General features: G+C 64.0%; 62 protein-coding genes, 2 tRNA genes and 3 pseudogenes (2 of these 67 running past the window's edge). 32 read left to right on the forward strand and 35 right to left on the reverse strand.

Annotation, left to right across the window (positions count from 1 at the left end):
- Positions 1-1,381, reverse strand: partial view of an ABC-F family ATP-binding cassette domain-containing protein gene (locus tag LB552_RS23035; protein ID WP_224610490.1) — the 5' portion only. It extends 242 nt beyond the left edge of the window; only the first 1,381 of its 1,623 coding nucleotides appear in the window; it begins with the start codon at positions 1,379-1,381; its stop codon lies off the left edge, out of view.
- 219 nt (positions 1,382-1,600) lie between these two features.
- Between LB552_RS23035 and LB552_RS23040 the strand changes: the two genes are divergently transcribed.
- Complete coding sequence (locus LB552_RS23040; RefSeq protein ID WP_176477003.1) at positions 1,601-1,927, forward strand: GYD domain-containing protein; 327 nt, start codon at positions 1,601-1,603, stop codon at positions 1,925-1,927.
- Positions 1,928-1,949: 22 nt separating this feature from the next.
- On the opposite strand, the gene LB552_RS23045 is transcribed toward LB552_RS23040, so the two are convergent.
- The 4 genes from LB552_RS23045 to LB552_RS23060 all read right to left on the reverse strand — a co-directional run bounded on the left by LB552_RS23045 (position 1,950) and on the right by LB552_RS23060 (position 5,671).
- Positions 1,950-2,693, reverse strand: a complete 744-nt coding sequence (locus tag LB552_RS23045) for a 2OG-Fe(II) oxygenase (protein WP_095767132.1) — start codon at positions 2,691-2,693, stop codon at positions 1,950-1,952.
- 261 nt (positions 2,694-2,954) lie between these two features.
- Positions 2,955-3,479: a hypothetical protein gene (locus LB552_RS23050; RefSeq protein WP_224610492.1), complete on the reverse strand. Its 525-nt coding sequence runs from the start codon at positions 3,477-3,479 to the stop codon at positions 2,955-2,957.
- Between the two features lie 5 nt (positions 3,480-3,484).
- Positions 3,485-3,907: an OsmC family protein gene (locus LB552_RS23055; RefSeq protein WP_224610494.1), complete on the reverse strand. Its 423-nt coding sequence runs from the start codon at positions 3,905-3,907 to the stop codon at positions 3,485-3,487.
- Between the two features lie 231 nt (positions 3,908-4,138).
- A complete protein-coding gene (locus tag LB552_RS23060; RefSeq protein WP_224610495.1) occupies positions 4,139-5,671 on the reverse strand; it encodes an acid phosphatase in 1,533 nt (510 codons plus the stop codon).
- A gap of 219 nt (positions 5,672-5,890) precedes the next feature.
- Between LB552_RS23060 and LB552_RS23065 the strand changes: the two genes are divergently transcribed.
- Positions 5,891-7,144, forward strand: a complete 1,254-nt coding sequence (locus tag LB552_RS23065) for a cytochrome-c peroxidase (RefSeq protein ID WP_224543986.1) — start codon at positions 5,891-5,893, stop codon at positions 7,142-7,144.
- A gap of 138 nt (positions 7,145-7,282) precedes the next feature.
- Positions 7,283-7,552 (forward strand): hypothetical protein, encoded by a 270-nt coding sequence (locus LB552_RS23070; RefSeq protein ID WP_224543987.1) that lies wholly within the window; start codon positions 7,283-7,285, stop codon positions 7,550-7,552.
- Positions 7,553-7,585: 33 nt separating this feature from the next.
- Here LB552_RS23070 and LB552_RS23075 read toward each other — a convergent pair whose 3' ends face one another.
- Both LB552_RS23075 and LB552_RS23080 read right to left on the reverse strand, forming a co-directional pair.
- Complete coding sequence (locus LB552_RS23075; protein WP_224543988.1) at positions 7,586-8,173, reverse strand: dihydrofolate reductase family protein; 588 nt, start codon at positions 8,171-8,173, stop codon at positions 7,586-7,588.
- A gap of 15 nt (positions 8,174-8,188) precedes the next feature.
- A complete protein-coding gene (locus tag LB552_RS23080; RefSeq protein ID WP_224543989.1) occupies positions 8,189-9,076 on the reverse strand; it encodes an NmrA family NAD(P)-binding protein in 888 nt (295 codons plus the stop codon).
- Positions 9,077-9,174: 98 nt separating this feature from the next.
- On the opposite strand from LB552_RS23080, the gene LB552_RS23085 reads away from it, so the two are divergent.
- Positions 9,175-9,591, forward strand: coding sequence for a winged helix-turn-helix transcriptional regulator (locus tag LB552_RS23085; protein WP_095767125.1), 417 nt, complete (start codon positions 9,175-9,177; stop codon positions 9,589-9,591).
- Positions 9,592-9,639: 48 nt separating this feature from the next.
- Here LB552_RS23085 and LB552_RS23090 read toward each other — a convergent pair whose 3' ends face one another.
- The 4 genes from LB552_RS23090 to LB552_RS23105 form a co-directional block, all read right to left on the reverse strand.
- The gene (locus LB552_RS23090) at positions 9,640-9,855 is read right to left on the reverse strand and encodes a hypothetical protein (protein ID WP_141245335.1); all 216 of its coding nucleotides are present in this window, start codon (positions 9,853-9,855) and stop codon (positions 9,640-9,642) included.
- A gap of 538 nt (positions 9,856-10,393) precedes the next feature.
- Positions 10,394-10,540 carry a hypothetical protein gene (locus tag LB552_RS23095; protein WP_224610496.1) on the reverse strand — a complete coding sequence of 49 codons (147 nt, stop codon included), beginning with the start codon at positions 10,538-10,540 and terminating at the stop codon, positions 10,394-10,396.
- Positions 10,541-10,690: 150 nt separating this feature from the next.
- Positions 10,691-10,924 carry a hypothetical protein gene (locus LB552_RS23100; RefSeq protein ID WP_224610497.1) on the reverse strand — a complete coding sequence of 78 codons (234 nt, stop codon included), beginning with the start codon at positions 10,922-10,924 and terminating at the stop codon, positions 10,691-10,693.
- Positions 10,925-11,330: 406 nt separating this feature from the next.
- Positions 11,331-11,753, reverse strand: coding sequence for a hypothetical protein (locus LB552_RS23105; RefSeq protein WP_095767120.1), 423 nt, complete (start codon positions 11,751-11,753; stop codon positions 11,331-11,333).
- Between the two features lie 224 nt (positions 11,754-11,977).
- Here LB552_RS23105 and LB552_RS23110 point away from each other — a divergent pair, with 224 nt between their 5' ends.
- On the forward strand, positions 11,978-12,139 hold the full coding sequence (locus LB552_RS23110) for a hypothetical protein (RefSeq protein ID WP_224610498.1): 162 nt from the start codon (positions 11,978-11,980) through the stop codon (positions 12,137-12,139).
- 218 nt (positions 12,140-12,357) lie between these two features.
- On the opposite strand, the gene LB552_RS23115 is transcribed toward LB552_RS23110, so the two are convergent.
- From LB552_RS23115 to LB552_RS29905, 3 genes and pseudogenes are all read right to left on the reverse strand, one after another.
- A complete protein-coding gene (locus tag LB552_RS23115) occupies positions 12,358-12,891 on the reverse strand; it encodes a cytochrome c (RefSeq protein WP_224610499.1) in 534 nt (177 codons plus the stop codon).
- A 26-nt stretch (positions 12,892-12,917) separates the two neighbouring features.
- Entirely contained in the window at positions 12,918-13,763 is an 846-nt protein-coding gene (locus LB552_RS23120; protein ID WP_224610563.1) for a multicopper oxidase family protein, read from the reverse strand.
- A gap of 132 nt (positions 13,764-13,895) precedes the next feature.
- Positions 13,896-14,145 (reverse strand): annotated as a pseudogene (locus LB552_RS29905) (multicopper oxidase domain-containing protein); the annotation flags it as partial.
- Between LB552_RS29905 and LB552_RS29910 the strand changes: the two are divergent.
- The 5 genes from LB552_RS29910 (at position 14,029) to LB552_RS23145 (ending at position 20,717) form a co-directional block, all read left to right on the forward strand.
- Positions 14,029-14,451: a hypothetical protein gene (locus LB552_RS29910; RefSeq protein WP_411966400.1), complete on the forward strand. Its 423-nt coding sequence runs from the start codon at positions 14,029-14,031 to the stop codon at positions 14,449-14,451. The pseudogene LB552_RS29905 and the gene LB552_RS29910 overlap by 117 nt on opposite strands.
- A 163-nt stretch (positions 14,452-14,614) precedes the next feature.
- Positions 14,615-16,471 (forward strand): DUF4396 domain-containing protein, encoded by a 1,857-nt coding sequence (locus tag LB552_RS23130; protein ID WP_224610500.1) that lies wholly within the window; start codon positions 14,615-14,617, stop codon positions 16,469-16,471.
- A 232-nt stretch (positions 16,472-16,703) separates the two neighbouring features.
- The gene (locus tag LB552_RS23135; protein WP_224543995.1) at positions 16,704-17,168 is read left to right on the forward strand and encodes a DUF2231 domain-containing protein; all 465 of its coding nucleotides are present in this window, start codon (positions 16,704-16,706) and stop codon (positions 17,166-17,168) included.
- Between the two features lie 540 nt (positions 17,169-17,708).
- Positions 17,709-19,238: a tlde1 domain-containing protein gene (locus LB552_RS23140; protein WP_224610501.1), complete on the forward strand. Its 1,530-nt coding sequence runs from the start codon at positions 17,709-17,711 to the stop codon at positions 19,236-19,238.
- 237 nt (positions 19,239-19,475) lie between these two features.
- A complete protein-coding gene (locus tag LB552_RS23145) occupies positions 19,476-20,717 on the forward strand; it encodes a glycosyltransferase (protein ID WP_224610503.1) in 1,242 nt (413 codons plus the stop codon).
- 2 nt (positions 20,718-20,719) lie between these two features.
- Here the strand turns inward: LB552_RS23145 and LB552_RS23150 are convergent, their stop codons facing one another.
- Positions 20,720-21,478, reverse strand: a complete 759-nt coding sequence (locus LB552_RS23150) for a DUF4239 domain-containing protein (protein ID WP_224607307.1) — start codon at positions 21,476-21,478, stop codon at positions 20,720-20,722.
- 201 nt (positions 21,479-21,679) lie between these two features.
- On the opposite strand from LB552_RS23150, the gene LB552_RS23155 reads away from it, so the two are divergent.
- Together LB552_RS23155 and LB552_RS23160 are read left to right on the forward strand one after the other, a co-directional pair.
- The gene (locus tag LB552_RS23155) at positions 21,680-22,465 is read left to right on the forward strand and encodes a ThuA domain-containing protein (protein WP_224610506.1); all 786 of its coding nucleotides are present in this window, start codon (positions 21,680-21,682) and stop codon (positions 22,463-22,465) included.
- 99 nt (positions 22,466-22,564) lie between these two features.
- The gene (locus LB552_RS23160; RefSeq protein ID WP_224610508.1) at positions 22,565-23,623 is read left to right on the forward strand and encodes a Gfo/Idh/MocA family protein; all 1,059 of its coding nucleotides are present in this window, start codon (positions 22,565-22,567) and stop codon (positions 23,621-23,623) included.
- A gap of 140 nt (positions 23,624-23,763) precedes the next feature.
- Here the strand turns inward: LB552_RS23160 and LB552_RS23165 are convergent, their stop codons facing one another.
- The 3 genes from LB552_RS23165 to LB552_RS23175 form a co-directional block, all read right to left on the reverse strand.
- Positions 23,764-24,486: a 3-keto-5-aminohexanoate cleavage protein gene (locus LB552_RS23165; protein WP_224610510.1), complete on the reverse strand. Its 723-nt coding sequence runs from the start codon at positions 24,484-24,486 to the stop codon at positions 23,764-23,766.
- Positions 24,487-24,657: 171 nt separating this feature from the next.
- Entirely contained in the window at positions 24,658-25,590 is a 933-nt protein-coding gene (locus tag LB552_RS23170) for a dimethylarginine dimethylaminohydrolase family protein (protein ID WP_224610512.1), read from the reverse strand.
- Positions 25,591-25,618: 28 nt separating this feature from the next.
- Entirely contained in the window at positions 25,619-27,211 is a 1,593-nt protein-coding gene (locus LB552_RS23175) for an amidohydrolase (protein WP_224610514.1), read from the reverse strand.
- Between the two features lie 82 nt (positions 27,212-27,293).
- Here LB552_RS23175 and LB552_RS23180 point away from each other — a divergent pair, with 82 nt between their 5' ends.
- The 5 genes from LB552_RS23180 to LB552_RS23200 all read left to right on the forward strand — a co-directional run bounded on the left by LB552_RS23180 (position 27,294) and on the right by LB552_RS23200 (position 32,269).
- A complete protein-coding gene (locus tag LB552_RS23180; protein ID WP_224610516.1) occupies positions 27,294-28,190 on the forward strand; it encodes a LysR substrate-binding domain-containing protein in 897 nt (298 codons plus the stop codon).
- Positions 28,191-28,319: 129 nt separating this feature from the next.
- A complete protein-coding gene (locus LB552_RS23185; protein ID WP_224610518.1) occupies positions 28,320-29,414 on the forward strand; it encodes an ABC transporter ATP-binding protein in 1,095 nt (364 codons plus the stop codon).
- A 71-nt stretch (positions 29,415-29,485) separates the two neighbouring features.
- Complete coding sequence (locus tag LB552_RS23190; protein WP_224524851.1) at positions 29,486-30,601, forward strand: ABC transporter substrate-binding protein; 1,116 nt, start codon at positions 29,486-29,488, stop codon at positions 30,599-30,601.
- A gap of 22 nt (positions 30,602-30,623) precedes the next feature.
- Positions 30,624-31,457 carry an ABC transporter permease gene (locus LB552_RS23195; RefSeq protein ID WP_095767106.1) on the forward strand — a complete coding sequence of 278 codons (834 nt, stop codon included), beginning with the start codon at positions 30,624-30,626 and terminating at the stop codon, positions 31,455-31,457.
- Between the two features lie 5 nt (positions 31,458-31,462).
- A complete protein-coding gene (locus tag LB552_RS23200; protein WP_224610520.1) occupies positions 31,463-32,269 on the forward strand; it encodes an ABC transporter permease in 807 nt (268 codons plus the stop codon).
- A gap of 411 nt (positions 32,270-32,680) precedes the next feature.
- On the opposite strand, the gene LB552_RS23205 is transcribed toward LB552_RS23200, so the two are convergent.
- Positions 32,681-33,040 (reverse strand): ArsR/SmtB family transcription factor, encoded by a 360-nt coding sequence (locus LB552_RS23205; protein WP_095767198.1) that lies wholly within the window; start codon positions 33,038-33,040, stop codon positions 32,681-32,683.
- A 427-nt stretch (positions 33,041-33,467) separates the two neighbouring features.
- On the opposite strand from LB552_RS23205, the gene LB552_RS23210 reads away from it, so the two are divergent.
- The 3 genes from LB552_RS23210 (at position 33,468) to LB552_RS23220 (ending at position 34,485) form a co-directional block, all read left to right on the forward strand.
- Positions 33,468-33,662: a hypothetical protein gene (locus tag LB552_RS23210; protein ID WP_095767104.1), complete on the forward strand. Its 195-nt coding sequence runs from the start codon at positions 33,468-33,470 to the stop codon at positions 33,660-33,662.
- A gap of 107 nt (positions 33,663-33,769) precedes the next feature.
- Positions 33,770-34,015, forward strand: a complete 246-nt coding sequence (locus LB552_RS23215; protein ID WP_095767103.1) for a DUF982 domain-containing protein — start codon at positions 33,770-33,772, stop codon at positions 34,013-34,015.
- 227 nt (positions 34,016-34,242) lie between these two features.
- Entirely contained in the window at positions 34,243-34,485 is a 243-nt protein-coding gene (locus LB552_RS23220; protein ID WP_095767102.1) for a DUF982 domain-containing protein, read from the forward strand.
- A 104-nt stretch (positions 34,486-34,589) separates the two neighbouring features.
- Here LB552_RS23220 and LB552_RS23225 read toward each other — a convergent pair whose 3' ends face one another.
- The gene (locus LB552_RS23225; RefSeq protein WP_224610521.1) at positions 34,590-35,555 is read right to left on the reverse strand and encodes a glycosyltransferase family 8 protein; all 966 of its coding nucleotides are present in this window, start codon (positions 35,553-35,555) and stop codon (positions 34,590-34,592) included.
- Positions 35,556-35,692: 137 nt separating this feature from the next.
- Positions 35,693-35,876 (reverse strand): annotated as a pseudogene (locus LB552_RS29915) (DapH/DapD/GlmU-related protein); the annotation flags it as partial.
- A 473-nt stretch (positions 35,877-36,349) separates the two neighbouring features.
- On the opposite strand from LB552_RS29915, the gene LB552_RS23235 reads away from it, so the two are divergent.
- Together LB552_RS23235 and LB552_RS23240 are read left to right on the forward strand one after the other, a co-directional pair.
- On the forward strand, positions 36,350-37,009 hold the full coding sequence (locus LB552_RS23235) for an FkbM family methyltransferase (protein ID WP_224610522.1): 660 nt from the start codon (positions 36,350-36,352) through the stop codon (positions 37,007-37,009).
- Positions 37,010-37,124: 115 nt separating this feature from the next.
- Positions 37,125-38,051, forward strand: a complete 927-nt coding sequence (locus tag LB552_RS23240; protein ID WP_224610523.1) for a hypothetical protein — start codon at positions 37,125-37,127, stop codon at positions 38,049-38,051.
- Positions 38,052-38,094: 43 nt separating this feature from the next.
- Here the strand turns inward: LB552_RS23240 and LB552_RS23245 are convergent.
- Together LB552_RS23245 and LB552_RS23250 are read right to left on the reverse strand one after the other, a co-directional pair.
- Positions 38,095-38,171 (reverse strand) — tRNA-Arg (locus LB552_RS23245).
- 55 nt (positions 38,172-38,226) lie between these two features.
- Positions 38,227-38,532, reverse strand: a complete 306-nt coding sequence (locus tag LB552_RS23250; protein WP_095767098.1) for an ETC complex I subunit — start codon at positions 38,530-38,532, stop codon at positions 38,227-38,229.
- 248 nt (positions 38,533-38,780) lie between these two features.
- Between LB552_RS23250 and LB552_RS29920 the strand changes: the two are divergent.
- The 5 genes and pseudogenes from LB552_RS29920 to LB552_RS23275 all read left to right on the forward strand — a co-directional run.
- Positions 38,781-39,341, forward strand: a pseudogene (locus LB552_RS29920) (NADPH-dependent FMN reductase); the annotation flags it as partial.
- Between the two features lie 36 nt (positions 39,342-39,377).
- On the forward strand, positions 39,378-39,749 hold the full coding sequence (locus LB552_RS29925; protein ID WP_224525197.1) for a nuclear transport factor 2 family protein: 372 nt from the start codon (positions 39,378-39,380) through the stop codon (positions 39,747-39,749).
- Between the two features lie 135 nt (positions 39,750-39,884).
- Entirely contained in the window at positions 39,885-41,060 is a 1,176-nt protein-coding gene (locus tag LB552_RS23265; RefSeq protein ID WP_224610565.1) for a flavin-containing monooxygenase, read from the forward strand.
- A 74-nt stretch (positions 41,061-41,134) separates the two neighbouring features.
- Positions 41,135-41,211: transfer RNA gene (locus LB552_RS23270), tRNA-Pro, on the forward strand.
- A 65-nt stretch (positions 41,212-41,276) separates the two neighbouring features.
- A complete protein-coding gene (locus LB552_RS23275) occupies positions 41,277-41,999 on the forward strand; it encodes a hypothetical protein (protein ID WP_141245331.1) in 723 nt (240 codons plus the stop codon).
- 16 nt (positions 42,000-42,015) lie between these two features.
- Here the strand turns inward: LB552_RS23275 and LB552_RS23280 are convergent, their stop codons facing one another.
- The 5 genes from LB552_RS23280 to LB552_RS23300 form a co-directional block, all read right to left on the reverse strand.
- Positions 42,016-42,399, reverse strand: a complete 384-nt coding sequence (locus tag LB552_RS23280; protein WP_140846093.1) for a type II toxin-antitoxin system VapC family toxin — start codon at positions 42,397-42,399, stop codon at positions 42,016-42,018.
- The gene (locus LB552_RS23285) at positions 42,396-42,653 is read right to left on the reverse strand and encodes a type II toxin-antitoxin system Phd/YefM family antitoxin (protein WP_140846092.1); all 258 of its coding nucleotides are present in this window, start codon (positions 42,651-42,653) and stop codon (positions 42,396-42,398) included. The genes LB552_RS23280 and LB552_RS23285 overlap by 4 nt, the downstream gene beginning before the upstream one ends.
- A 616-nt stretch (positions 42,654-43,269) precedes the next feature.
- Complete coding sequence (gene hdaA / locus LB552_RS23290; protein ID WP_224610524.1) at positions 43,270-43,974, reverse strand: DnaA regulatory inactivator HdaA; 705 nt, start codon at positions 43,972-43,974, stop codon at positions 43,270-43,272.
- A 1-nt stretch (position 43,975) separates the two neighbouring features.
- Entirely contained in the window at positions 43,976-45,223 is a 1,248-nt protein-coding gene (locus LB552_RS23295) for an AI-2E family transporter (protein ID WP_411966399.1), read from the reverse strand.
- Entirely contained in the window at positions 45,135-45,752 is a 618-nt protein-coding gene (locus LB552_RS23300; protein ID WP_224605738.1) for a CDP-alcohol phosphatidyltransferase family protein, read from the reverse strand. The genes LB552_RS23295 and LB552_RS23300 overlap by 89 nt, the downstream gene beginning before the upstream one ends.
- A 380-nt stretch (positions 45,753-46,132) precedes the next feature.
- Here LB552_RS23300 and purM point away from each other — a divergent pair, with 380 nt between their 5' ends.
- Genes purM through LB552_RS23315 form a run of 3 tightly spaced genes read left to right on the forward strand, consistent with a single transcriptional unit; the run spans position 46,133 to position 48,440 of the window.
- Positions 46,133-47,212 carry a phosphoribosylformylglycinamidine cyclo-ligase gene (purM, locus tag LB552_RS23305; protein ID WP_095767195.1) on the forward strand — a complete coding sequence of 360 codons (1,080 nt, stop codon included), beginning with the start codon at positions 46,133-46,135 and terminating at the stop codon, positions 47,210-47,212.
- Complete coding sequence (purN, locus tag LB552_RS23310; RefSeq protein WP_224610526.1) at positions 47,209-47,916, forward strand: phosphoribosylglycinamide formyltransferase; 708 nt, start codon at positions 47,209-47,211, stop codon at positions 47,914-47,916. The genes purM and purN overlap by 4 nt, the downstream gene beginning before the upstream one ends.
- A gap of 8 nt (positions 47,917-47,924) precedes the next feature.
- On the forward strand, positions 47,925-48,440 hold the full coding sequence (locus tag LB552_RS23315; protein ID WP_140846086.1) for a SixA phosphatase family protein: 516 nt from the start codon (positions 47,925-47,927) through the stop codon (positions 48,438-48,440).
- Positions 48,441-48,510: 70 nt separating this feature from the next.
- On the opposite strand, the gene LB552_RS23320 is transcribed toward LB552_RS23315, so the two are convergent.
- The 3 genes from LB552_RS23320 to LB552_RS23330 all read right to left on the reverse strand — a co-directional run bounded on the left by LB552_RS23320 (position 48,511) and on the right by LB552_RS23330 (position 49,529).
- Positions 48,511-48,759 (reverse strand): DUF680 domain-containing protein, encoded by a 249-nt coding sequence (locus LB552_RS23320; protein ID WP_224610527.1) that lies wholly within the window; start codon positions 48,757-48,759, stop codon positions 48,511-48,513.
- Between the two features lie 273 nt (positions 48,760-49,032).
- Complete coding sequence (locus LB552_RS23325) at positions 49,033-49,239, reverse strand: DUF680 domain-containing protein (RefSeq protein ID WP_095767086.1); 207 nt, start codon at positions 49,237-49,239, stop codon at positions 49,033-49,035.
- 50 nt (positions 49,240-49,289) lie between these two features.
- A complete protein-coding gene (locus tag LB552_RS23330; RefSeq protein WP_095767085.1) occupies positions 49,290-49,529 on the reverse strand; it encodes a DUF680 domain-containing protein in 240 nt (79 codons plus the stop codon).
- A 481-nt stretch (positions 49,530-50,010) separates the two neighbouring features.
- Here LB552_RS23330 and LB552_RS23335 point away from each other — a divergent pair, with 481 nt between their 5' ends.
- Together LB552_RS23335 and LB552_RS23340 are read left to right on the forward strand one after the other, a co-directional pair.
- Positions 50,011-50,688, forward strand: coding sequence for a response regulator (locus LB552_RS23335; RefSeq protein ID WP_095767084.1), 678 nt, complete (start codon positions 50,011-50,013; stop codon positions 50,686-50,688).
- Entirely contained in the window at positions 50,685-52,052 is a 1,368-nt protein-coding gene (locus tag LB552_RS23340) for a sensor histidine kinase (RefSeq protein ID WP_224610528.1), read from the forward strand. Before LB552_RS23335 ends, LB552_RS23340 begins: the two co-directional genes overlap by 4 nt.
- Before the next feature lie 8 nt (positions 52,053-52,060).
- On the opposite strand, the gene LB552_RS23345 is transcribed toward LB552_RS23340, so the two are convergent.
- From LB552_RS23345 to LB552_RS23360, 4 genes are all read right to left on the reverse strand, one after another.
- A complete protein-coding gene (locus LB552_RS23345) occupies positions 52,061-52,372 on the reverse strand; it encodes a type II toxin-antitoxin system RelE/ParE family toxin (RefSeq protein WP_224610530.1) in 312 nt (103 codons plus the stop codon).
- Positions 52,369-52,659 (reverse strand): type II toxin-antitoxin system ParD family antitoxin, encoded by a 291-nt coding sequence (locus LB552_RS23350; RefSeq protein ID WP_140846080.1) that lies wholly within the window; start codon positions 52,657-52,659, stop codon positions 52,369-52,371. The genes LB552_RS23345 and LB552_RS23350 overlap by 4 nt, the downstream gene beginning before the upstream one ends.
- 100 nt (positions 52,660-52,759) lie before the next feature.
- Complete coding sequence (locus LB552_RS23355; protein WP_140846079.1) at positions 52,760-53,635, reverse strand: ABC transporter permease; 876 nt, start codon at positions 53,633-53,635, stop codon at positions 52,760-52,762.
- Between the two features lie 12 nt (positions 53,636-53,647).
- Positions 53,648-53,736: the end of an ABC transporter ATP-binding protein gene (locus LB552_RS23360; RefSeq protein ID WP_224610532.1), read on the reverse strand. Its footprint extends 766 nt past the window's final position; only the last 89 of its 855 coding nucleotides appear in the window; its start codon lies off the right edge, out of view — the gene reads right to left on this strand; the stop codon is at positions 53,648-53,650.

Below are 53,736 nucleotides of genomic sequence, written 5' to 3' on the forward strand. Positions count from 1 at the left end.
GCGGGTCGAACAGCATCAGCGCCATCACCAGCCGCGCCTTCTCGCCGCCGGAAAGCACGCGGCACTTCTTTTCGATCTCGTCGCCGGAAAAGCCGAAGCAGCCGGCCAAAGCGCGCAGCGGCGCCTGGCCCGCCTGCGGGAAATTGTCCTCCAGCGTCTGGAAGACGGTGCGCTCACCATCGAGCAGTTCCATCGCATGCTGGGCGAAATAGCCCATCTTGACGCTCGGGCCGCGCACAACCGAACCCTCGTCCGGTTCGGAGGCACCGGCCACCAGCTTCAAAAGCGTCGACTTGCCGGCGCCGTTGACGCCCATCACGCACCAGCGCTCGCGGCGGCGGATCTGGAAGTCGAGGCCTGAATAGATCGAGCGGCTGCCATAGGATTTGTGGATGCCCTTCAGCGTCGCCACGTCCTCGCCGCAGCGCGGCGCCGGCTGGAATTCGAAGGCCACCGTCTGGCGGCGCTTCGGCGGCTCGACGCGGTCGATCTTGTCGAGCTTCTTCACCCGGCTCTGCACCTGCGCCGCATGGGAGGCGCGCGCCTTGAAGCGCTCGATGAAGGCGATCTCCTTGGCCAGCATCGCCTGCTGGCGCTCGAACTGCGCCTGCAGTTGCTTGTCGGCCAGCGCACGCTGCTCCTGGTAGAATTCATAATTGCCGGAATAGGAGGTGAGCGCGCCGGCGTCGATCTCGATGATCTTGGTGACGATGCGGTTCATGAACTCGCGGTCGTGCGAGGTCATCAGCAGCGCGCCGTCGTAATCCTTGAGGAATTTCTCCAGCCAGATCAGGCTTTCGAGGTCGAGATGGTTCGACGGCTCGTCGAGCAGCATGACGTCGGGCCGCATCAACAGGATGCGGGCGAGTGCCACGCGCATCTTCCAGCCGCCGGAGAGTTTTGAGACGTCGCCGTCCATCATCTCCTGGCTGAAGCCGAGGCCGTCCAACACCTCGCGCGCCCGACCGTCGAGCGCATAGCCGTCAAGCTCCTCGAAGCGGTGCTGCAATTCGCCGTAGCGCTCGATGATCTGATCCATGTCGTTGGCGCGGTCGGGATCGCCCATGGCGTGCTCAAGCTCGCGCATCTCGGCAGCGACCGCGCTGACCGGTCCGGCGCCCTCCATGACCTCGGCGACGGCGCTCAAGCCGCCCATATCGCCGACATCCTGGCTGAAATAGCCGATGGTGACGCCGCGATCGACCGAGACCTGACCTTCATCGGGCTGCTCCTGGCCAATGATCATGCGGAACAGAGTCGTCTTGCCGGCGCCGTTCGGGCCGACAAGCCCGATCTTCTCGCCCTTCTGCAAGGCGGCGGAAGCTTCGATGAAGACGATCTGTCGGCCGTTCTGCTTGCCGATATTTTCGAGACGGATCATGGGACGGTCCGGGAAACTTCGCTGACGTGGCGGGGATTTGCCCGGGGCATTACGCGAATGCGGGCACGAGGGGAAGAGGCAGAAGCGCCGCATGCCGCGCTCGGCCTATTCCCTTTGGGGCAGAACCCAGCCGAGGTAAAATTGATTCGCGTCGCCGACAGATCGAGCGCTTAGTGCTGGAGCCAACCACTTGATGGGCTCTGGCAAGGGAGGTCAACCATGGCCATGTACCTGACGCGCTTCAGCTACACGCCCGAGACATGGGCGCGAATGATCGAAAACCCCGAAGATCGCCGCAAGGCAGCCAGCTCATACATAGAATCGGTGGGCGGAAAGCTGCACGGGTTCTGGTACGCGTTCGGCGAGCACGACGGCTGGAACCTGTGGGAGGCGCCGGACAATGTTTCGATGGCGTCCGTCGTGCTCGCCATCGGTGCCGGAGGGGCGCTCAGCTCCTGCGAGACCACCGTCCTCCTCAGCGTCGAGGAGACGATGGACGCGCTGGGCAGGGCGAAATCGATCCGTTATCGGCGGCCGGGAGCGTAAAAAAACGCCGCCGCGGGGAGTGTCACCTCGCGTCATGGAAGATGATGCCGAGCGTATGTCGCCTGCCCGAGCGCAGGCGGCTAACGCCGTGGCGTAGGTTGACGCGATAGTAACCTCGCGTGCCCTCCACCGGCCGGTTGTGCACGGCGAAGATTACCGCATCGCCGCGCTTGAGCGGCACCACCTCGGCGCGGCTTTGCATGCGCGGGCGCTGCTCGGTGAGCACGAATTCGCCGCCGGTGAAATCCTCGCCGGGCTCGGACAGCAAGATCGCCACCTGCAACGGAAAGGCAAGCTCGCCGTAGAGATCCTGGTGCAGGCAGTTGAAATCGCCGGGGCCGTATTGCAGCAGAAGCGGCGTCGGCTTTACCTGCCCCTCGTCGTGGCAGCGTTTCAGGAAGGCGGCGTGCTCGGCCGGATAGCGCTGGGCAACGCCCATCTTCTCGTTCCAGTCATTGGCAACGGTGGCGAGGCGCCGATAGAGCGCGGTGCGCAGGCCCTCGATCAGGTCCGGCAGCGGATATTTGAAATACCGATATTCGCCCTTGCCGAAGCCGTGGCGCGCCATCACGACATGGCTGCGGAAATGCTCTTCATGCGGGTAGAGCGCGGCGATATCGGCGCATTCTTCCGCCGACAGCATGCCGGGCATGACGGCACAGCCATGGGCGTTGAGTTCAGAGATCAGCGCGCGCCAATCTTGTGCTGCGACGCGGGATTCGGCGGAGCGGCTGGCGCGTTTGGTGTTGAGGGAATGGATGGTCATGGGTTGGCTCCTTCGCTTGGTGTCAAAGTGGGGCGAAGGATGAGCATCGGCCACCCGATTCCTGCGGGGGTGGGCGCCGGCTTTCCCTTCTCCCCTTGTGGGAGAAGGTGGCCTCGCGCAGCGAGGTCGGATGAGGGGTGCTGGAAGGAATGAGGCGGCGGCGATTTCAATCTTATCGCCAAGCTGGAACACCCCTCATCCGTCTCGGCGCTAACGCGCCGATCCACCTTCTCCCACAGGGGGAGAAGGAGAAGTCGCGCCTCACTGCCTCCGATACATCTCCAGCTCCGGATCGAGATCCACCTTCACCGCATTGGTGAATATGCAGGTCGCCACCATGATGCCGGCGAAGGCGGTGAGGTTGACGAGCAGCGTCTCGTCGTAGCGCGCCTTGAGTGCGGCCCAGGTTTCTGCCGGGACGGCATTGGCATCGGCGGCGATTGCCATGCCGAAGGAGATCAGCAGCGTCTCGTCGGCGGTCGGTTCGATCGCTTCGGGGTCGAGCCCGTTCTCGATCAATGCGCGGCGAAAGAACGTCACGGGAATCTCGGCGCGCATCGTTTCGGCGACCGCTTTCGACAACAGCCAGATGGCGCGGTCGTCGAGTGTGGGCTTGAGAAGGTCGCGCAGCGTGAACCATTCGGCGTAGATGCGGTGGGCGGCCGGCGAGTGGAGCAGGATGCGCTTCATGTTGGTCATGCGGCCGCGCAGCGCGAGCTCGCGGTCGTGCTCGGCGCGGATGTCGTCCGAGGCGGTCGCGTAGTCGATCGGCGAAAGATACGCCATTGCGCTCACCCCAGCGTGAAACGAAGCGCCGGCGCGCCGCGCAGCGTGTTGGAGACGGTGCAGATGTTTTCCGCGTCCGCCAGGATCCGTTCTTTCATTGCGGCATCAAGATCGCCGGTGATCTCCAGTTTGACGATGAATGCCTCGACCCGCGAGGGCTCGTCCTTCGCCTTCTCGCCGCTGACATCCGCCCTCACCTCGCCGAGCCGGTCGGCGACGCCGAGGCGGGTGGCGGCGATGCGGGCGCTGAGCACCATGCAGGCGGCTAAAGAAGCATGGAGCAGGTCGAGCGGGCTGAAGCCGGGCGCGCTGACCTGCGTGACCACATCGACCGTGCCACCGGTCGGGGTGGTGACCGCTGGCAGGCCGCCCGGCGGCAGGACGGCAAGCGCGCCGGCATTGCGGGTCCTGATTTTCAAGTCTGCCATCGTGTCGCCTCCAGTTTGGAGGCCATTGATAGCGGACGGGAATTCACTGAGGCAATCGCCGAGGCAGGCCGTGGGCGATTGGCGTTTCCTCGCCTCCATGAAATCGGGGAGAGGTGGCTCGGCGAAGCCGAGACGGAGAGGGGGAGCGCCCTGCGAAGCCCCCTCGCCGTCCACTTTGCGGACACCTCGCCCCCGGCTCTGGCGGGGGCGAGGAACCCGGGTTCTGAGAGGCTACTTCGTCAGGTCGAGCGCTGCCGTCAGATCGCCCATCGGCGGCTGGTCGTTGTTGCGCAGCGCCTTGTCGCGGGCGACGATGCCGGGCAGCACAGGCAGGTCGTAGCGGGCGGTGATGAAGCGCAGGATCGAAGTCGTGTCGTACTGCGTGTGATCGACCATCCCCATCTTCGCATCGGGCGAGATGATGAAGGCGGGGATGCGGTTGCCCGGGCCCCAGCGATCGGCTTTGGGCGGCGCGACGTGATCCCAGAAACCGCCATTCTCGTCATAGGTGACGACCACCAGCATATGGGCCCATTGCGGGCTCTTCTCCAGATGCGCGACGAGGTCGGCCAGGTGCTGGTCGCCGGAGGTCACGTCGGCATAGCCGGCATGTTCGTTGAGGTTGCCCTGCGGCTTGTAGAAAGAGACCGCCGGCAGCTTGCCGTCATCGATCGCCTTGATGAACTCAGTGCCGCCGAGCCCGCCGTCCTTGAGGTGCTCGGCCCGCGCGGCCGTGCCCGGCGCATAAGCCGCGAAATAGTTGAAGGGCTGGTGGTGGAACTGGAAGTTCGGCACGGGCGTCGCGTTCTTGCCGTCGAGCGCCGCCTGCCAGGCACCCGAATACCACGCCCAGGAAATGCCCTTGAGCGACAGCAGATCGCCGATGGTGATCTCGTGCTGCGGCGGCAGCGTGGTCGGCTGCGCCGGATCGGCCAGCGCCTTGTCGCCACCCTCGGCCGGCTTGTTGGCGCTTGGCTGGTAAGGCGGCTGCATGGTGTTGACGGCGTAGAAGTCGGGCGTGATGGCGCCGTCATTGGTGAATTTCGGCACGCCGCCCAGCGCCGAGGGCGGCGAATTGTCGGCCGGTTTCAGCGTCACGCCATCCGGCTCGACGACGGCAATCTGGGCCTTCACTGGGCTGGTGTCGGCATTTGGATAGTAAGGCACGCAGGCGCAGGCCAGCATGAAATGGTTGAGGAAGGAGCCGCCGAAGGCGCCCTGGAAGAAATTGTCCGCCAGCACGTATTTTTTGGCGATCGCCCACATCGGCAGGATCGAGCCGTCATAATGGCCCATCACCAGCGCGCCGGAATCGGCCCAGGCAACGAACTTGTCGTTCCGGCCGCCGTCGATCTGCATCTGCTCCTGATAGAAACGATGCCACAGATCATGGGTGATGACGCCGGTATTCTCGTTGAAGCCCTTGGGATCGTCGATGGCGAATGTCGCGTTGCGCAGATGCGCGCTCTGCGCCTCCGTCACCGCCGGCGTGACGCCCTTGCCGGTCAGTCCGCCCCAGGCCGGCGGCAGTTCGGAAAGCGGCTTGCCGTCGCGGTCGAGCTGGCGCGCCTGTTCAGGCGAAACGTTGGCCAAGCCGTTGGCGCCGGGGAAGCCGCCATAGAGATTATCGAAGCTGCGGTTCTCGGCGTAGATGACGACGACGGTGTCGATCTTGTCGTAACCGGCAGGCGCCGCTTGGGCAGCAGCAGAGAGCGATGCCAGCGCCGTGGAGGCGAGGCAAAGGGAGAGAAAGGACCGGATCATTGGAAAATGCCTCGTGGCTTGGGAATGGCTGGAGGACGGCAATGCAGGAACGCAACTGCATCAATGCCCAGCTACTTCGACGCCTTGTCACCTTTGTGACAGTTCGGCCCCGGCCGAACACGGTTTCGTGAGCGAGAAGACCGGTCATCAATCCGTTGCACTCGATCCTTACGCCGCCAAAGAAACCGGGCGAAGAAATCAGGGATATCGCCGAAGACGATGGGACGTCGGAAAAATCACGCGATCGCCATTGCAGCGGCCACGATCGTCGCCTCCACCGCGCCCGCCAACACCGAGGAGCCATCCGGTGTCCATCCCGGCCCGATGACGCGGCAGGAAGCCTTCGCCCGCGCAGAGGCGCTGACGGCGCTGGGGCGACAGATGTTCTTTGATCCGTCGCTCTCGGCCTCGGGCAAGCAGGCCTGCTCCTCCTGCCATGATCCCAACCACGCTTTCGGGCCGGCCTCGGCGGCACCGGTCGAAATGGGCGGAGCCAATCTTGACCAGCCCGGCGTTCGCGCCGTGCCGTCACTGCGCTACCTGCAGGCGGCGCCCGCCTTCACCGAGCACTTCTACGACTCCGAGGACGAAGGCGACGAAAGCGTCGACAGTGGCCCGACCGGGGGGCTGACCTGGGACGGCCGCGCCGACCACGGCAAGGACCAGGCAAGAATCCCGCTGCTGTCGTCCTTCGAGATGGGCAATAAGGACGCGGCCCAGGTGGTCGCCAGCCTGCGCAACGCGCCTTATGCCGGCGCCTTCAAGGCGGCCTTCGGCGCCGATGTCTTCGACCATCCGCAAGACGCCTTCGACGCCGCTGTGGAAGCGCTCGGCACCTTCGAGCAGAGCAGCGCCGATTTCTATCCCTATTCCAGCCGCTACGACGCCTTCCTCGCCGGCAAGGCGCAGCTTTCCGCGCAGGAATTGCGCGGTCGCATGCTGTTCGAGGACGCAGCGAAGGGCAATTGCGCGAGCTGTCATCTCAGCGAACCGGCCAATGACGGCGAGCCGCCGCAATTCACCGATTACGGCCTGATCGCGATTGCCGTGCCGCGCAACCCGGCGATCCCCGCCAATGCCGATCCCAATTATGTCGATCTCGGCCTGTGCGGTCCGCTGCGCACCGATCTCAAGGACCGCGTCGAATATTGCGGCCTGTTCAAGACACCGACGCTGCGCAACGTTGCCTTGCGGAAAAGCTTCTTCCACAACGGCTATTTCCACACGCTGCGCGACGCGGTCGCCTTCTACGCCAGCCGCGATACGGATCCTGGGCGCTGGTATCCGAAGAAGGCGGACGGAACGGTCGACAAATTCGACGATCTGCCAAAGGCTTACTGGGGAAACCTCAACACGGACCCGCCCTTCAACGGCAAAAAGCCCGGCGACAAGCCGGCGCTGACCGATGCCGAGATCGACGACATCGTCGCCTTCCTCGGCACGCTGACCGACGCCGACCAAGCGGGGCAGTAGGGCAAGCAGCCAAGGAGATTGGTGGCTTGCAGCCGCAGCGGCGCTATCCACCGTAAATGTGTGCCAATGTGAACCACGTCATAGGAACGCCAAGTCGCGCCTGCTATATTGCCCATCTCTTCACAGATGGAGTCTCCGATGAGGTTCGTCCCGGTGCAGGAGCCGCCTGGCAGCAGCTGGACGGTGCTCGATGCGGCCAATGGCGCGCCGGCCGAATATGCCGGCCGGGTGCTTATCGGCCTGACATCGTGCGAAGCCCGCTGGTTTGCCGCCGTGGGTAACGGCCGCGCCGCTTGGCAGCGGTCCATCACGCCAGGCGTGCAGCTGCGGCTGGTCAGCGGGGGCGGTTGCCAAGCCATCCGAGAAAGGCAGGCCAGACAGGTAGTTAGGAAGCCGCTGCCAGATTGATTCAGGCAGAGCGATCTCCCATCGATTGCCTTCTCACCTCGCCGGCGCGTAGCGGCTCACCACCATGCCGCTGGCATAGGGCCTGGAGCCGAGGAGCCTCAGCCTGCCAAAGCCGCCCTTGTCGAAGATGCGGCGGCCGCTGCCCAGAACGGCCGGATTGATGAAGAGCTGGAACTCGTCGACAAGGCCGGCGGCGATCAGCGCCGAGGCGAAGCCGGCGCCGCCGAACACGGCGATGTCGCCGCCCTCGCCTTGCTTCAGCGCGTTGACCTCACGCAGCAAGTCGCCGCTTACGACCCGCGTTCGTTCCCAGCGCGAGGCCCCGAGCTTATCGCTCGCCACCACCTTTTCGGCCTCGACGATGCGCTGGGCGAAGGCAAAGAAGCGGTCCTTCGGATATTTCCTCGCCGCGTTGCCCCAATGGGTCAGATAGCCTTCCTCAGCCATCTTGCGGCTCAACAGGATGGTATCGATGGTCGTGAAAACGGCGTTGAAGTCCCGTTTAAGCTCCTCGTCCCAGGCGCTGTCGTCGCCCCACTCCCAGAGTTGCCAGCGACGGTCCTCGTCGGCGCCGACAAAACCGTCGACCGATATCTGCATCTGCAGGATGAGCTTTCTCATGTCCGGTCTCCCTGGTCAGGAATTGCTGCCTGTGACGACTCGCGCCGCGGCGGGCGAGCGGGCGAAAGCCTGCGCCCAGGCTTCGAAGCTGGTCGGGGTGGCATTTTCGGCTGAGGGTGCTTCCAGCGCCCAGCGCTCGCCTCTGTTGAAGCTTGCCGCCGTCTCGCCCAGCGCATCGGCAAAACTCGCCGATATGCCATTGGCGACCATACCGGCCCGCGCATCGGCGAACGGCACTTCATGGTAGGCGACCTCCTTGCCGATCGCCCTGCCCAGGATCTCGGTGGCCTGTTCGAACGTGTAGGAGCCGCCGCCGTGCAATTCGACAACACGCTGGATCGGAAAGTGTTCGGCATTCAATAGAGCGGCGGCGCGTTCGCCAACGTCCTTGGCGGCAATCAGCGGCATAGGCAGGTCGCCGCGGAAGGGCGAGGCGAAGACGCCGGACGCCGCCTGCTCGACGAAGCCCATGCCCTTGATGAAATTCTCCATGAAGAAGGAGGCGCGCAGATAGACGAGTTCCTCCAGGCCCAGCGCGGCAAGCCGCTTTTCCATCAGCGCGGCGCCAAGCGAGGTACCCATTCTGAGATGGGCATTGAGGCCGCTGAGCAGCACGATCCGGCGCAGGCCCGCCTTCGCGATGGAGGATGCCAGCCGTGCGCCGACCTCGTCCTCAAAGTGATGCAGATCGGGCGCGGTGACATCGAAGGGGATCATCACGTAAGCGCTGTCGGCACCCGAGAAGGCAGCGTCGAGCGCCGCCTGATCGTCGAGTGCGACGCCGAGGCTACGGGCGATGCCGCGCACCTTGTGCCCTGCGCCGGTCAGTCTGGCCGAGACCTCGGCGCCCACTTCGCTGGTTGCGCCGACGACCACCATCGTACGATTGACTTGCCGGTTCATATCGATCTCCTCTCGTCAAATGATTTACTTCTGGAACCATTTGACGCAAGGCAAGAACGATGTCAATAGTAAAGTGATTTAAAAATGGAACCATACTGATGTCGACCAAGGAACGATCCGGCTGCCCGATCAGCCTCTCGCTCGAACTGCTCGGCGACCGCTGGACGCTGCTCATCATTCGCGACCTGGCCTTCGCCGGGAAAAGGCACTTTCGCGAGTTCCTGCAATCCGACGAAGGCATCTCGTCGCGCACGCTGGCCGAGCGGCTGCAGACGCTGGTCGACGAAGGCATCCTCACCCGCAGCGACGACCCGAGCCACGGTCTGAAGGCGATCTACCGGCTGACCGAGGCCGGCATCGACCTTTTGCCGGTTCTGGCAACGCTCGGCGCCTGGGGCAGCAAATACCGCAAGGCCGACGATAAGTTGGCCCGGGTCGCCAACGATCTGGCGGCCGGCGGTCCGCCGGCGCTTGAACGGATGAAAGAGAGGCTCAGAGCCGAGCATCAGGGATAGGTCTGTTCCGACCTCAGCGATTGGCGTGGTCCGGCTACTCCTCGCCCGTCAGCGAGCCCGCCCGTGTGGGAGCGGTCCGACTGGCTCTTCGGCCGGCGGCTCGCCCGGCAGCCCCAATCGCAGCCGCTCCTCCTCGGCGAAGATCTCGGCCTGCGCGTGAATGTCGAACACTTGCTGCTTCAGCCTGCCGCCGTCGACGACGCGCACGATCCATTGGCCATTAACGGTTTTTACGCGGACACTGTCTGGCTCGCTTGTTACCATATACAGCTCCTGCTCTTCATTCGAAGAACTGCCTATCTCCGACCCACAATACAATCTAGCGCGTCTGGAATTGCCGAAAAGCGTGGCTTATTGTTCTTTAGTGCAAGAGCACCCGCCGTTATTCGGCATATTTGCGAGTTTCACGAATAAAAGCGAGCGTGGCGGCGAAGACATGCCATTGCGCCTAGGTGCAGCCGAGTTCGACTTCCACATGGCGTTCGGTCTGCGAGACGATGCAGCAACGAAATTCGAAGGCGTCCGAGCGGTACTGCAGATTTAGGCAGTGCGGCAGTTGGCCGTGGGCGAGCGCGGAAGAATTCGCCGCATAGGCGGCGGCCCGGCAGCCTTGGGGGGTGATACTGGGTTCGGCGGCCGGGCCTGACCGGAGTTTGCGAGGCCGCCGGCTGCCACCAGCATGCGCTTGGGCCCGGCCAAGGACAAGAACGACCTAGGCCCTAGGACCAAAGCTGCAAGGAGGATGGTCGAGACGACAATGGCGCTTGGACCGACTGGAAATAGCGTGCCGAACGCCGGCCCGTCAAAAGCCGAAGAAATGCCGGCCGACAAGATAGCCAATCGCTGCGACGAGCAGCGGAAACAATGCCGGCGCGGCCTTGCCGAACAGCGAGGGGTTCATCTCCTTGGCAGGAGCGCTGGGTTTGGCATTGCCGAGGTTCTTGGTCATGGGCTCATTACCGGTTGGGGCTAGGGTAATTCCGGACGGAAAACCGTGACACACTTTTTCCTGGAATTGGCTCCAGCTGCCGGCTAAGCCATTAAATTAGAGGCCGCTTATTAAATTTCCGGCAAGCCCAAAACTACAATTCGCGGCAATTTATTCCGATTGCTGGGCACGCTCGGCAAGCGCGAAGGCCTGAAGGTTGCGCGACTTGCCGGGATCCTGGTCGGCGTTGGCGATAATGGCGTGGAAGGCCGCGCGGGCAATATCCCTCTTCTTGGCGTCGGGATGCAGTTTTCGCACCGCCTTGAGCAGGTCTTTCGGTTTCATATCGGGTGTGACGACGCGCATCAGCGTATCGCCTATGGCCTGCAATTCGCTGGCATCCATAATGATGAACCCTGCTTTAGCGCATCCAGCCTGGCATATAGCGGTGAGAGCGCGTCATTTTTGTGATGCCCCTCGCGGACTCGGAGCCGCCTCTCTCAGAATCGCGAGGCGGCGCCAAGCCGCCGGCAGACGCTACGCGGCGGCCTGGAGGGGATTGTTCACAATGCGCGTCCATGTCGCCGCGGTCATCGCCCGGCTGGCCCTTGGCCCCGCCGGCGCCGCCTTGATAGAGGCGGCGCTCCGCAATGTCTCGCAAGCGCTGACCTTGGCGCACAACTCAGCGGCAAGACGAGGTTGGTCCCTAGTTCGGCTAAGGCGCGCCTCGCGCATCGTCTTCCGCGCGAATTTTCCCAAGCCTCGGCTGGACTGGCGATGGCAACCGATCGTCCGGCCGGATGCCGGCCTCCTAGGCAGGTATCAAGACGGCGATGCGATGCACGCCCACCTCCTTGCTTGTATTCGTCGCCTCGTCGGTCTTGCCCTTGGAACAGGTGTACATGTCGCCTTCCTTGAGCTTGAATTCCTTGTCCTTTTTCTTGATCGTGAAAGCGCCCGACGTAATCGTGCATACCATGTCGTTGTCCATCACCATTGCGGGCGCGTGCGCTCCGGGCTGGAAGACCACGTCGACAATTGAAATGCTCTTGTAGGCGGGAATGTCGGAATTGCCGGTGCCTACCTCAACCACTCTGATGCCGGGCGCTATCTCCTTGCCATCCTTCGGACCGTATTTCTTGGTCTTTGCGGATGCCATCAGGGTGAACAAGGGCGTGACCGCGGCGGCCGTCATGCTGAGAGCAATTGCAGACCTGCGATTCATGGTTTTCATCGCATCCTCCCAATATGTTGACTACGCACGAAAGTGCGTAATCGTTATATATTAGCACAGACGCAAGTATGATGCTGGGAATTCGGAAGCGCAGGCCCGCACCGTATTGGTTAGGAACATTCCGCTAAAAGCCGCGTCCTGACGTGGTTCGGCCAGTTGGTTGCTCGGCGCGGCGTTGGGAACCCCGGCATTGTCGCCGAGTTTAGAATCCGAGGCGAATTGCCATGGAAGACAGACCGCCAGCCGAAAACCCGAGAAGGACCCTCGTCACGGTGCTGGCAATCTGCGTTCTCATCATCGCCCTGTTTTTTATCGGCTTCAAATTTTCGGGACCTGACCAGGGCGCTCTGATCGTGCCCGGCGCAGTACAGCAAGGCAGCAAGTGAATGACTGGCGAGCACCAAGGCCCGACCAAGCTGGGGCGAGCGCCCAGCAATCCTCGACGATTTCGCGCGGCTCCGGGGCCAGTGAGATCGGGTTGACTGTCCTGGGCCGCACCGAGGCGCCCCGCGTGCGGCAAGGGTGACTTCTTTTGGGGCAAGCCGACTGCCACCGAACCCCTCTTCGCCTCGCCCACCGGTCTTGCAACTGAACGCGTCCGGCCTCATTCGACTGTCCGCCGGAACTTCGAATGGCAGCTCGTGCAGTCCTGCAGAATGAGGTGCAGGAGATGCTCCGCTGGCATTTTTGTCGGATCGGCCTCGGCGACGCCCGGGCGCTTGCCAAGCAGGCTGCCGCCGTCTACGGGCGGTCCCGTCATTCGCATGTCGGCAGTAATCTCGGCGGGCGCGTTCCCGGCCTTGGCGGCGAGCGCATCGGCAAGCCGGCCGATATGGCGGGCGAGCGCCTCGAACTCCGGCCGGGCCTGGTCGATCTCCGGTTTGGCGGCCGACGGCGCGCCAACTGTGCCCCGCGGGAATTCTGCAATCAGAGCACCGCCGGTGCGGGCGCTGAGTGTGCCCGCCGCTGCCTTGAAGGCCGCCCGCTCATAGGCGCGCTTGCCGTCGAACATCTCGGCGATCGCCTTGGCTGCGGCGGCCATCTCCTTCATCGCGGCCTGGCGCGTCGTAACGATCGCGTTGTCCGGGTCCCGAGCCAGCGACGGTGCGGCTACCGGCAACACGGCGAGGGCCAGCACCGCCGCCGCGCAAACGATGCCAGACCTCATGCCTGCACGTCGACGACGCCCATCATACCCAGCTGCTCATGCTCGAGGATGTGGCAGTGATACATGCGCGTCCCTGGCCGCTCCTGGCGCGTGACGAGCCGCACCGTCTCCCCGCGCGCCACGTTGACCGTGCCCTTCCACGCCAGATAGGGCGGCTTCGAGACCTTGCCGTCGCGCTCGCGCTCGATGAGCTGGAACTGTGTGCAGTGGAGATGGAAAGGATGGTCCATGTCGGCCTGGTTGACGGTCTCCCAGAGCTCGGTGTCACCGGCCCTGGCGACGATATCGACGCGCCGCATGTCGAACGCCATGCCGTTGATCAGAAAACCCATCTCCATACCGGTGGGCTTCATCGCCATGGTCTCGGTGAAGACGAGACGGCGGCTAACCGTCGGCTGGCCAAATCGCGCGATCGGCCGCAGCCGCTCGGGCAGCGGCGGCATCGGCTCGGCCTGCGTGTCCGAGACGTCGGCCGTCAGCAGGGCGAGCCTCTTGTCCTCCGGCCGGCCCGGCCCCATCCAGCCGCGGTCGTAGTCGAGCGTGGTGAGGGTTGCTGTCCCCGGCTTGTCGAAAGCGACGACCAGCTCGACGCGCTCGGCCGGGCTGAGCAGGATCTCGTCGGCTGCCACCGGCGCCTCAAGCAGCCCGCCGTCGCTGCCGATCACCGTCATTGCCGCGTTGACGAAAGCAAGCCTCAGGAAGCGCGCATTGGTGGCATTGTAGAGCCGCAAGCGCCGTTTCGTGCCCATTGCCACGGCGAGCCGCGGGTTCTTCTGGCCGTTGACCAGCACGTGATCGCCGACGCGGCCGTTCATCATGTCGGTCATGGTGTTTTCGGGCATTGAACCGTCGGCGGCGAGGCGAAGGTCGGTTAGGAAGAGCGTGGTGTCTCCATAGGCGGCCGGGATCGGATCGGCCTTGGCCTTGACGACGAACGCACCGGCAAGGCCGCGATAAACCTGCTCGGCCGTCCGACCATGCGGATGCGGATGATACCAGTAGGAGCCGGCCGAGCCTTCGGGCAGTTCGAAGGCGTAGACACGGTCGGCGCCCGCCGCCACCGCGTCCATCGGATTGCCATCTTTGGTCCGCCGGCACCGGCATGCCATGCCAGTGGATGGTGCTTGGCTCGCCCTCGATCCGGTTCGCGAAGGTGATCTCGACGCGGTCGCCCTCCTGCGTCTCGATCAGCGGTCCTGGGCTGATCCCGTTATAAGCAAGAATCGGCGTGTCCCGGTCGGCGGCAAAGCGCGCCGTGGCCGACTCTGCTGTCAGCCTCGCCTTGAACAGGCCGGGCCCGGCCGCTTCATTCGCCAGCAGCGGCAATTCGCGCAAGGGCTGGTTCTGGGGCAGCGCCACGGGGCCTTGACTCATCGCGCCCATGTCATGGCCGGCATGGTCCATACCGGGCATGTTCGACATGTCGTCCATCTTCATCTGGGCCAGCGCGCGCGGGCTCGCCAGAACCGTCACCAGGCTTGCCGCCAGAAAACCGCGTCGATGCATTTTTCGCTCCTCGATCTCGATTAAGGGCCCGCCGCAGGCCTCGCGCCGACGCTAAGGGTTCCAGTTGCTGGAAGGTCAAGCTCGATCGAGGCTGGAGCCGGAAATTCCGCACGATGGATCGTAGTGGCCCCGGCCGCGTTCATCCGCGGGGATGCAACCAGCCGTTTCATCGAGCAGAGGCCACATCATGCTCATCCAACCGATCGATTATTTCCTCGTTGCCTGGTTCGTGCTCGCGGCTGCTTCGACGCTCTATGTCGGGTTCGACCAATACCGCAACAATCCCGAGCCGGTGGTGATGAAATGGGGCTTCATCCTGGTGACGCTCTATATGGGCCCGCTCGGCCTGCTGCTTTATGTGCTGGCCGACAAGGAACCGCGCCCCGGCGAGCATGAGGCCTTCACAAAGCCTCTTTGGAAGCAGGGCGTCGGCTCCACCATCCACTGTGTCGCCGGCGACGCCACCGGGATCATCCTTGCCGCGGTCGTCACTGCCACGCTCGGCCTGCCGATGTGGCTCGACCTCATCGTCGAATATCTCGCCGGCTTTGCCTTCGGCCTGTTCATCTTCCAATCGCTGTTCATGAAATCGATGATGGGCGGCAGCTATTGGGAAAATGTGAAGAAGAGCTTCCTGCCCGAGTTCATCTCCATGAACTTCATGATGGCCGGCATGGCGCCGGTCATGAGCTTCCTGATGATGGGCCGCGACATGCGCGCCATGGAGCCCACCGAACTTCTGTTCTGGGGCGTGATGTCGCTGGGCGTCATCGCCGGCTTCACGCTGGCCTATCCCGCCAATGTCTGGCTGGTCGCGCGCGGCCTCAAGCACGGGCTGATGACCGAGCGCCCGCAACCGGCCGAAGCGAGCGGGCACGGCCATGCCCGGCAGGGCCACGAACCGGCGGGCGAACAGCGCGCCGCCGGCCATCACATGCGCTCTGACGCGACCACACCGCAAATCGCGGCGCTCGGTACGGTGTCTGCGCTCGCCCTGGCGATCGGCATGGCGGCGCCTGCGAACTGGCTGAACCTCAGGCTCTCGGCCCGCGACGTCGGCGGAGTGATCATGCCCCAGGGCATGATCATGGACCGTGACACGCCGGCCGATACCATGCGCGACATGGCGGCGGCCGATCCTCGGCTGGTGAGCGCGTCTTACGGTCTGGCTGCGAAGGGCGACCAAGACCTGCCGTTCCGCATGGAAAACGGCGTGAAGGTGTTCGAGTTGAGGCCGTCGGTGATCCGCTGGCACATCCTGCCGGACGTGGCGGTCGACGCCTATGCCTATAACAGTCAGATTCCGGGCCCGCGCATCCATATCCGTCAGGGCGACCGGGTGCGCATCAACGTGACCAACGCCTTGCCGGAGGAAACAACGGTGCACTGGCATGGCCTGATCCTGCCCAATCAGATGGACGGGCCGACCGAGATCACCCAGGCGCCGATCAAGCCCGGGCAGACCTATTCCTACGAGTTTACCGCCACCCAGCACGGCACTTACTTCTATCATCCGCACGCCAAGCCCGACCGCACACAGGCACTCGGCCTCTATGGCGCGCTGATCATCGATCCTGCCAATCCCGCCGACGAGGTCGCCGCCGACCACGATTACGTCATCGAGCTGCAGGAATGGCTCGTCCGCGAAGGCCTGACCTATCCATCGATGCCGATGGACGGCGGCATGCCGAACTTCTTCACCATCAACGGCAAGGCCTATCCGTCAACCGATACGATCCATATGAAGGTCGGCGAGACGCTAAAGGTCCGCTTCATCGGCACCAACAACGGCTTCATACACCCGATGCACATCCATGGCGGCCCGTTCGAAGTGGTCGCTCGCGACGGCGAGACGATTCCCGTCGCCGCACGTTTCCTTAACGATACGGTCAACGTCGGCCCGGGCCAGCGATATGATGTCGTCTGGACAGCGAGGCGTCCGGGCAAGTGGCTGATTCACTGCCACATCCCGCATCACACCACGAATAACAATGCCGAGGAGAAGGGCGGCGGCGGTCTGATGGTCGTCATCGACGTTCGCTGATGAAGACCGGACCGTCGGTCGGCTACATTGGGGACCGAACCGAGCACCCAAAAGCTTCTGCCGACAAACAGCCGAGCTTCGCGGTTCATCGGCGCAAAGGCGTCGGCGCGGCGCTGCGAGCGGCGGCGCGCAATGGAACATTCCACCGCCGCCGGGGTTTCATGTTCTCTGTCGCGGCTGGCCAGCTCCGTTGGGCAGGGTCAGTCGGCCCAGCTAGCTTGGAGGCGTCGCCATGACCCACTATCCGCGCAGCACGGCAAGCATCGGCGGCCATCCGATCCACCCGATGCTGATCCCCTTTCCCATCGCGTTTTTCGTCGCCACCTTGGTCTGCGACCTGATCTTCTGGCGAACGGGCAATCCCGGTTGGGTGACAGGCTCGCTGTGGCTTCTCGGGGCCGGTCTGATCATGGCGGCCCTGGCCGCTGTTGCCGGCCTGACTGATGTGCTGGGCGATGACCAGGTCCGCAATCTTCGGGATGCATGGCTTCACGCCGGCGGCAATGTGATTGTCGTCCTGATCGAGCTCTACAACTGGTATTCGCGCTATGTTCATGGCGAAGCTGCGGTCATTCCGATCGGTCTAATACTGTCCCTGCTCGTGGTCCTCATTCTTCTGTTCACCGGATGGAAGGGCTGGGAGATGGTCTATCGCCACCATGTCGGTGTCGCCGACAGCCCTGACGAACGGCGCTGACGTTTCGGCTTTGTCGCTGCAGTCAGCGGGTGGCTTTTTAGGGCGATCCCCGCAACAAGGAGACAGCGCCGGCCGCCGGCACTCCCCAAAACCTGGTCCAAAGGTTCTGCGACTGGCTTGTTCCGCAATTCTTCAGATCGTCGCATTTTGACCCCAATCGGCCTCTAGCCGGCTGGAGATGCTGCGGTTCCAGCCTTCACGTTTTCTTGACAGAGGCCGGAAAAACGGGCAGCAAAGCGGGTGAGGAAGAGCATTTTTACCGTGGCATAGATCATGGAGGGCTCTTTTTTCGTATGGACCGTCGCCAAATCGGCGATTGGTGGAGGGATTGGTTAACCAACTTTGTCCATCTTTTGAATCAATCGGCAACAGACGCGTGAAGGTGCAGGGGGCACCAGCGAACTGTGATCGTGACGGGTGCCAGGTCCGCAAACCGGCATGCCGATTGAGAGTGGTCGTATGGCGTTTTTGCGTTTGAAGAACCGGGGTGACGCTCCTCATGGGGGGGTAACTTCGCAAAAGTCTGGTCATCGTTGGGTCGTGGTGCCTGCTGTCGGCGCCGCCCTCGTGCTGTGGTCCGCCGCGACCTTGGCGGGGCTCCATTCGGTGAGCGCCTCGCTGACCGCCGCTTCCAACGGATTGCCGCAAGGCCTGCTTTCGCCGCGCAACATCGCGCTTGGCGACCAGCGCCGGCAGATCGCCAACGCCTGGGCGCCGCACCTTGCCGTCAATGGCGGCTACAAGGCAGGCTCGCTCACCGGCGGCTGCGACTCCGGCTGCTTCAGCCTCGCGACAAGCTTCAGGCATGACGGCCAAACTCCTGAAAAATTGAAGAAAGAAGGCCACGCCGGCAAGACGGCGCGCCTCAAGCTGCCGGCGCCGGATAGCGTCGCGCATGAAAACGTCGTGGCGGCTTCGGCCGCCGGGGCCGTCGACCGCTTCGACGGCGTTGTAAAGCGCGCCGCGCTTTCGCCGCAAAAGCTTGCCGATGCCTTTGCCCGCGCCGAGAAGGCGCCGTTCCTGCTGGCCAGCCTGCCTACGGCGAGCCGCTTCGGCGGCGCGCTGCCGGGAGCCCCGGCGGAAGCCCGCTTCGGTTCGCGGCCGGCCGAAATCGCCGGCGCTTCCGACTTGGCGCTGGCGCTCGCCAACATAGCGCCGGAGGATACAGCCGACCCTCCGACCGCCGTCGCGCTCGAAAACAGCGACGCGCCTGATGTCGCCGCCAAACCGGACAACGGCAAGGATGGCGCCTACCAGGTCGCCTCGCTGCCGCCGCAGGACGATCTGCCCGACACCATTGCCGTGCCCGGCCTTCGCCCGCGCGCCACGCTCGAACGCGCCACCGAAGCGCCCGAAGAAAACGCCGCCAGGACGCAGAAGCCCGAAGCCGCGAAGCCGCCGGTTGCCAAGGCCAAGCCGCGGCCGGCCGCTGCCGATACCGCGCAAGGCGCACCGACGGCGGTCTCGCCGAGGAACGGCGACCAGGCCCTGCCGGGCGTGACAGACTCGAAACCGCTCGTGACCGACTCCCAGCCAGGCAAGCGCAAGGCGCAGGCGTCCGAGATGCTCGCCTATGCCAAGCCGGACACGCCGGAGCGCGGCGGACTCGGCAGCGCGTTCCGCAACCTTTTCAATGGACCCACGACGGGCAATGGCGTTGCCGTCTACGATATTTCGGCGAGGACCGTTTACATGCCCGACGGCTCGAAACTGGAAGCGCATTCAGGGCTGGGCTCGATGGTCGACCAGCCGCGCTTCGTCAACCGCAAGAATGTCGGCCCGACGCCGCCCGACACCTACAATCTGTCGATGCGCGAGTCGCGCTTTCACGGGGTCGAGGCAATCAGGCTCACGCCGACCAGCGGCAACAACAAATACGGCCGCAACGGCCTGCTTGCGCACACCTATATGCTGCGCGGCGGCCGTGCGGAATCCAATGGCTGCGTCGTCTTCAAGGACTATCACCGCTTCCTTGCCGCCTACAAAAACGGCAAGATCAAGCGTCTCGTTGTCGTCCCGCGCCTCACAAGCTCCCCCACCCGGGTCGCCCAGGAAGGCCGCCAAGGTTAAACCCTATCCGGCCGGCGAGCTTGTCGCCGGCACTGGCCGATCCCCACTTGCCGATCCGAAGGGCTTCGCGCTGATCCGCGCGGATGCTTGGTATGTCGTCGCCGCTTCGAATAGCGACGCGACCGAGGACGCAGCAACGACCCTTCCCAGAAGGTAGATATGGCGCAGCCCGGGCTTGCGGCAAGCCCCCGGCCATGGCGTATCAACGCTGCTCCGAAAAACGACACGGAGCATGGAATGCGTATCTTGTTATCGACTTACGGCTCGCGCGGCGACGTCGAGCCTTTGGCGGCGTTGGGCGCGGCTTTGCAGGCGCATGGCGTCGAGGCCAGGGTCAGCGCACCGGGCGACGAGGAGTTTGCCGCCCTTCTGGCCCGCGCCGGCGTGCCGCTGGCACCGGCCTTCGCGCCGGTGCGCGAATGGGCGAAGGAAATGGTCAATCGGTCGCGATCGGCCTCGCCCGAGGACCGGGCCCGGCTCATTTCCGGCCAGGCGGCCGAGATCGTCGCCAGGCAATATGAGGCGCTGAGCGCGGCCGCCGAAGGCTGCGATGCAGTGGTGGCGTTCGGCCTCTTCCCGTCCTGCGCGGCCGCGCGGCTGGTCACGGAACAACGCGGCACGCGTTACATGCTCGGCACGTTCTGCCCCATCTGGCTGCCGTCGCCGCACAACCGGCCGCATGAATATCCGGGCCATCCGCTGCCGGCCGGCGTGACCGACAACCGGCTGCTGTGGGAGACGGACATCCGGACCAAGAACGCCCTCTTCGGCGAGGCGATCAACGGCCATCGCGCATCGCTCGGACTGCCCCCGGTGGAAAATGTCCGGGACTATGTCTACGGCAATCCCGTCCTGCTCGCCTGCGACCCGACGCTGGGACCATGGCCGGGCTCGGACCTGATCGACGTCGTGCAGACCGGCGCCTTCATCCTGCCGGACGAGCGGCCCCTGCCCGACGGGCTCAAAGCCTTCCTCGATGCCGGCCCGCGGCCGGTCTATGTCGGCTTCGGTTCCATATCGGTCGCGAGCGAAGCCGGCCCCGCCGCCATCGAGGCGATCCGCGCCAAGGGCCTCCGTACGGTACTCGCGCATGGCTGGGCAGAGTTGGGCCCCGTCGACGATCGCGACGACTGCTTTGCCGTCGGCGAGGTCAACCAGCAGGCGCTGTTCGGCCGCGTCGCCGCCGTCATCCATCACGGCGGCGCCGGCACGACCGTCGCCGCCGCACGGGCGGGAGCGCCGCAGGTGATCGTGCCGCAGATCGGAGACCAGCCCTATTGGGCAAGACGGGCGGCCGAGCTCGGCATCGGCGCCGCGCATGACGGCCAGGTGCCGACGGCGCAGTCGCTGTCGGCGGCGCTGGAGGCGGCGCTGGCGGCCGGCGCCCGCGCGAGCACTATCGCCGGCATGATCCGCACCGACGGCGCCAAGGCAGCGGCGAGACTGCTGGTCGAATTGCTCGGCCAGCCCGGCCGGTAAACTCATTGCGTCGTCAGTTCAGCCAGCGCTCGTTGCAGGGGCGCCGGCGAGACCTGGATCGGGCCTGAGAACGGGCTGTCCATGTCGACGATCAGATAGATCGCCGCGGCGACCAGCGCCCCGGAAACGAGGCAGGTGAAGACGATGGTGCCATTGCGCGGCGCCCGGAAGCCGAAGCTGGCGAAGATCAGCGTCAGCCAGGCGACGAGCAGAACGATCAGTGGCGCGGGTATGGCGCCCTCGGACTGTTCGGCCAGTATCCAGCGCTGCTCGATCAGCTTCTGCAGTTGCTGTGTCGCGGCCTGTTGTGCGGCGGTCTGCCTGGCATCCGCCGGCGTCAATCCCGCCAGAATGTCGCCGACCTGATTGAGCAGCAGTTCCGCCAGCCTGTTCGGGACGACGGTCGTGTCGCTGTCGGCGGCAGAGGTGTCGACGACGCGCTGGACGTATGCGGTCAGCGATTGCCGGGCGCTGTCTGCTTCCGGTCCGTAACGTCGAAGCGTACGATCAAGCAGGATGAGATCGGTGGCGAAGGTGTGGACGTTGCCGTTGATGGCCTCGAATGTGTTCTTGGCTGAATTGATCATCAGGCCGAGCATAAGCGACGACATCACCACGAACAGATTCGCGGCAAGCCGCACCACTGCGCTGGTGTCGTCCTGAAGGTGGTGAGCAGGGAAACGCTCGTGCACCATCAGGCTGACCAGCGAGGCCCCGGCCAGACAAGCAAAGATCGCTGCGCCTACAAGCACTTCGCCCATGGCCAATATTGCGCACGGGAAGGGAAGCTTGCCAATCGGCCTCGCGAACTCATCATCCAGCGCGAAGCAAGGAGCGCGGCGGCGCAGACCACAGGATGATGACTCCGCCGGCATTCACCGCATTGCGAAAACCGCTTCCAATACCGGGCGAAGGCGCTATCTATGGCGCGGGGCGGCTCCCAATCACTCACGAGGCAATCCATGACAATTCGCGCTGTCGTCTGGGGCGAGAACATCCATGAGCGGACCAATAAGGTGGTGGCCTCGATCTATCCGGAAGGCATGCACGCGACCATTGCCACGGCGTTGAACACCGACACAGGCATATCAGCCTCGACCGCGACGCTGGAGCAGCCGGAGCACGGCCTGCCCCAATCCCGCCTAGCCGAAACCGACGTGCTCGTCTGGTGGGGTCACAAGGACCATGGCGCGGTGGCCGACGAGGTGGTCGAGCGCGTAGCGCGCAGGGTTTTCGAAGGCATGGGGCTGATCGTGCTGCATTCCGGCCATTTCTCGAAGATCTTCAAGCGGCTGATGGGCACGCCCTGCACGCTGAAGTGGCGCGAGGCCGGTGAGCGCGAGCGGCTCTGGGTGACGAGCCCAAGCCATCCCATCGCCGAAGGCATCGGCGAGTTCTTCGAGCTCGAGAACGAGGAGATGTATGGCGAGCAGTTCGCCGTGCCGGAGCCGCTGGAAACCGTCTTCATCTCCTGGTTCCAGGGCGGCGAGGTGTTCCGCTCGGGCCTCACCTACCGGCGCGGCGCCGGCAATGTCTTCTACTTCCGCCCCGGACACGAAACCTATCCGACCTATCACGACGCCACCGTGCAGAAGGTGCTGCGCAATGCGGTGAAGTGGGCGCACAACCCGCAAGGGGCGAAGCCCGCCATCCTCGACGCGCCGAACGTGCCGGTGGAAAAGGCGCTGGAGCCGATCGAGGAGCGCGGGCCCAGGCTGCATGCGCATGGCGAGGCCGGCTTCCGCTAAAAAGCGCCTCTCCGCTTCGTTTGGGATTGCGCCAAAACAGCGCCCGGGTCACATTCTCCCCCGTTATTGAATCGAACCAAATCGCTCAAAGGGACAAAAATGCGGCTTTTGATACTCGGTACCGGCTGGATGGCGCAGGAACATGCCCGCCGCTTCGGCGCGATCGAGGGCGTCGAGATCGTCGGCGCCGTCGATGTCGATGCGGCCCGCGTCGGCGAATATGCCGACGCCTACAAGATCCCGAAGCGCTTCACCTCGCTGGAGGCGGCGCTCGACTGGGGCGATTTCGACGCGGTCGCCAATGTCACGCCGGACCGCATCCATCATCCGACCACCATGGCGCTGGTCGCCGCTGGCAAGCCGGTGCTGTGCGAGAAGCCGCTGGCGGAAAATTTCCGCAAGGCCAACGAAATGGCCGATGCCGCAGAATCCGCCGGCATCGTCAACATGGTCAATCTCACCTATCGCAACGTCGCCGCGTTGCAGAAGGCGCGCCGGATGGTGCAGGCCGGCGAGATCGGCACGGTGCGCCATGTCGAGGCATCCTACCTGCAGAGCTGGCTGGTGTCGAAATTCTGGGGCGACTGGCGCACCGATCCGAAATGGCTGTGGCGGCTGTCGCGCGGCCACGGCTCCAACGGCGTGCTCGGCGATGTCGGCATCCACATCCTCGATTTCGCCAGCTATGGCGCGGCGCTCGATATCGACCATGTCTTCTGCAGGCTGCGCGCCTTCGACAAGGCGCCGGGCAACCGCATCGGCGAGTACCAGCTCGACGCCAACGACAGTTTCGCCATGACGCTCGACTTCGCCAACGGCGCCTTCGGCGTGGTGCATGCCAGCCGCTGGGCCACCGGCCACATCAACGAGTTGCGCCTGCGCATCCATGGCGACAAGGGCGGCATCGAGGTGGTGCACAATCTCGACGGCTCGATGCTCAAGGCCTGCGTCGGCGACAATGTCGAGAACGCCAAATGGGAAGAGCTCGACGCCGGCACCGTCCCGACCAACTACCAGCGCTTTGTCGAGGCGGTGAAGAGCGGCGCGCAGACCGAGCCGACCTTCCGCCACGCGGCGGGCCTGCAGAAGGTGCTGGATCTTGCCGTTGTGTCGGATGAGAAGCGCGCCGAGTTGAGGGCCATCGCGGATACGCAGTAGCGCTTTCCTCGCCCCCGCCAAAGGCGGGGGAGAGGTGTCCGCGAAGCGGACGGAGAGGGGGTCTTCGTAGGGCGCTCCCCCTCTCCGTCTCGGCTTCGCCGAGCCACCTCTCCCCCACTTCGTGGAGGCGAGGAACAAGATCACCGAGCGCGGTAAATCGCCACCGCCGCAGCCACCAGCGCGGCGTTGCCGTCCGCCACGCTTCCGTCCGGCAATTCCTTGCCGTCCTCCAGCCCGACCCGCGTCGACACCTTCTGCGCGGCCGCCCTTTCCACGAACGGCCAAACCGTGGCGTTCTCGCCGTGCAGCAGGATGGAGCGGCGGATGTCGGCGCGCTCCAGCACCGTCTCGATGCCGTCTGCCACGGCAAAGGCTTCATCCAGCGCCTGCTCGGAAATCTCGACCAGCACGCGCAGCACCCGCCCGCCATGGTCGAGACCGACGAGACGCTCGGCATCGGCAACGGAAGCGAGCCCGGCTTCGATGGCGATGCCGCGCTGGCGCAGGCTTTCCATGACGACGGGCGCCGCCGTCTCGCTGAGATTGACCGAGGCATAATCGGGCAGCTCGCGCCAGCCGGAAATGGCAACCAGCGTGCGCAAATCGTCCTTCTCGATCCAGGCGCCGGTGGAAACGCCGATCAGGGTGCCCGGACAGGCGCGGCGGAGTGCTGCGACCGTGCTGTCCATCGCTTCCGGCGCCAGGCTCTCTTGGCCATCAATACCGCGCGCATGGACATGCAGCTCGGCTGCGCCCGCCGCGATCGAGGCGGCGGCGTCGCGCGCCATCGCCTCGGGATCGAGCGGCAATGCGGGGTGGAAGTCGGCGGCTCGGGCGCCGTTGATGCAGGCCTGAACGATCATCTTTGCAGCAATCCTGTTTCGGCTGGCCAGAGCCTAGCGTAGGGCCAGGATGATCGGAACGGATATGACGAAGTCTCCTGACAGGCCGGGACTGCAAAAGAAATATCTCCCTGGCCCGACCGGCCAGGGCGTAGGCGTTCCCCTTCTGCAATTTCGGAGCTTGAAAGCCTGTTACGCCGGCACCCGCTTCAGCGCCTGCGCCATGCAGTGGATGCCGCCGCCGGTCTTGGAGATCTCGCTCATGTCGACGGCCGCGACCTCGAAGCCCTGCGCCTTCAGCTTTTCGATCAACGTCTTGCTCGACGTCGGCGCGATCACCCTGTCCTTGCCGAGCGACATGAAGTTGCAGCCGAGCGCCATCGTGTCCTGGAAGGGCACGTCGATGATCTCGTGGCCCTTTCCCTTCAGCCAGTCGACAATGCCTGGCTCGGTGCAGGCGAGGCAGACGGCGGTGAGCTTCTCGGCGATCGGCACCACCATCAGATCGATATGGACGTAATATTCGTCGATGAAGGCGAGCCGCGTCTCCCAACCTTCCTTATCGAACCATTCCTTGACCTGGCGTGCGCCCTCTTCCTGCGTGCGGGCACCGCCGCAGCCGATCAGCACCACGCCCTCCTCGATGACGTTGAAATCGCCGCCCTCGAAAGTGCCGGCGGTCACCATGTCGTAGATCGGAATGCCGAGCTTTTCATAGGTACGGATGGCGGCATAATTCTCACCGCGCCGCCACCAATTGGCCATGGCGGTGATGAAGGCGCCATAGGGAGTCATGACGCTGGAATCGCGCGAATAGACCTGCATCGGCAATTCCGGCGTCGGCTCGTGCCAGTGGATGTTGACGCCGAAATGCTCGTAGGCCGCGACAAGGTCCTTGTGCTGCGCCTGCGCGATCTGGATGTTGCAAGGCGCCTCGCGCAGATGCTTGCGCGACAGCGAGCTGGTCGACAGGTGGCGCAGAAAGTTCGGCGAGCCGAGCAGCACGTCGGTCAGCACATCAGTTTCGTTGGCGAAGCCCCAGGCGGTCAACGGCTTGGTGCCGCCATTGGGGTTGCGGCGCTGCAGCGAGAACGGCTCGGCGACGATGCGGTCATGGACGGTCATGGTGTTCTCCTCGGGGTGGTGTTTCGTATCATGCGGTGGAGGCGGCCGGGATCCACCAGTCGCGCCCGCGCGGCGTGGTGACATATTCCGGCCAGCGGAAGTTGATCGGCGGTACGTAGTCGCAGAGCGGCGCGATCCAGTTCGAGCCGCCGACGCCGCCGCCGGTCCGCCTGACGAACTCGTCCATGGCGGCCTCGCGCGCGGCCTTGTCTTCCAGCAGCCGCAGCGCCGTCAGCGCAACGGTTTTGGCGGCGCAGGTGACCATCGGGTCGATGGTCGCCGGAATGCCGCCCAGCGCGTTCATCACCCAGGCCGGATAGGTGTGGCCCGTGGCGGCGCGCAGCGCCGGACGGGCGACATAGAAGCGCGACGTCGGCGCATGCCAGCTCATGTCGGTGTAATCGTCCGAGGTGGAGTTCACCTGCGAGGGCGGCAGGTCGCGGCGCAGGATCGCCTCGGCATCCTGCGGCGAAATCAGCCGCTCCAATTCGTCGATGAACGGGTTCTCCGTCGCCTCGCCGCCGGCATTGACCTGGACCTCGCGGGCGATCGCCCTCGCCTCCTCGCTCCAGCGCGGCGCGCCGACGATCGAGAGTGACTGATAGGTGATGTCGGCCATGGCGTGGTTGGCCAGCCCCGGACGCGACTTCGACACCCAGTGGCGCTCGTAACGGCAGCCGCTCATCTTTGCCGCGGCTTCCGCGTTATGGTCGAGAACGGCAGTCACCTGCTCGGCCATGGCAATGGTCGGCACGCGGATCATGTACTGGATCTCGGCAAGGCCGGCCGGAAGGTTGTCGGCGGTCGCTTGCCCTGCCGTCAGGATCGCCTCGCTGATCGACCAGCCGCCTTGATGCGTCAGCATGGAATCGCGCAGCGCCTTGGAGGCCATGTACATCATCATCAGCGCGTCGTTGGCGCCGGGCGCCCTGACCGCCGAATGCGCCTGCGGGATGGGTGCTGCGTCGCTGGCGCGAACCCAATTTTCCGGCTCGTCGCAGACGAAGCGGTAGATCATCGAATAGGCCGCGCCGCAATGCGTGTCCCAGCGCGCGGTGTTGCAGAGCGGCAGCATGTAGAAGGGATGGAAGGAGATCATGCCGGCAAGGCCGTCATAATAGCCCTTGGCAGCATGGATAGGCTTGGAGCCCCGCACCTTCTCGGCCGGCTCGCCGGTGAAGCGCAGCGTGCCCTTGATGCGGTGTTCCAGCATCGCCGCCTTGGTGGCCAAAAGCCCGCCGAGGCTGCCGATGCCGAGGCCCGAATGCGGATCGGTATGGCCGCCCGCCTCCTGCCCAAGGCCCGGCCGCGCGCGTTTCACCGTCGCTGCGTCCTGGCAATTGCCGGGCACGGCGTCGTATTCGCCATACATGCCGATCACCGGGCCGTCGCCATTCGTCCAATGGGCGCAGAAGGCCGTGGGCATGCCGCCCGAGCCCTCCTCGACCGAAAAGCCTTCGCGCTTCAGTCGATCCACATACCAGGCCGCCGACTGGTACTCGCGCCAGGCGGTCTCGCCGAAATCGAAGATGGTGTGCGTCCAGGCCGACAGCAGCGGCTGGATGCTGTCGATGCAGGCAAGCGCGGTTTCTTGCGCTGAAGTCGTCACCGGTTCCTCCATGCCTTAAAGAAAGCAGTGAAGCGGCGCATCAAAAAGTGATATGTTTTCCCGGCTCGTGCAAATTCGGTTCACCTGAGGCCTCTTGCGAATACCATCCACGCAGGCGCTGCGCGCCCTCGACAGTTTTGCCCGTCACGGCAGCGTCTGGCGCGCCGCCGACGAACTCCACCTCACCCGCAGCGCCGTCTCGCATCAGCTGCGGCTGCTCGAGCGCGACCTCGGCTTCGATCTCCTGCAGCGCATCGGCAAGGGCGTGGCGCTGACGCCGCGCGGCCAGCGCTACGCTGCCGACGTCAGGAAGGCGCTGACCGTGCTCGGTGATGCGGTGACGCAGGGCGGCGGCGCCGGCGTTGGCGGCTCCTTCGCCATCTCCTGTCCGCCGGGCTTCGCCTCGATGTTTTTGTGCACGCATATCGGCGAGTTCCAGCAGATGTACCCGGACGTGACGCTCTCGGTGCTCACGCCGCGGCGGCTCGACGATGTCAGCAATCCGGATGCCGACGCCTTCATCGCCTTCGGCGTCGGCAACTGGCCGAACCGGGCGGTGGAACTGCTGTGCGAAGTCTCCTTCACGCCGCTTTGCAGCCCGAGACTGCTCAACAAGGTAGGCGGTTTTTCCAAACCCGCCGACGTGCTGCGCGCCAACCTCCTGCATCTTTCCGACACCGAGGACTGGGCGCGCTGGCTGGCGCTGTCCAAGGTGGAAAATCCCGATACCGAAGGCGGCATCTTCTTTTCCGATATGAATCTGGTCTTTTCGGCGGCAATCGCCGGCCAGGGGATTGCGCTCGGCGACGAGCTGACCGGCCGCCAGGCGCTGAGCGAAGGCCGGCTGGTCAAGCCGTTCGAGGCGACCGTCCCGTCGCCGCGCTCCTATTTTCTGGTCTTCGAGCACGCCAAGGCGGGGCACCCGGTGCTCAATGCCTTCGGCGACTGGCTGCGGGCGAAGCTGTCGGAGAGCAGTCTGGCTAAGTATTGAGATTGGCGCTGCCGCGTCGCCGTTCCGCACCACGCGTGAATCAAATTTGCCGATCAGGCGAAAACTATTCGGTTGCGGTGAGCCGCAGCCGTGCCTACGATTTGGCTTGACGGTGAGGATAGAGGCAGGATGCAGCAACCCGGCCGGGCCGCAGAGATCAAGGCGAACGGGATCGGCAAGAGCTTCGGCTCGTTCCGGGCGCTGGATAATCTGACGCTCGATATAGGCCGCGGCGAATTCCTCACGCTGCTCGGACCATCCGGCTCCGGCAAGACCACCTTCCTGATGATCCTCGCCGGCTTCGTGCAGCCGAGCGAAGGCAAGCTTTTCAGCGACGGTGTCGACATCACCGACCGGCCGGCCGAGCAACGCGCCGCCGGCATGGTGTTCCAAGGCTATGCTTTGTTCCCGCATATGAGCGTGGAACAGAACATCGCCTTCCCGCTCAAGGTGCGCAAGAAATCCGCCGCAGAGATCAAAAGCCGTGTCGGCGAGATGATCGAACGCGTCGGACTGAAGGGTCACGAGAAGAAGCTGCCGGCGCAGCTTTCCGGCGGCCAGCAGCAGCGTGTGGCGCTGGCCCGCGCGCTGGTATTCGAGCCGGGCGTGCTGTTGCTCGACGAGCCGTTCTCGGCGCTGGACAAGAGCCTGCGCGGCCAGATGCAGGCCGAGATGAAGCGGCTGCACCAGGAGACCGGCACCACCTTCGTCTTCGTTACGCACGACCAGAGCGAGGCGCTGGCGCTGTCGTCGCGCGTCGCCATCTTCAATCACGGCAAGCTGTTGCAGGTCGGCAGGCCTGACGAGGTCTATAACCGGCCGACCAACCGCTTCGTCGCCGAGTTCCTGGGCGAGATCAACATGCTGCCGGTGAAAGGCGTGCGCCCCGCCGACAATGGCGCGACTGGGCTCTGCGAAGATCGCGCGGTCAACATACGCTGCAAGGCCGAGGCGATCAAAGGCGACGCCATCCTCGCCATCCGCCCTGAAGACATGTCGATTGCGCCGGAAGCGTTCGCCAACCAAAACGGCATTGCTGCGACGGCCGTCGCCTCGACTTATCTCGGTGCCGCGACCAAGCTCGACCTCACCACGCGCCAGGGCGCCAAGGTCACTGTCTCGGTGCCGAACGAGGTCGCGGCCGCTGCGTTGAGCAAGGGCAATTCCGTCTGGCTGACCTGGCCGGCGGAGAAGGGCTTCCTCCTTCCGGAAGGAGGACAATAAGCACCCGCCGCCGCGGCCCGAAATCGCCGCGCCGGCTTCCGGTTCAATCAACGACAACAAGGGGAACTGACATGACGAACGAAACCAAGAAACAGACGATCGAATCCCTCGCCGAGCGGACCAAGCGCGGCGAGATCTCGCGCCGGCAGTTCGCGCAGCTTGCGGGCCTCGTGCTCGCCGGCACGCCGATGCTTTTGCGCTCGACCGGCGCTCAAGCCGAGACCAAAGGGCTGGTGCTGGTGAACTGGGGCGGCGACGCCATAACGGCTTACGATGCCGCTTACGGCCAGGCCTTCACCAAGGAAACAGGCATCCCGGTCAAGATGGACGGCTCCGGCCCGACCGAAGGTGCTATCGCCGCGCAGTACAAGAGCGGCGCGCCGACCTGGGACCTGGTCGACGTCGATCCGTTCTCAGCCATCACGCTCGGCGGCCAGGGCATGCTCGAGCCGATCGACTACAAGGTCGTCGACAAGAGCAAGATGCGGCCGGGCTTCGGCTGGGAATATGCCGCCTCGACCTACTTCTTCTCCTATGTGATCGCCTACGACTCGCAGAAATTCGGCTCCAACGCGCCGACCGGCATGGCCGACTTCTTCGACGTGAAGAAATTCCCCGGCAAGCGCTCGCTCTACAAATGGGGCGTGTCGAGCTGGGAAGCGGCGCTGCTGGCAGACGGTGTGGCACCCGCCTCTCTCTATCCGCTCGATCTGAAGCGCGCGCATGACAAGATCGCCGCCTTCAAGGAAAACGTCGTCTCCTATTGGGGCGGCGGCGCCGAAAGCCAAAGCGTATTGCTCAACGGTGAGGCTTCGATGGCAATCGTATGGTCGACCCGCGCTTCGCTGATCGAGCAGGACTCCGGCGGCCAGATCAAGTTCATCTGGGACCAGGGCCTGATCTCGCCCGGCGCGCTGGCGGTGCTGAAGAACAATCCCGGCGGCAAGGACGCGGCGATGAAGTTCATCGCCAGCACCCAGGATCCGCAGAAGGAGCTGGTGATGTTCGACAAGCTCGGACAAGGCCCGGCCAATCCGGCGGCCGATGCGCTGATCCCGGCCGACAAGAAGCGCATCAACCCGGTCGATCCGGACAACATGAAGAAGCAGATCCCGCTCGACATGGAGTGGTACGCCAAGAATTACGGCGCCGCGCTCGACGAATACACCAAGATCATCTCGGCCTGATCGGGCCGAGATTTTCTGACCGATGAGAGGCCCCCTCTCCGACAGGATGGGCGCGGCGCTGTTGATGGCGCCGCTGCTCCTGTTTTTGATCCTTGCCTATGCCTGGCCCTTCCTCGGCGTGGTGAAGTGGAGTTTTACCCTCCCAACGCCAGGCCTCGGCCAGTACCACGCTTTGCTCACCGACGACCTGGTGCAGTCGGTGTTCATCCGCACGCTGCGCATCGCGGCGATCGTCACCGTGGTCTCGGTCACCGCCGCCTATGCCATCACCGTGGTCTGGGTGCGCGGCAGTCCGGTGCAGCGTGTGCTGGCCGAGTTCTGCATCCTGGTGCCTTTCTGGATCTCGGTGCTGACGCGCGCCTTCGGCTGGGTCGCGCTGCTCTCCAACCGCGGCCTGATCAACACCTGGCTGCAATCGGTCGGCTTCATCTCGGAGCCGCTGACTTTGGTGCGCAACGAGTTCGGCGTCATCGTCGGCATGTCGCATTTTCTCATCCCTTTCGCGGTGTTCCCGCTGGCATCCGCCATGCGTAGCCTGGACGAGCGCGTGCTGCTTGCGGCGCGTGGCCTTGGCTCCAGCCGCATGCGCACCTTCTGGACGGTGTTCGTGCCGATGACGCGCTCCGGCATCATCGGCTCGGCGCTGATCACCTTCGTCTTCTCGCTGGGCTTCTTCGTCACGCCGGCAATCCTCGGCGGCGGCCGCAGCGTCATGATCGCGGAGCTGATTTATCTGCGCATCTTCCAGAGCCCGGACTGGGGGCTGGGCGCGGCGATCAGCGTCGTGCTGGTGGTGTTCGTCGGCGCGCTGATGGCGCTGCTGTTCCGCTACGTCAAACCGAAGCAATTGGTGTAGCCGAGATGCCGACCTACCGCCCCGGCCCCGTCTCGCTGCTCCTCGCCGTGCTGGTGGCACTCTTCCTGCTGATGCCGCTGCTTGCCGTCATCCCGGTGTCGCTGACGCCGAGCCGGATGCTGACCATGCCGACGGGTGAATTATCGCTGCGCCACTACCGCTCGCTGATCGAGGATCCGCGCTGGTTGGACTCGATCCTGCTTTCGCTCAGGATCGGCATCGTCAGCAGCATCCTTTCCACCGCGCTTGCCCTCACCTTCAGCCTCGGCGTGTGGATGTTCCAGCCGCGCTTCACCGCCGCCCTTGTCGGCTTCGTGCTGTTGCCGATGGTGGTGCCGCCGGTGGTCTCGGCGGTGACGCTCTATTTCCTGCTCACCTCGGTTTCCGGCATCACCTCCTTCTTCGGGTATGATACCTGGTTGGGCGTCGCCATGGCGCATTCGGTGATGACCGTGCCTTTCGCCACGGTGCTCATCCTGGTGTCGCTCAGCCAGCTCGACCGGCGCATCGACCTTGCCGCGCGCGGGCTCGGGGCCAGCGTGTGGGAGCGCGCGACGCGCGTCATTATGCCTAATATCAAGTTCGGCATCGTCACCGCGGCGCTGCTGTCTTTCGTGCTCTCCTGGGAGGAGATCGGCGTGACGCTGTTCATCACCTCGGTCAACGCCATCACCCTGCCGCGCCTGATGTGGATGGGCCTGCGCGATAACATCGACCCGGCGATCGCCGCGCTCTCGGTGATCCTGATCATCATCACCGTGCTGGTGCTCGCCGTGCGCAGCGTCATCACAAGGCAGCGCAGCGCACGCTAGAGCGATGCGTCGGCGGGCGGCAAGGCACATCGTCGGCCCGAAACGAAAGAGGCCCGCCGGAGCGGCAAGCCTCTTACGGAGCCGAAGTGGAAGCTTGGCGCCGTCATGATCCGGGGGTGTGGATCGACTCGAAATTTAGCCAACAGCGCCCGACCAGGCGACTTACAAATCTGTAACCTTCGGCTCAGCCAGACCCCGCTCATACACAAAATCGTTTGCTATCAGCGGCTTGCAGTAAAAATCGGACTTCCAAGCGTCGCCTCTCAAACAAACGTGATGAACCGCCCGGCGAGCGGTATGGCAGCAGCGGTTCAAGGAATGTGGGCGGGTCACGATGCGGCCGCTTGCACGCGCCATGGAAGTGCACGCCGGACGAAGGCCCCCCGGCCTCGTCCCTGCGTGCCAATCTGTTCAGGCGGCTTGCGGCCGCCGCATCCTTTCGACCAAGGCCTGCCTTGCCGGTCCGGCAAGCGGCTTGTCCGTCGTCAGCAGGCCATCGAGCAGTGTCAGAAGCTCGCGCGCTGCCGAAGACTTGCAGGAATAATAGACCATCTGACGATCGCGGCGGGTTTCGACAAGGCCAAACCTGCGCAGTTTGGCCAGGTGTTGCGACAGCGCCGACTGGCTGAGTTCGACCTTGTCGGCGAGCACGCCGACCGAGAGTTCGCCCTCAGCGAGGTAGTTCATGATGAGCAGACGCTTCTCGTTGCCCATCACCGCAAGAAAGGCTGCCGCGCTTTCTGCGTTGGCGGTAAGTTTCTTGGTGACCATCGATTCCCCATGGTTCATGCTCTTCCGAAGGCCATGGGGGCAATGGCTTCGGAGTTCCAGAGCGTTGACGGGCCAGCCCCGATTTGGACGGGACCTGCCCTGCTTCTTTTCGACCAGAACCCCTTCGTAACCCGGTTGCCACCACGTCGGGGTTGCTGGTCTCGGACAGAACGCACGGCGCTTTTCTCGACGCAAGTCAATGCAGACTCGGAAAAATTCCGTGCTGCTAATGCGTATCAGCGCAACGCTCATTCGGCAAGAATATAACGAGACCCGACAAAACAGCGGTCAGCCGCAGCCGCGGAAGCAGGCCGGGCGAGGCGCCTGACCAAAGAGGCCTGCTATGTACCGGCGACTCACTCCCGATCTTGAAGCATGCTAATATGTTAGCCGGGGCAGAGAGGGGCCGGGCTATTAGGAGGAAGCCATGACCGCGGTGCGCAACACATTCACCCCTGACGAGACGGCCATGCTTGGCCGTGTCTACGCGAACGGCAATGTCGAGGGCGAGACCGCCGAACAGAAGGAAGCGCGCGCTTCGCGCATCATCGCCAATTACATGGCGGGCATCACCGACGAGGCGGAATTGATGGAGCTTTCGCGGCGGCCGCTTGGCAGATGAACGGCGTGCGCCGCCTTCGTGAGACGGCTTCACGGTAAGTTGACGTTCCGGATCGGAACCACGCGGCAAAATTTCGTGTTCCGACATATTTCGGGAGAGCTTTCGCGATGATCCAGGGATGGTTTTCCAGGCCGGTCGAAGTCGCCGTCGGCGTTTCCGGCTCTATCCGGCATATATCCAACGCGGAGCAAGCCGTCGAACTGCTGACCGGCCAATGGCGCGATGCCGGCAGCGCGCTGCATGGCGCGGCGTTGCGCGCCTGCCGCCGGGCGATCCGCGGCGACATCGCGGCGGACAACGCCAGGGAGGCCTTTATCGTCGCCGCGCGCGAGGCGCATGTGCTGGTGGAATAGAGCGTTTTAAAGGCCCTTGGTCGCGCCATTTAGCGGCCCGGATCGCGCGCCAACCGGTGCCCATGAGCCGGTCCGAACGCGGCCTGTCGCCACCTTAAGATTCTTCGGAACCTAATGCGTGATGGTTGGTTAACGCGCGGGTTCCGCATCGCCTCGCGAACCTGCATCGGGTGCCCATCCGGCGCCGATTGCTTGCTCTAAAGACAATCACAAGAACGGAGGAAGTGATGAACGATGTCTGGTTTTCCGAACCAGTCGTGATCGATTTCCAGCCAAACGGCCAGCGCAAGGTATCAAGCTGTTTCGAGGCGATGGAATGCCTCGACCAGCGCTGGCCGGGGCCGGCGCGCGGCGGCGCCTGGCGCTCGGCAAGCCGTGTCTGCCGCGATGCGCTCGACGGCCTGCGCAGCCCGGTGGAAGCCCGCAAGACACTGCGCAAGGCGGCCAAGGTTGCCGGCCTGCTGGCGTAGCCCTCGATTTTCCAATGGCGTCCCACCAGGGGCGTCGCCAAGCCCGTCGCGGTTTCCCATTGCCGCGGCGGGCTTTGTTTCAATGAGGGCGAAGCGACGGCTGATCAGGCAAAATCGCCAAGCACTTCCGGAAACTGGACCGCCATTGCTCCTTCATCCGCCTGCCGGGCGTAGAGCCGATGCATCTTCGTGCCGTCATATCTGGCCCGGCGGCGCTGCACGTCCTTGCCGAAAAGACCGGCAACAGCATCGAAGCGCCGGAAGAAGCGCTTCATCACACCGCGCTCGAAGGGTATGCGCTGCTCGAACGGCTTGCCCCAAGGCGTGTCCTTTGCCAGGTCGCGCCATATCCTGAGAGCTTCGAGTTCGACGCCGACCTGATTGCCCCACGGCTTACCGCCCGCGAAATGCCTGGCCCAGGCTTGCGAGAAACGAAACTCTCTCGTTCCAAGCGATTGCAAATTCCAGTTGGGGTGCATCGTCTGCCACTTGCCCTCGAAGACCACGTTCAGGGCATTTTGATCGTTCATCTGGCCTTCGACGGCGAGTTTCCGAGCCTTCTGCATGAGTCCCTGTTCGCGCACAGGCGGCATATTGAAGACGATGATGCCGGCATTGAAGTAGGGCGCGCCCGGCTGCATGGACATTTTTTGCCGGTAGGCTGGCCGGAAGTACATGTAATCGTCATGCGCTGCGAGCAACGCGGCCTGAATAGGCTGCCCCACAAGGTCGGCAATGTCCCGGTTGAAAAGCACGTCGCAATCGATATGCGCTATGCGGTCGTAAGGTGCAAACTCCGCAAACTCGTCGACAAAGAGCCGGATGAACGTCGCAACGCTGCCTGGGCGAAAGCGGTAGCCGGATGCAGCCATGAAATCCGTTACGTCAACCAGCCGAATGCGATCCTTCAACAGACGATCGGCGACGCTCTTGTCGGCGTCGCTGGCGCCAAGATGAAGAATGAAACCGTCCGTCGGTTTTTTTGAAACATCCAAAATTCGGCGCGCCGCCAGGCAGGCATAAGGAAAATAAGTGGCGTCAGCCGCTATAAAAAAACAGGAGTTCGTCATCGCTGCCGTCTACCCCGACCGATTGAGGGCGGTGCCTGCCACAAAATGCTTCGCGACGAAAGCTTCGATGGAGCCAGTGAGCATGGCCGCCTCACGTTTGACCTTGTCATCGTCCCAATGCCACCATTGGATCGCCTGCAGCTTCGAGATGATCTCTTCGGGAAAGCGGTATCTTATCAGCCGAGCAGGAGACCCGCCGACGATCGCATAGGGGGGCACATTTTTGGTGACGACGGCCCCGGCGCCGACGACTGCACCATCGCCGATCTCCACCCCCGGCAGGATCATCGCGCCATTGCCGATCCAGACGTCGTTGCCGATGGTGATGCCGGACGGCTTGCCGCCATTGGGGATCGGCTCGGGCTGCTTCAGCAATCGGCTGTAGATTGGAAACGAGGTTGCGCTCTCGGTCGGGTGCTGGCCGGAGCACATGAAAAGCACCCGCCCGGCAACAGAGCAGAAGGCTCCGATTGTCAGCGGAGCGTCCTGCGAGGAAAACATGATCTTCTGCCGTTTCACACCGTAAGTGTGACGGCCAACGGTCACATGCTCCGGCAGTTTGGAACGGACTTCCCTCAGCCATTTGGAAAATGTCGACATCGCAAACCTCCCCTAGCCCATCAGCGACATAGCCGTACATAAGCCGAAGTAGCAAGCGCGAGGTCAGTGACGGGTCGCTCCTTTGCACCAGGTAACGAATCGAACGACTGTACCTTCCCGTCGCGTCGTGAAGGCATGGTTGATACTCGATCCAGCCAAGATTATACCCGCTTCGGTCAAAAGGCGGGTGGACTGTGTTACAGGAAAGTTATCTCGAATTCATACTGCGCTGGCATCTGTACCGCAGGTGGCATCGTCCGCCGCGCCCGAAGCGACAAGCCGAATTCAACTTTCATCAATTGATGAAAGCCACCTCCCCAAACGGCTTGTTTATCGATCTTGGCGCCAATGTCGGCGACGTCACGCGGCACGCCCTCAGCTATGGCATGAAGGTAATAGCTTTCGAGCCCGACCCAACCGCGCTCAAAATGCTGACGCGCCGGTTCGGCAACGACAAACGGGTGACGATCATTCCCAAAGCGGTTGGCGGGTCAGCGCGAAAGGCCACTCTCCATCAGAGACCGAACACTCAGAACATCCGAATGACAGAGTGGTCATCCCTATTCGAGGTGCCCGCACATGCGAAGGGAAGCGCTTTTGAAGTCGAAGTCGTCGATTTGGTGGAATTCCTGAAAGGAATTCGCGACCCCATTGCGATTGTGAAAATGGATATCGAGGGTGCCGAGGTAGAATGCATCGAGGCCATGCTGGACGAAGGAATCTATCGTTCCATAGGCCGCATCTTAGTCGAGACCCACGAGAGGTTCTCGCCCGATCTGGACGTCAGGATCCGAGCACTTCGCGAACGCATTTCCCGCGAGAATATCGCTAATATCGATCTGGATTGGGGCTGAAGCAAAGCCCCAAACGTCTGCTGGTGGCTAAGCCAGCGTACCGCTCCAAGCTTGCTTGATTTTCCAGCGATGCCGGGCAAAGAAAACATCGGGGCACAGCTATTGCGAGACAGCCTTGGCATTCAAACCGCTCGTTGACAGACTGAGCCGAAGCCGGACGGTCATCCGGTTAAGGGTGCTCAGGAACCAGGTGGTCTACAAGGTCTTCGAGCATCGGGGGCGCGCATCCGGGCGCCTTCTTGCGAAGGAATTGCAGGAGGCCGGGGTGTCGCGCGTGTGCGTCACTGTCGCCTTCAATGTGCCGTGGGTGATCGACGCGTTAACGAAGGCGTGGGAAATGCAACCGCCAGGAATGACCTTGGTCGTCGTCGACAATTCGACGAAGATTGCGGCAAGGGAGGTCATTGCCAACATCTGCAAGATGCGCGGCGTGCCCTATCTTGCCCTGCCGATGCGGGTCGAAAAGCACCTGTCGAGATCGCACGGAACTGCAATCACATGGGCCTTCCACAACATCGTGCGCCACCTCAAGCCGGAGCTCTTCGGCTTCATCGATCATGACTGCTTCCCGGTAACGCCGTTCGACATCCCGTCCAAGCTGGACGGCAAAGCCGTATATGGCCGCAGGGCGTACGGCACCGAAAATCACGTTTACAAGGCCAAGCCGGGCGATCAGCACTGGAATTTATGGGCAGGCTACTGCTTTTATCGGTTCTCCGCCGTGGCCCATCGCAAGCTGAACTTCGAGCCGCGCTTGAACCTCGGCCTCGACACCGGCGGCGCAAACTGGGCGGTTCTCTATTCGAAACTCGCCGAGGCGGATGTCGCCGTCGCAACGCTGGAACAGCGGCCGATGACGATGGCGGGCGCGGTCGGGCGGCATGAGTTTATCGACGGCGCCTTCTTTCACCTCGCCGGCGTGTCATACCCGGAAAGGCCAGGGTACCACCATCGAACGATGGAGCACCGGGAAATGCTTCGGGACTATGTGTGGAACACTTATCTCGGCGGCCCCGCCGGGCAGGCCGTGAGCGACTTCTGATCGGATTCGGAGCCGGCCGGATCTCATAAGCCACTGAACAAACTGGCGATCCCGGCAGGATTCGAACCTGCGACCATCGGCTTAGAAGGCCGGTGCTCTATCCAGCTGAGCTACGGGACCGTCGGCCGGCCGGGCCGGCTGAGGCGGGTTACGCCAGGCGACGCAAGACCGGGAGTCAGTGCGTCCAGGGCGTCCTGCGGTCATAGCGGAAATTGTCCGAATAGGAAATCTGCCGGCGCTTGGCTTCCTTCGGCTCTTCCACGCGATAGGCGATCTTTTGCTTCTCGGCATAAGCCACAGCCTCTTCCTTCGTCTCGAAGGTGAGCTTCACCTGGCTCAACATGTCGCCCGAGGTGGTGTAGCCCATCAGCGGATCGATCTTCTTGCGCTGGGCGGGGTCGAATTCCAGCACCCAATGTCCTGTCTTGGCCTTGCCGGACTGCATCGCGGTTTTGGCTGGACTGAAAATACGCGCGGACATGACCACCTCTTTGCCGCCCGAAGACCGGGCACCTTTGTTCGGCGCAATATCCGAGACCCTGCAGGATGCCTGAAATCTCGCGCCAATCCGTCATTACTGTGCAATGGCCGCGGCGGCAAGGCCGCAAGCGGCCAGGGGCCCGCCATGACGTAGGGAACCTCACTGGGCTGGCGACATTATCGAAAGGTCGGGCGGCCGGCCCGAGCCGGTCCTACCCTGTGAGGCAAATCAGAACCGGACGTTTCGCCATGACCAATGCAACCGAACACGCCGTCCTGCAGCTTGCTGTCCTTGTCGGCAGCCTGCGCGCCCAGTCCTTCAGCCGCAAGATCGCCAAGGCGCTCGCCGCCCGCGCGCCGGATTCGGTGCGCTGCCGCTTCATCGAGATCGGCGACCTGCCGCTTTACAACGAAGATCTGGATGGCGACAGCCCGCCTGCGGCGTGGTCGGCTTTTCGTGCGGCGATACGCGAATGCGACGCGGTTCTGTTCGTCACCCCGGAATATAACCGCTCGATCCCGGGCTGCCTGAAAAACGCGCTCGATGTCGGCTCGCGTCCGCCGGGCAAGAGCGTGTTCAAGGACCTGCCCGCCGGGGTCGTCAGCGTCAGCCCGAGCAAGATCGGCGCCTTCGGCTCCAATCAGGCGCTTCGGCAGACCTTCGTCTTCCTCGACATGCCCGTGATGCAGCAGCCGGAGGCCTATATCGGCAATGTCGCGGAGCTGCTTGACGATAAGGGCGCCGTCACCAATGCCGACACCGCCGCCTTCCTCGAGAATTTCATGGCCGGCCTGGAAAGCTGGATCAGAAGGGTGCACCCCGGCGGCTCGTCCTTCGATGCCTTCATGAAGCAGCGTGAGAAGATCGCCGAGGACTATGTCAATGGCGATGCCACCTCGCTGAAGGCGATCGTCACCCACGCCGGACCGGCGACGTTTTTCTCGCCGCGCGGCGACCATCTCGAAGGCGCCGAAGCGGTCGCCGGCCGCTACGAACGAGACGCTGCAAGCTTCCACAAGGGCGGCAACACCGACCTTGAGGTGCTGCAGGCTTCGGCAAGCGGCGATCTGGCCTTCTGGAGCGGCTTGCAGCACGCCAAGGCGCGCATCGGCAAGAACGGCGAGGCGACCGAGATGACCCTGCGGGTGACGGAAGTGTTCCGGCTGGAGGATGGCGCGTTCAAGCTGGTGCATCGCCACGCCGACCCGGCTCATTAGCCGGCGCTTGTAAAAATCCGCGACACAATGCCGGACGTCTCGCAACATCCGCCTATTCCTTTTGGCACGTGAGCGGCATATGTCAGATACATGGCCGTGCCAGTTGAAGGCATGATGGCGACGATAAAGACACCAATGGACGCGGAAGCGAAAGTCTTGCCGTCGGGGGTCGGCGAACCAGCGATACTGGAAGGCGCGATAGTCATCGGCGCGGGCGCCGCCGGGCTTGCCGCCGCTTATGCGCTGGCCAAGGCCGGTGTGACGGTGCAGGTCCTGGAACGCGAGCAACGGCTGGCCGAGCCCTGGCATCGCCGCCACGACAACCTGCACCTCAACACGCATCGCGACCTTTCCTCGCTGCCGGGCGTATCCTTTCCGGCAGGAACGCCGGCCTTCCCGCACCGCAGCGCCGTCATCGGCCATCTCAACGATTTCGCCGAGAGGCACCGGCTGCCGATCGCCTTAGGCGTCAAGGTCGATGAGATCGAATTTCGTGGCGACCGCTGGCTGCTGCGGACAAGCGCGGGCTTGAAGGCGGCGCGCTATGTGGTGATCGCCACCGGGCGCGACCGGCAACCCTTCATCCCGGCCTGGAAAGGCATGGAGGATTTTTCGGGATCGATCATCCACTCGGCCGATTTCGGCAGGGCGAGCGATTATGCCGGCAAGACGGTGCTGGTGATCGGCGCCGGCAATTCCGGCTTCGACGCGCTCAACCATCTTTCCCGCGTCGAGACGGGCCAGATGTGGCTTTCGGCGCGCAACGGACCTTCGCTGCTGCCCAAGCGTATCGGCAAGATCGCCGTGCACCGCATATCGCCGCTCATGGCGAGCCTACCGACAAGGCTCGCGGACGCGGTGATGGCGGCAACGCAGCGCCTGGTGTTCGGCGACCTTACCAAACACGGCCTGCCCCCCGCCCCGGCGGGCGGCGCAAGCCGGCTCGGCTCCGACTATACGGCGATCGCCGCCGACGACGGCGCGGTCGATGCCATCAAGGCCGGACGCATCATCGTGGTGCCGCAATTGCGCGAATTCAGGCGCGACGGCGTCGTGCTGGACAATGGCCAGACGATCGCGCCCGACATCGTCATTGCCGCCACCGGCTACCGCACGGGGCTGGAGACGATGCTGGGCCGGCTCGGCGTGCTCGACGCCAAGGGCGTGCCGTTGTTCAACGGCGCCTCGAACGACCCGAAGCTGCCCGGACTCTGGTTCACCGGCATGCGGCCGAGCATTCGCGGCTGCTTTGCCAATGCAAGGATCCAGGGCGCTGCGATCGCCAAGAAGATCGCCGGCCAGCAACGCTGAGCCGAACGGTCGCTTTTTGACCTCCGTTTTTGTGTTGCCTTCCGGGCGTGCGCCCCCTATACGCCGCGAGACGTCGGAGTGTAGCGCAGCCTGGTAGCGCACCTGATTTGGGATCAGGGGGTCGCGTGTTCGAATCACGCCACTCCGACCATCATTTCCTTCCCGGAAAGAACCAAGCCGGTCCCGCCCCGGCATCTGGCCAGAGGGGGCTCTCATTTGGCAGCCGTGGTCGTGGCGATCCTCGACAGGGACAATTGGGACGCCAACACAGACATCATCGTCGTCGTGGATGGCGCCAGGCGGCGGCTGACATGGGTGCCGCGCGACTTGTGGTCTCCCCTCATAAGCGACCGCATCAACGCGGCTTTCACCATCGGTGGCGGAAGCTTGCTGCTCGATGCGCTTGCTGAACTGGGATTTGCGGCGCAGAGTGCGATCTGCCTCAGGCGTGGCGCAAGCGAAGCCGCGCTTGCCGAAGCCAGCGTCAGGGTGCCGATCCCCGCGCCACTCGATTTCTGGTATCCACTGACACCGACAAGCCGCATCGAAGACGGGCGCCAACAGGTTTCCTTCCGCCCGCCCGCCGAAACGCTAAGGGGCGCCCGTCTTCATCAGTGGATCGGCGCCCGCAGCATGGTCAACGGACAGGGAAGCGACTTCCACCGCATGCGGCGCCAGATCGTGTTCCTGCGCGCGCTCATCGCCCAGGATTTCGATTTCTGCCTTTTGCTGAAGGATCCGGAACTGGTGCGGATCAGCGGCGGCGATCCGCTCTCCCTGCTTGCCCGCGTCTCAACCAGCTGGCGCATGCGGGTGCATGACTGGGTGGACGACGCCGTCATCGACGGCAAGATGGTCCTAGTCCCGCGCAAGCCGAAGCCATGGTGGCGGCGGCAACTGCGCCGGCTACGGGACAGGCTCAAGGGAAAGCCGACCTAGCCCATTTCCGGATCGCTCAAATCGCGCCTTCGACATCCGTCTTGGAGAAATCCTCGCCGACATAGAGCAGCCGGCAAGCGCGGTCCTTCGCCACCTCATAAGCGAAGCAGTCGCCGAAGTTGAGCGCCGCGGGGTGGATGCCTTTGCCCCATCGTGCGTAAGCCTCGGCAACACGCCGAGCCGCGCCTTCCGTGACTGGCGCAATCTCGAAGCCGAGCCCGTCGAGCAGGGATTGCACTTCCTCGGCCACGCCGCGTCGTGCGGCAACAATCAGGAGCTCGGCTACGGTTCCGGCCGATATCAGAAGTTCGTCTTCCGTTTCAAGCGTAGCGATACAGGCGTCCGCCGCAGGCTCGTCGAGGACGATGGCGATCAAGGCCGAGGTATCGACCGCGATCATTCCGGCAGGCCGTCATCGCCATAGAGGAAATCCTGGCTGCGCGCCGCAGGCGGGCCGGCACTGGCTTTCGCAGCGCCGGAGGCCCGGACGGCCTGCAGCAGGCTCCGGCGGTGCTTCCGGTCCGGCGCGGACCGTACCGGGACGAGACGCACGGCCGCGTGACCGTGGCGGGTCAGGATAATCTCATCTCCAGCCTCGGCGCGCCTCACCAGTTCGGTCAGTTGCCCCTTGGCGTCTGTCACGGATATCTGCATGACAACCCTATATGGACCATGATTTGGTCCATTAAATAGACCATTTGATAGTCTAGCTCAAGGCCGCAGTTCGGAGGAACGGTAAACCCGCCGGGCGAGAACCCCAACACCTCGAGCCCGGCGAGCCTACAACCCGATCAGGAACGCGACCGGGACCGGGATCAACCGGCATTGTCTGCCTTGCAAGAGCGATGCCGGAAAGGCTGTTCCGAAATGGGACGGCTAGGCCGCTGGCTCCCACGGGTTGATCACGGAACACACCGGCTGTGGCTTGAATAATCCCTCGCTTCCAACTTTGTCGCCGGTCTAAGCTTTGAACAAAAGGGGATTTCCCATGCCTGTTGTTGAGGCGGTGCTGTCGCTGATCGGCCCGGCCTATTTAGCCTATTACGGCTTTGCCGTTCCGGTCATGGTGGTCTGGGCAATTCTGTGCGCTGCGCTCTGGGTTTGGAACAACCGGCCGAGCAAGAGACCGGGTGGCGTCGCGCGGTCGCGGTCCGCCAGCCTGATGTTTTTCGTCCTTGTCGCCGCCTGTTACATCGCGGCGCACAGGCGTGTATCTTCTGGCCCAGCATCTGGCCGGGCTATGGGCGTAACCGCCGGGCGCTATCGGTGGCTAAATATCGAACTCGCCCTGCCCTTCGTCCATGGCGCTCACGGTCTCGGCGGCCAAGGCGCGGGTGATCGGCGTCTTGCGTTCGAGTGCGGCGCGGTCGAGGCGCTCGACGATGCGCATGGCGGTCGCGAGCGAGCGCTCGATGCGGCGCACCAGATATTGCACCACATGCGGTTCGACCTCGACCTGGCGGTCGGCGAAGAGCTTGGTGATGACGCCCGCAAGCAAAAGGTCGTCGGGCTCGTGGATCTCGACCGTCGACGCCGCCTTCAGCCGCGAGATGAGATCGGGCAGCGCGACGCGCCAGGCGGAGGGGAAACGCCGCGCCGTCAAAAGCAGCGTCGAGCCCGCGCCGCGCACGGCGTTGATCAGGTGGAACAGGCCCTGCTCGTCGACCGCCGTCTTGTCGATGTCATCGATGAACGCCGGCCTGCTGCCGAGCCCGGCAATGTGCTCGCCGATCCGGCCGGGATCGATGGCGACGGCATGCGTCCGATCCCGCCAGATCCGGGCGAGGTGCGTCTTGCCCGAGCCGGGCGGCCCGGCCAGCACGACCACCGGCGACGGCCAGTCCGGCCAGCGGTCGATCAGCGATGCCGCTTGCGCATTGGTGCCCGAGACGACGAGCTCGTCGCGCGAATAGCCGGTGCCGTGGCCGAGATCGAGCGGCAGCTGGCGCGGCGGGTCGGCTGGCTGAGCAGTCATTTCAGCCCCGCGTCGAGCGATGACCGCCGCCGCGGTCGGCCGGCAATTGCGGCGCGGGCTGTGTGCCGTTGCCCCTGTAAAGCGGCGATTCGAGATAGCGGCTGATGGCGAAGCGCACCAGCACGGCAATCGCCGCCGAGGCCGGCACGGCAATCAAAAGGCCGACGAAGCCGAACAGCGCGCCGAAGGCAAACAGCGCGAACATCAGCCATACCGGATGCAGGCCGACGCTCTTTCCGACCAGCCGCGGCTGCAGGATGTTGCCCTCGATGAACTGGCCGACGAAGAACACGCAGGCCACGGCGACCACCATGGTCCAGTCCGGCCAGAACTGGACGAAGGCGACGCCGACGGCGAGCACCAGCCCGGTCAAAGAGCCGACATAGGGGATGAAGGAGATCAGCCCGGCGAAGAAGCCGATGAGGATGGCGAAGTTCAGGCCGGTCAGCGTCAGGCCCGTGGCATACATGGCGCCGAGCACCAGGCAAAGCGTGCCCTGCCCGCGCACGAAGCCGGCAGTGGCGGTGTTGATGTCGCGGGCAAGCGCGCGCACCGTCTCGACATGATCGCGCGGCACCCAGCCGTCGACCTCAGCCACCATGCGGTCCCAGTCGAGCAGCATATAGAAGGCGACGACTGGGGTGACGACGAACAGGCTCACCACCGAGACCAGCGCCACGCCGGAGCTCCAGATCGAGGTGAAGACGGCGGTGAGCAGGCTGAAGCCGGAGGTGAGCAGCGAATTCAGCCCGTCGCGCAGGCCGGCGGCGTTGACGCCGAAACGCTGCTCCAGCCATTTCGGGTCGAAACTGGTGATCAGCGATTGCAGGCGGGTGAGATATTCCGGCAGCTTGCGGGCGAAATCGGCCATCTGGGTGGCCAGCACCGGCACCAGGATGACCAGGGCCAGCACCACCACGACGATGAAGGCAATCAGGATCACCACGGTCGCCATCAAGCGCGAGAGGCCGAGCCGCTGCAGCCAGTCGGCGACCGGGTCGAGGAAATAGGCGAGCACCATGCCGGCGACGAAAGGCAGGAGGATGCCCGAGAAAATGTAAAGGAACAGCGCCAGCAGGACCGCCGTCGCCAGCCAGAAGAAGACCTGGCGGCGAAGCCCGCCCGAGCTGTCGTCGGCCTCAATCACCGCGGCTTCGCCGTCAGGCGCCCGTGTTGGAGCCGCCCGATTTGCCGATGCCCGACTTGATGTCGCCGGTTTGGGAGTTGCTCGTTCGGGAGCCTTCGCCATAGCCGCTCATATGCCTTAGCCAGGCCACGAGATAGGCTGCGGCCGAAGCCACGGTCAAGACCCCGGTCAGCAATATGAGCGCGGTCCGCAACGGGTCCAGGTGCACGGCAAAGGCAAGTTCGCCCAGCACAAGCGCCGCCAGCACGATCTGCGCGGCGGTGTTGGCCTTCGACACGAAGAGCGGCTTGACCTCGACCGGATGGCTCATCACGCTGGACAAGAGCACGGCGCAGACAATGAGCCCGTCGCGCGAGACCACGGTCACCACCAGCCAAAGCGGCAGTTCGCCGGCAAAACCCATGACGACGAAGACCGAGACCAGCAGAAGCTTGTCCGCGATCGGATCGAGATAGGCGCCGAGGCTGGACGACTGGTTCCAGCGACGCGCGATAAAGCCATCGACGCCGTCGGAGATGCCGGCAACGAGGAATCCGGCAAAGGCCCAGTCCCAATGCGCCTGCAGCATGGCGAGCACCACCGCGGGCACGAGCAGCAGCCGCATGATCGTGATCATGTTGGGAAGGGTCACATGATGTCCCGTCGCGATTTTTATTGGAGAATAGATGATGGAGATAAGTAAATTGGGCAAGAGAGGAGCGGCGCTGAAGCTGCCGATCTCCCCTCTTGCAGGGGAGATGCCTGGCAAGGCAGAGGGGTGCTGTCCCTCGGCATATCGGAGTTCTTCTTTCGCCGTGTCGTCAGAACCATTATCGACGCTGGTATTCCTTCACACCCCGTGTCCTGCCGGACATCTCCCCCGCAAAGGGGGAGATTGGCCATCTCGGCCTTCGCCAATCGCCTATGTCGGTGCTCACTTTCCACGCTTTTGTCGGCGGAAACGACGGCCATCCTTGCTCCCCGAAACCATTCATGCGAAGAGCCGGCAATGGAAACGAGGACGAGCCGACGATGAGCAAGGGCGACAAGGCCGAGCGCAAAAACGGGCTCACCTACGCCGAGGCTGGCGTCGACATCGATGCCGGCAATCTGATGGTCGAGAAGATCAAGCCGCTGGTGCGCGCCACGCGCCGGCCGGGCGCCGATGGCGAGATCGGCGGCTTCGGCGGACTGTTCGACCTGAAGGCCGCCGGCTTCACCGATCCGGTGCTGGTCGCGGCCAATGACGGTGTGGGCACCAAGCTCAAGATCGCCATCGATGCCGGCAAGCACGACACGATCGGCATCGATCTCGTCGCCATGTGCGTCAACGACATCGTCGTGCAGGGCGCCGAGCCTTTGTTCTTCCTCGACTATTTCGCCACCGGCAAGCTCGACCCGGACCAGGGCGCTTCAATCGTCGGCGGCATCGCGCAAGGTTGCCGGCAGGCCGGCTGCGCGCTGATCGGCGGCGAGACCGCCGAGATGCCGGGCATGTATCACGACAAGGATTACGACCTTGCGGGCTTCGCCGTGGGCGCCGCCGAGCGCGGCCAGCTGCTGCCGACCGACGACATCGTCGAAGGCGACGTGCTGCTCGGCCTTGCCTCGTCCGGCCTGCACTCCAACGGCTTTTCGCTGGTGCGCCGGATCGTCGCCGCGAGCGGCCTTAGCTGGAGCGATGCGGCGCCATTCAACGAGGAGCTCAGCCTCGCCGAGGCGCTGCTCGAGCCAACGCGCATCTATGTGAAGTCGATCCTGAAAGCGATCCGCAACACGCATGGCATCAAGGCGCTGGCCCATATCACCGGCGGCGGTTTCCCGGAAAACATTCCGCGCGTTTTGCCCAAGGATTTTTCCGCCGAGCTCGACCTCGAAGCGATCGACGTGCCGCCGGTGTTCTCGTGGCTGGCCAAGACCGGCGGCGTCGCGCCGGAAGAGATGATGCGCACCTTCAACTGCGGCATCGGCATGATCCTCGCCGTCGCCTCCGGCCAGGCGGCGCAGGTCGCGGCGGTGCTGCAGGAAGCCGGCGAGACGGTGACGCCGATTGGCCGCATCGTCCCGCGCCGCGACGCCGGCGTCATCTATCGGGGCTCGATCGGCCTATGAGCAGGAAACGAACGGTCGTCCTGATCTCGGGACGGGGCTCCAACATGACGGCGCTGATCGCGGCCGCCGCCGATCCAACCTATCCGGCAGAAATCGTCGGCGTCATTTCCGACCGCGCCAACGCGGCCGGCCTCGGCATCGCCCAGTCGCGCGGCATCGCCACCAAGGTCATCCAGCGCGCCGACCATGCGAGCAAGGATGCCTATGACGCCGCGCTCGACGCCGCGCTTGTCGGCTTCGGCGCCGACATCGTAGCCCTTGCCGGCTATATGCGGATCCTCGGCCGCGGCCTGGTCGAGAAATGGCAGGGGCGCATGGTCAACATCCACCCTGCCCTGCTGCCGGCCTTCAAGGGTCTGGACACGCATGCGCGGGCTATCCGCGCCGGTGTTCGCATCCATGGCTGCTCGGTGCATTTCGTCACGCCCGAGATGGATGACGGCCCGATCATCGCGCAGGCCGCCGTGCCGGTGATGGTCGGCGACAATGAGGACACGCTTGCCGCGCGCGTGCTGAAGGTGGAGCACCGGCTCTATCCGCTGGCGCTGGGTCTGGTCGCCGAAGGCAAGGCGCGCATGGAAAAGGGCCACACCGTGCTTGCCCATTTCGCCGACGACGCCGACAACGCCACCTCGGTGGTGATGGCGCCCGACCCGCTGCGCGAAGAGACCGACCTCGAGCAGCTGGCGCGGATCACGCCGTAGAGGCTGCAATGCCCCTGAGACAACTTCTTATCCTCCGCCACGCCAAGTCGAGTCGGGACGATCCCAAGCTTGAGGATTTCGACCGGCCGCTAGCCGCGCGCGGCTTAAAGACGGCGCCGCTGATGGGGCGGGAGCTTGCCCAGCGCGGTTGGCTGCCGGATCTGGCGCTGGTGTCGCCGGCGCTGCGCACGCGCGATACCTGGCGGCTGGTTGCGGCCGAACTGCCGAAGAACGTGCCGGCGCAATTCGCCGACGAACTCTACGAGGCGGCTGCCGGTGCGATCCTGGCGCGCGTGCGGCAGGCCAAGGCAGCGAGCCTGATAGTGATCGGCCACAATCCCGGCCTGCAGCACTTTGTGTTGCGGCTGGCCGGCCCCGGAACGGATGAGAGCGTTTTCAAGAAGATCGAAGCGAAGTTTCCGACGGCAGCTCTTGTCCGGTTCACGCTGGACAAGGATTGGGCCGATCTCGACTTCCGTGGCGCCCGACTGACGCATTTTGTTCGGCCGAAGGATTTGACGTAGCCCGAAGCCTGGCGGCCCATAAGCAAGGCGGCGGGCAAGCCCGCCGCCTTCAATATTTTCAAAGACGAGCTCAATTGCCCCAGTTGTCCGATGGCGGACCCGGCCAATCCGCAGCGCCGGTCGCGCCAGTCTTCATCTCGGTATCGACCTTCGGGGCCGGCTTGACTGTGTTGTGCTTCGGGATCGAAGCCGTGAGGCTGGTGTCGGAGCCAACGGTGGCTGCCTGGTTGACGCCATCGGCGCCGTAGTGGTCGCTGCCGGCGAAGGCGGAGCCCATCGCGAGAAGCATTGAGACAGTGGTGAGAGCGATCCTGGTCATTTCGGTTTTCCTTGTCCGTTTGGTTTCGTCGGGCGATGGCCTTGGGAGGATGGCCCCGCTGCCGAAAAGACCCGCGGCGGCCTGGGTTTATTCCCGGCGCGTTCGCTTTTCAGCTGCCATGGCAGTGTCGGATCGGACTTCGCTCAGAAAAAGACAAACGATTACAAATGCTTGTGATGACAAATACTTGTGATGCGATTCAAACGGCGTTAGCCGGCTGCAGAAAAACAGAGCGGCGGGACAAGCCCGCCGCCTGCTTTTTTCCGGGTCGGATCAGTGGTTGCCGAACAGGTTGTGATCGGTGCCCTGCACCACCGGCCTTCGGACATCCGCGTCCGACTTCGCGATCGAGGTCGTCACAGTCCGGTCGATGGTGACAGCCGGCTGTTTGGCATTGGCCGCTCCGTAATTGTCCGAGCTGGCGAAAGCGGCGCCCGTGGCGACAAGCAGGGCGACGGCGGTAAGAGCGATCTTGGTCATTACTCCAGATTTGAAGGTTATTGGTTGAAGCGGGTTAGGAGGCGCGCCGGTTAGCGGCCCCAGATGCCTTGGCCCGACTGCGGCTGGTTCTGATCAGGTGTGATGTGGAACTCGCGCTGCTCGAACTTGTCGAGCTTGCGGATCGAACCGGTGACGGTGTTGTCGACGTTGCCCGCGGGGGCCGTTACGGCCGGCTGGTTGACATTGTCGGAACCGTAGTGGTCGCTGCCAGCGAAAGCGCTGCCCGTGGCAATGAGGAAAGCAGCGGCGGCAAAAGCAATCTTGTTCATTTCAGATACTCCAGATTTCAAAAGTCGTGTCCGTCTAGTGGCGTGCCGTAATGGAAATTCGCGTCGCTCGGACCACCCCGAAATGGGTCGGCCCTGTTGCCATTTCCAATCACAAAAAATTGCGAACTGAACCGTTCGGTTCGATCTTGAAATTAGGTGAACTACGCAGCGGCCACATTCTTATCGTTTGTTATCAAACGGTTACGGGGGTCATCGCGCGGTGCGGCACCTGGATAACAGGTCCGGTGTTGACCCTGGCAATACGAACCGTCAACATTAATTGAACCGAACGGTTCGGTTTTATCGCTTGCGCAACCGAACAGGTGGCTCGGCAGGCACCATGACCGGGGTGGCGGTCGCCGAGAAACCACGTTTGCCTTGCGCGCGGATCGATACTATCGGTTGCCTCGGGAACCAATTTGGACGCCGCCTGCCGCCCTTTGGCGAAGGTCGACGCCGTTGGGAGGAACAGCGACGAACGATGCGGCTGCTGCTTGTCGAGGACAATCGCGAACTGGCCGATTGGCTGAGCAAGACGCTGCGCCAGGCGAGCTATGTCGTCGACGTGGTGCATGAGGGCGAGGATGTCGAGCATGCTTTAGCCGCCGGGGATCACGCTTTGATCATCCTCGACCTTGCCCTGCCCCGCATGGGCGGCATGGAGGTGCTGAAAAGGCTGCGGGCGCGTGGCAACCCGGTGCCGGTTATCGTGCTTACCGCCAATGCCAGCCTTGACGGCCGGGTCAAGGGCCTCAACGAAGGCGCCGACGACTATCTGGCGAAACCATTTCAGATCGAGGAGCTGGAAGCGCGCATCCGCGTGCAGCTGCGCCGCGCCAACGACCGCACCGCGCCGATCGTTTCCTGCGGCGATCTCACCTTTGATACCAACACCAGGCTGTTCTCGCTTGCCGGCGCGACGCTGTCGCTGACGCCGCGTGAGCACGCGGTGCTGGAACAGCTCGTCGTCAAGGCCGGTCGCACGGTGAGCAAGGCGGCGCTCTCGACCGCGATCTACGACTTCGACACCGACGCCGACCCCAGCGCCATCGAGATCTATGTGCACAGGCTGCGCAAGAAGCTTGAGGGATCGCGCGTCCAGATCGCCACCTTGCGCGGCCTGGGCTACCTGTTGCGCCACGACGATCCGGCGCCATGAAAATCGACAGGCTCCGGTTCGGCAGCCTTCGCCTGCAGTTGCTGGCCTGGGTGGTGCTGCCGCTGGCTGGGCTCGCCGCCATCAATCTGTGGACCAGCCAGCGCAACGCGCTGGCGACGGCAGACCTCGTCACCGATCGCATGCTGGTCGGCTCGGCACGCGCCATCGCCGAGCAGGTGGCGATGGCCGACGGCGCGCTCGACGCTACCGTGCCGCCGGCGGCGATCGAGATGTTCGACACCGGCGACCGCGACAGCGTCTATTATCGCGTCGAGACCGCCGGCGGGCGGCTGCTGAGCGGCTATCCGGACCTGCCCGAGGCGCCGGATCGCGGCAGCGTCGAAGCCACCTACCGCGATCACCCGCTGCGCCTGGCAACGCTCAGCCATGCCGTGATCGGCGCCGGCAGCGATTCGCCGATCAAGGTCACGGTCGGCGTCACGCTTGCCGGACATGACGCCATGGTCAAGCGCCTGTGGCTCAGCGCCTTCGCCCAGCAGCTTGCCTTGGTGGCCATTGCCGGCGTGTTCGTGCTGCTTGGCCTGCGCCGCGGCCTGGCGCCGCTGATCCGGCTGCGCGATGCCGTGCGCTCGCGAAGCCGCAGCGATCTCGATCCGGTCGAGGTCCCGGGCGCGCAGAGCGAGATCCGGCCGCTGATCGAGGCGCTCAACGCCTATATGGAGCGCGTGCGGGCGCAAATGGCGGCGCAGCGACGCTTCATCGCCAATGCCGCGCACCAGTTGCGCACGCCGCTGGCGCTCTTGTCGACGCAGGCAAGCTATGCCTTGCGGGAAACCGTGTCCGATCGGCGCCAGGAGGCGCTGGTCGCGTTGCAAGCGAGTTCCGGCAGGCTGGCGCGGCTCGCTGAACAATTGCTCACGCTTTCGCGCGCCGAGCCCGGCAGCCGGCGGCCACGCGCCGACCGCATCGACCTCACCGAGGCCGCCCGCCATGTGCTGGAAGCGCAGGCGCCGGTGGCGATCAAGCGCGACATCGACCTCGGCCTCGAGGAGAACGGACCGGTGGCGGTGATCGGCGACGGCACGATGCTGCGCGAGATGATCGTCAATCTGGTCGACAACGCGCTGCGCTACACGCCGGCTGGCGGCGCGGTGACCGTCAGGCTGGCGATGGTCGATCGCGAGGGCGTGCTGACGGTGGCCGATACCGGCCCCGGCATTCCGGCCGAGGAACGGGAGCATGTCTTCGAACGCTTCTACCGCCTCGCCGGCTCGGCCGAGGAAGGCAGCGGGCTCGGTCTGGCGATCGTGCGCGAGGTGGTCGAGAATGCCGGCGGCAGCGTCACGCTGGGCAACGCAGCCGCGGGCGGGCTCAAGGTCGAGGTCCGGCTGCCGCTGGCCTAAGGCCTACCTCAATGTTCGGACTCTTCGTCCGGCAATTCGAGCGTACGACCCGAATAAAGAATCCGGAGGATGACCACTTTGTCATCCACGATTTCGAACGCGATCGTTGCGCGTCGGCGCCATCCTACCGTGCGCAAACCCGGTGCGATTTCGTCATGACGCGTGCCCCGCTCCGGAAAAGTTTCAAAGTCGAGACAATAGTCGACAATGCGCCCGACAAAACGCAAAGCAGTTGCCACGCCAGCCTTTGGCGCGAGCTCGCTCAGCAACTCGGCAATGTCCCGCTCGGCGGCAGCATGGAACCTGACCTGATATTTCATGCACCGGAGCGCGGTTTGGCGGCGATCGCGTTGATGTGCTCAGAGAGATTGCGGCGCAGCTGTTCGGCCGTCAAAAGCTTCTCAGGATGGGCGCGCGCATCCTGCATCGTCGGCACGACTGCCTCGCGCAGCCAGCGTTCAATCGCCGCGTCACGGGCAGCCAACGTACGCAGGCCATCACGGATGACTTCGCTCTCGGTGGCGTATTCGCCTGAGGCAACTTTATTTTTCACCATCTGCGCCATCTCGAGCGGCAGTGTGATCGTCAGGGGCTGGGAGTTTCGCATGGCTCGTCTCCTCGATACCCCTCAGTATAGCACAAGGCGGGTGACTTTGTCATACACTAGGTGAAGCCGCACACCAGACATGATGATGTGCGGTGATTGCTCAGGTCCCCTGCTCGTTGAACGGCGCCGGGCGCCACTTCACCACATAGTTCTCGAAGCGGGTGATGATGAACTCCACCACCAGCGCCATCACCGCCAGGATGATCATGGCGGCGAAGACGCCATTGGCGTTGAAGGCGCCCTGCGCGGTGGAGATCAAAAGGCCCATGCCCTGCTTGGCGCCGAGAAACTCGCCGACGACCGCGCCGACCAGCGCGAAACCGAACGAGACATGCAGGCTGGCGAGGATCCAGCTCATCGCCGAAGGAATGATGACCGAGGTGGTGATCTGGAACGGCGAGGCGCCGAGGATCTGGGCGTTGGCAATCATCGCCCTGTCAGCCTCGCGCACGCCCTGGAAGGCGTTGGCGAAGACGACGAAGAACACCATGACGACGGCCAGCGCCACTTTGGAAGCCATGCCCAACCCGAGCGCGATGATGAACACCGAGCCGAGCACCACGCGCGGCACGGAGTTCGCGATCTTGATATAGATCGAGAACACATCGGCCAGCAGCTTGTTGCGACCAAGGATGATGCCCGCCACGATGCCGCCGACGGCGCCGATAGCGAAGCCGAGGAAGGTTTCCTCCAGCGTCACATAGATCTGCAGCCAGAGCGGCCCCTGCGAGGTGCCCTCGGTGATCCAGGACCAGATCTGTTCCCAGATGCCCGACGGGCTGGAGAAGAAGAACGGGTCGATGATGTTGTAGTCGGCGCAGAGTTCCCAAAGGCCTAGGAAGACGACGAGGATCGCGAGGCGCAGGCCGATGACCAGAGCATGGCGTTTGCGCAGTCGTGCCCTCGCCTGCGCTTCCGCGGCGACGATCGAGGTGGCGCGGGCTGCGGCCTGATCGGTTGGAGAGATGGCGGTCATGGCAGTCTCCTTTCAATGGCTCGCTTGCAAGCCACGGCTTTGGCCGAGCTGCACTTCCTCACGCAGATCGTTCCAGATCACCTTGGCAATCTCGATGAATT

Source organism: Mesorhizobium sp. CA7, assembly GCF_020165015.1.
Lineage (GTDB): Bacteria > Pseudomonadota > Alphaproteobacteria > Rhizobiales > Rhizobiaceae > Mesorhizobium.

Coding starts and splice junctions, on each gene's coding strand:
- LB552_RS23040 (WP_176477003.1), top strand. CDS start 1,601: ATGGCCATGTACCTGACGCGCTTCAGCTACACGCCCGAGACATGGGCG.
- LB552_RS23045 (WP_095767132.1), bottom strand. CDS start 2,693: ATGACCATCCATTCCCTCAACACCAAACGCGCCAGCCGCTCCGCCGAA.
- LB552_RS23050 (WP_224610492.1), bottom strand. CDS start 3,479: ATGGCGTATCTTTCGCCGATCGACTACGCGACCGCCTCGGACGACATC.
- LB552_RS23055 (WP_224610494.1), bottom strand. CDS start 3,907: ATGGCAGACTTGAAAATCAGGACCCGCAATGCCGGCGCGCTTGCCGTC.
- LB552_RS23060 (WP_224610495.1), bottom strand. CDS start 5,671: ATGATCCGGTCCTTTCTCTCCCTTTGCCTCGCCTCCACGGCGCTGGCA.
- LB552_RS23065 (WP_224543986.1), top strand. CDS start 5,891: ATGGGACGTCGGAAAAATCACGCGATCGCCATTGCAGCGGCCACGATC.
- LB552_RS23070 (WP_224543987.1), top strand. CDS start 7,283: ATGAGGTTCGTCCCGGTGCAGGAGCCGCCTGGCAGCAGCTGGACGGTG.
- LB552_RS23075 (WP_224543988.1), bottom strand. CDS start 8,173: ATGAGAAAGCTCATCCTGCAGATGCAGATATCGGTCGACGGTTTTGTC.
- LB552_RS23080 (WP_224543989.1), bottom strand. CDS start 9,076: ATGAACCGGCAAGTCAATCGTACGATGGTGGTCGTCGGCGCAACCAGC.
- LB552_RS23085 (WP_095767125.1), top strand. CDS start 9,175: ATGTCGACCAAGGAACGATCCGGCTGCCCGATCAGCCTCTCGCTCGAA.
- LB552_RS23090 (WP_141245335.1), bottom strand. CDS start 9,855: ATGGTAACAAGCGAGCCAGACAGTGTCCGCGTAAAAACCGTTAATGGC.
- LB552_RS23095 (WP_224610496.1), bottom strand. CDS start 10,540: ATGACCAAGAACCTCGGCAATGCCAAACCCAGCGCTCCTGCCAAGGAG.
- LB552_RS23100 (WP_224610497.1), bottom strand. CDS start 10,924: ATGGATGCCAGCGAATTGCAGGCCATAGGCGATACGCTGATGCGCGTC.
- LB552_RS23105 (WP_095767120.1), bottom strand. CDS start 11,753: ATGAAAACCATGAATCGCAGGTCTGCAATTGCTCTCAGCATGACGGCC.
- LB552_RS23110 (WP_224610498.1), top strand. CDS start 11,978: ATGGAAGACAGACCGCCAGCCGAAAACCCGAGAAGGACCCTCGTCACG.
- LB552_RS23120 (WP_224610563.1), bottom strand. CDS start 13,763: ATGCCCGAAAACACCATGACCGACATGATGAACGGCCGCGTCGGCGAT.
- LB552_RS29910 (WP_411966400.1), top strand. CDS start 14,029: ATGCCAGTGGATGGTGCTTGGCTCGCCCTCGATCCGGTTCGCGAAGGT.
- LB552_RS23130 (WP_224610500.1), top strand. CDS start 14,615: ATGCTCATCCAACCGATCGATTATTTCCTCGTTGCCTGGTTCGTGCTC.
- LB552_RS23135 (WP_224543995.1), top strand. CDS start 16,704: ATGACCCACTATCCGCGCAGCACGGCAAGCATCGGCGGCCATCCGATC.
- LB552_RS23145 (WP_224610503.1), top strand. CDS start 19,476: ATGCGTATCTTGTTATCGACTTACGGCTCGCGCGGCGACGTCGAGCCT.
- LB552_RS23150 (WP_224607307.1), bottom strand. CDS start 21,478: ATGGGCGAAGTGCTTGTAGGCGCAGCGATCTTTGCTTGTCTGGCCGGG.
- LB552_RS23155 (WP_224610506.1), top strand. CDS start 21,680: ATGACAATTCGCGCTGTCGTCTGGGGCGAGAACATCCATGAGCGGACC.
- LB552_RS23160 (WP_224610508.1), top strand. CDS start 22,565: ATGCGGCTTTTGATACTCGGTACCGGCTGGATGGCGCAGGAACATGCC.
- LB552_RS23165 (WP_224610510.1), bottom strand. CDS start 24,486: ATGATCGTTCAGGCCTGCATCAACGGCGCCCGAGCCGCCGACTTCCAC.
- LB552_RS23170 (WP_224610512.1), bottom strand. CDS start 25,590: ATGACCGTCCATGACCGCATCGTCGCCGAGCCGTTCTCGCTGCAGCGC.
- LB552_RS23175 (WP_224610514.1), bottom strand. CDS start 27,211: ATGGAGGAACCGGTGACGACTTCAGCGCAAGAAACCGCGCTTGCCTGC.
- LB552_RS23185 (WP_224610518.1), top strand. CDS start 28,320: ATGCAGCAACCCGGCCGGGCCGCAGAGATCAAGGCGAACGGGATCGGC.
- LB552_RS23190 (WP_224524851.1), top strand. CDS start 29,486: ATGACGAACGAAACCAAGAAACAGACGATCGAATCCCTCGCCGAGCGG.
- LB552_RS23195 (WP_095767106.1), top strand. CDS start 30,624: ATGAGAGGCCCCCTCTCCGACAGGATGGGCGCGGCGCTGTTGATGGCG.
- LB552_RS23200 (WP_224610520.1), top strand. CDS start 31,463: ATGCCGACCTACCGCCCCGGCCCCGTCTCGCTGCTCCTCGCCGTGCTG.
- LB552_RS23205 (WP_095767198.1), bottom strand. CDS start 33,040: ATGGTCACCAAGAAACTTACCGCCAACGCAGAAAGCGCGGCAGCCTTT.
- LB552_RS23210 (WP_095767104.1), top strand. CDS start 33,468: ATGACCGCGGTGCGCAACACATTCACCCCTGACGAGACGGCCATGCTT.
- LB552_RS23215 (WP_095767103.1), top strand. CDS start 33,770: ATGATCCAGGGATGGTTTTCCAGGCCGGTCGAAGTCGCCGTCGGCGTT.
- LB552_RS23220 (WP_095767102.1), top strand. CDS start 34,243: ATGAACGATGTCTGGTTTTCCGAACCAGTCGTGATCGATTTCCAGCCA.
- LB552_RS23225 (WP_224610521.1), bottom strand. CDS start 35,555: ATGACGAACTCCTGTTTTTTTATAGCGGCTGACGCCACTTATTTTCCT.
- LB552_RS23250 (WP_095767098.1), bottom strand. CDS start 38,532: ATGTCCGCGCGTATTTTCAGTCCAGCCAAAACCGCGATGCAGTCCGGC.
- LB552_RS29925 (WP_224525197.1), top strand. CDS start 39,378: ATGAAGCAGCGTGAGAAGATCGCCGAGGACTATGTCAATGGCGATGCC.
- LB552_RS23265 (WP_224610565.1), top strand. CDS start 39,885: ATGGACGCGGAAGCGAAAGTCTTGCCGTCGGGGGTCGGCGAACCAGCG.
- LB552_RS23280 (WP_140846093.1), bottom strand. CDS start 42,399: ATGATCGCGGTCGATACCTCGGCCTTGATCGCCATCGTCCTCGACGAG.
- LB552_RS23285 (WP_140846092.1), bottom strand. CDS start 42,653: ATGCAGATATCCGTGACAGACGCCAAGGGGCAACTGACCGAACTGGTG.
- hdaA (WP_224610524.1), bottom strand. CDS start 43,974: ATGACTGCTCAGCCAGCCGACCCGCCGCGCCAGCTGCCGCTCGATCTC.
- LB552_RS23295 (WP_411966399.1), bottom strand. CDS start 45,223: ATGGCGAAGGCTCCCGAACGAGCAACTCCCAAACCGGCGACATCAAGT.
- purM (WP_095767195.1), top strand. CDS start 46,133: ATGAGCAAGGGCGACAAGGCCGAGCGCAAAAACGGGCTCACCTACGCC.
- purN (WP_224610526.1), top strand. CDS start 47,209: ATGAGCAGGAAACGAACGGTCGTCCTGATCTCGGGACGGGGCTCCAAC.
- LB552_RS23315 (WP_140846086.1), top strand. CDS start 47,925: ATGCCCCTGAGACAACTTCTTATCCTCCGCCACGCCAAGTCGAGTCGG.
- LB552_RS23320 (WP_224610527.1), bottom strand. CDS start 48,759: ATGACCAGGATCGCTCTCACCACTGTCTCAATGCTTCTCGCGATGGGC.
- LB552_RS23325 (WP_095767086.1), bottom strand. CDS start 49,239: ATGACCAAGATCGCTCTTACCGCCGTCGCCCTGCTTGTCGCCACGGGC.
- LB552_RS23330 (WP_095767085.1), bottom strand. CDS start 49,529: ATGAACAAGATTGCTTTTGCCGCCGCTGCTTTCCTCATTGCCACGGGC.
- LB552_RS23335 (WP_095767084.1), top strand. CDS start 50,011: ATGCGGCTGCTGCTTGTCGAGGACAATCGCGAACTGGCCGATTGGCTG.
- LB552_RS23340 (WP_224610528.1), top strand. CDS start 50,685: ATGAAAATCGACAGGCTCCGGTTCGGCAGCCTTCGCCTGCAGTTGCTG.
- LB552_RS23345 (WP_224610530.1), bottom strand. CDS start 52,372: ATGAAATATCAGGTCAGGTTCCATGCTGCCGCCGAGCGGGACATTGCC.
- LB552_RS23350 (WP_140846080.1), bottom strand. CDS start 52,659: ATGCGAAACTCCCAGCCCCTGACGATCACACTGCCGCTCGAGATGGCG.
- LB552_RS23355 (WP_140846079.1), bottom strand. CDS start 53,635: ATGACCGCCATCTCTCCAACCGATCAGGCCGCAGCCCGCGCCACCTCG.